Here is a 57,671-nt window from a genome sequence, read left to right as displayed (position 1 = left end):
CTAGGAAGTGCCATCACACCAGATTCAATCTTGGCCAAGCATCCAGCACAGCGCGCACCACGGACCAAGAGTTCAAGCGATAAACCAGTGGCACGATCGTGTTGCACAAAAGCGCGAGGGTCTGCGGCGGCCCCAGAGGTTGGTGGTGGCTCTAACCCAGAGGGACAACCCAAAACGGGTTCTGTGGTGGGGTTTAACGTAGTGATAGCGTTGTCTCCGTTGAGAATTGAGGCGCACCGTCAAGCTGCGCGGATGCCTTAAACTTCCAGCGACCCGGCCGAATTTGATGGATCACAGCGCGATAAATGCCCGGCGCTGTCTCTGTGAAACGCAGAGATTGGTCTTCCTTTTCGTCGGTCGTGCGCCCTATCATCCCCTGAAGACGTGCGCCGCGTAATGGCTGATTGTTGCGGTCTGCCAGGCGCGCCTCTAGCACAGCACCTCCGCCAGTGGGCCGTTCCAATCCCAAGGTCATGGTCCAACCCAGCTCAGCTTGGCGCGCATTTGCCGCCAAAGTCTCATTGAATTTCAAGCCATTGATATAGGCATGATCGGTTTCGCCAGAGAAAGTCTTCAGAGCCAAAACAACGAAAAGACTATTGACCGCCAACATCACACCAAACAGGCCAGCAAACATGGCCAAGACATGCCAACCCGTTAAGCGAAAGGCCTTGGATGGCGCAGCAAGATCAATCATTATCTTCTCTCTCTTCAGATTGGTCCCCACGAATGAAGACAGATTTGGTTTTGGCCAATTCACCATCCTTCAGTGATTGCACTTCAACCATGACCGGCACGGAACGATGCGCAAGCCGTTCGGGGTCTGCCACCACAAACAGGCGGACTTGGGCGACGCGATCAGGTCCCGCGGTCAAGACAATACTATCGTTGACGACTTGCATCTCATTGGCCTGCAACTGCCCGCCTTCCACACCTTTGATGCGGATGCGCACATCCCGACTATGGTCCGCTTTATTCAAGACTTTGACCGTATAGGCATTGCGCACCTGCCCGGTGGAGAGCGGCACAAACAAAGGGGCCCGGTCACGCTGTACATTGACGTCTAATGTCTTGCGCAAGATCAAGCTGCCCAGCATCAGACTACCAATGCCAACAAACAAGCTCGCATAGAATAGAGTGCGCCCGCGAATGAAGCGATAGCCAGACTTTTGACCGGCTTGGCGACGTTCAATGTTTTGAATGGTGTCGTAGGCGATCAGACCTTTTGGCCGATCAATCTTGACCATGATTTCGTCACAAGCATCTATACATAAGGCGCAATTGATGCACTCAATCTGCAGGCCATCGCGAATATCAATGCCGGCTGGGCACGCTGCGACACACTGCCGGCAATCAATACAATCACCGCGGCCTTCCCAGGGGTCATTCTTCTTATGGGGTCCCCGTGGGTCACCGCGATCATAGCGATAGGTCACCGACAGAGCTTCTTGATCCAGCATTGCCGCCTGAATTCGAGGCCACGGACACATATAGGTACAAACCTGCTCGCGCAGAGTTCCGGCGAAAACATAGGTCGTCGCCGTCAAGAGACCAGCAAACACATAGGCCGTCATCGGCGCTTGCAAGGTGAAAAAGCCTGCAAAAAGGGTTGGTGCGTCGTGGAAATAGGCCACAAACCAGCCGCCAGTTGCGAGGGAGATGATCAACCAAACCGCGTGCTTCCCGATCTTGCGCCAAGCTTTATTGAAGTCCCAAGGTTGCTTGTCGAGACGGATACGTTGGTTCCGATCCCCTTCGAACCAATGTTCAACTGCAATAAAAAGGTCAGTCCAAACCGTTTGTGGGCACGCATATCCACACCACACCCGACCAAAGAGGGCCGAAGCGAGAAACAGACCAATCGCCGCTAAAATCAAAAGCCCAGTTACATAATAAAGTTCTTGTGGCCAGATCTCGATGGGCCCTAAGTAAAAGCGGCGCCCTGTAAAGTCGATCAAAAGAAATTGGTCGGGGGCTGACCCTGGCCGGTCCCAACGCAGGAAAGGCACCAGATAGTAGAGGCCCAGTAAGAGGCTAAGGATCAGCCACTTTGTGCGACGCCAAAATCCATGTACCGCCTTGGGGTAAATTTGCTGACGCTTTTCGTAGAGCTCCCGCTGTTGGGCATTGTTCACCGCCACAGCATCCGAGCGGGCTATCCCATGCGCGGCCTCGCCGCTCGCAAAAGCGGCAGGGCCGGGCCGGTCTAGGGTATCCATGACTTTCATGAGACCTCAGGGGTCGCTGGTCGGTTCAAGTGCCGCCACCGAGTGAATGGACGTAAATGGCCAAAGCATCGAGAGTCGCTGGATCAAGCCGTTGCGACATGGTGGGCATCACCCCCCCGCGTCCCAAATTGATCTGGGCGGTGATATCTTGCGCCGACCCGCCATAGAGCCACTCTCTATCGGTCAAATTAGGTGCACCCTGGGTCGGATCTCCTTTGCCCTCAGTTCCGTGGCAAGCCACGCAATTGGCCGCAAACACACTTGCCCCCCGAGCGGCCGCCTTTGCATCGGCTGGTTGGCGTGACAGCGTCAATACATATTGAGTAACATCAGCAATCTGTTGCGGCTCCAACAATTTATCGCGCCCAAACGCTGGCATTTGACTAAAGCGGGTCTCGGGGTGATCGGTGCGAATCCCAGTTTGTAAGGTCGAGCGAATGCCCTGGATCGACCCATCCCACAGCCAAACGTCATCAACGAGACTGGGGAAGCCTTTAGCACCCTGCCCACCTGCGCCATGACAGGTTGAGCAATTTTGGGCAAAAGCAACGCGACCTGATTCCTGCGCAAACTGGAACAGCTCTTTGTTCTTGCTCACCATCTCAATGGGGGTAGCCTGAAGCTGCGCGAACATGGGTGCACGCGAATTGACCAGTTTTGCGACTTCCTGATCCACCTGCTGGCGGTCTGACGAACCCAGCAAGCCCTTTGTATGGCCCGATAGGGTTGGCCAAGCGGGCATTGCCACCCAATAGACCACAGCCCACGCAATACAGGCATAGAAGGTCAACACCCACCAACGTGGCAGCGGATTGTTCAACTCCGTAATGCCATCCCAGGAATGGCCCGTTGTTTCGACACCTGTGATGTCGTCCTTTGGTGTATTATCGGACATGGTCAATATCCTCATTCTCAAGTGGCATACGGGCAGCTCTGTCGAATTTGGCGCGATTGCTTGGCCAAAACACGTACAGGCAGACAGCAGCGAAGATGGCCATGAAGTAAATCATGCCTGATGTTTGGGCGAAGGCGGACAATTGTTCGTAGGACATGGACGCCTCCCTAGCGCAGATTTTCAGCCTTGGTGGGCTCATAGGTTTTAAAGTCGACCATCGTGCCAAGGACTTGGAGATAGGCCACTAAGGCATCCATCTCTGTTACTTTTGATGGATCACCGTCGAAGTCGCGAACCGTGACTTTGCCGCCATAGCGTGCTTGCAAGCCTTCGCTATCGGCATTGGGATCGGCTTGAGCCATAAGGTCGTCTTTCGCATTGTCGATAGCGGCCTGGGTGTAAGGCACACCAACTCGCGTTTGGGCGACAAGATGTTTGTCAACTACATCCTTAATGCCTATCTCTCGGCCTTCGAGGAAAGCATAGGGTGGCATGATGGATTCAGGCACAACCGAGCGAGGGTTGATCAAATGCTGGACGTGCCAAGCATCGGAATACCGCCCGCCGACCCGAGCAAGATCTGGCCCTGTTCGTTTCGAACCCCATTGGAACGGGTGGTCGTACATGCTCTCGGCCGCAAGACTATAGTGACCATAGCGCTCAATCTCGTCTCGCAAAGGACGGATCATCTGACTGTGACACGTGTAACAGCCTTCGCGGATATAGACCCCGCGTCCAGCAAGTTCGAGCGGTGTATAGGGACGGACACCTTGAACTTTTTCAATCGTTTGTTCGATCCGGAACAGCGGGGCGATTTGGACGATTCCACCAATCGAAACCACCAACAAAATCCCAATCAAAAGGATCATGGAGTTGCGTTCGATAATGCCGTGATTTTTGAAAAGCATGATCGTTGCTCCTACTCTGCAGGGACAAGGTTGGGGGTGGTGAAGGACAGCGGCTCTTTTTTGGCCACGGCCCCTTTAATGGTCTGCCACAAGTTATAGGCCATGATGCAGGTACCGATGAGGTAGAGGAGCCCACCAATTGCCCGAACAATATAGGGCAGATGCATGGCTTTAACGGTCTCCACGAAGGAATAGGTCAAGAAGCCAAACTCATTATAAGAGCGCCACATGAGCCCTTGTTGGATCCCCGACACCCACATGGAGGAGATGTAAAATAGGATCCCAATGGTGGAGAGCCAGAAGTGCGTCTCAACCAGTTTCAAGGAATAAAGCCGCTCGCGCTTCCAGAGCCAGGGTGTGAGGGCATAAAGCGCCCCAAACGACACCATGCCGACCCAACCAAGTGCGCCTGAATGCACGTGACCAATAGTCCAGTCGGTGTAATGCGACAGGGAGTTCACAGCCCGAACCGACATGACAGGGCCTTCAAATGTACTCATCCCATAGAAGGCCAGCGAGGCGACGAACATCCGCAACACAGGGTCCGTGCGCAACTTGTCCCAAGCGCCAGACAAAGTCATGAGGCCGTTGATCATGCCACCCCAACTGGGCATCCACAAAATGATCGAGAAGGTCATCCCCAAGGTTTGGGCCCATTGGGGGAGTGCCGTGTAGTGCAAATGGTGAGGGCCAGCCCAGATATAGATGAAGATCAAAGCCCAAAAGTGCACAATCGACAATTGATAGGAGTAAACTGGCCGATTTACTTGTTTTGGAATGAAGTAATACATGATGGCCAGGAAGCCTGCCGTCAGGAAGAAGCCAACAGCATTATGGCCATACCACCATTGAGTCAGAGCATTCTGCACCCCGCCAAACAAGGGGTAAGAAGAGGTAGCAAAAGCTGAGGTTGGCACCGCCAAATTGTTCACCACATGCAGCATGGCGATGGTGACGATAAAGGCTAAGTAAAACCAATTGGCGACATAAATGTGGGGCTCTTTGCGCTTCCACAGCGTGCCAAGGAAGACCAAAAGATACGCCACCCAAACAACCGTTAGCCACAAGTCCACATGCCATGTAGGCTCAGCATATTCCTGGCCCGATGTAACGCCCAACAAATAGCCCGTTGCCGCCAGCACGATGAAAAGCTGATAGCCCCAAAACACGAACCAAGGCAGCATGCCGCCAAACAATCTGGCCCGACATGTGCGTTGAACAACATAGAAGCTTGTCGCCAAAAGCACATTGCCACCAAAAGCGAAGATGACCGCCGATGTGTGCAAAGGCCGCAAACGCCCAAAGTTCAAAAACCCAAAGTCCTTGAAATAGAGCAGCTCTGGGAACGCCAATTGCGAGGCAATCACCACCCCAACCAGCATCCCGACAATTCCCCAAAACGTTGATGCAATCACGCCAAAGCGGACCACCCCGTCACTATAGGTTGCCTGATCGTTTTGCAGTGCTGTAACTTGGGCGGTAAAGACCAAGCCCAACACGGCGAGTATGGCTGCAGCTAGGAAGATCCAGCCATGGACAATCATGCCCAGATCATCGGCATGCGACGTGGCGAAAACCGCCCAAAGCGCAACCAAGAAGGCGACGCCGCACGTAAAGAAAATGTCGAAGCGAGGCATCGCTTTCGATTTGAGTTGAGTTGGTTCCATCGTCAGACAGGCCCCCAGAAGCCAGCACGGTTTATCCGCACTACGGTCACGGATTCGTGATACGCCCTATTTCCACATAAATAAAAGGGTTATTTTGTCGCAGGGTCTGCGCGTCAATTTTGCTGGAATTGGTGCGACTTTTCAGGCATGGTCGCACTCTCACAAACGCGTGAGGAGGCTTTTTATTCCATGCACACGCTTCAAGAAATCAGAGATCTTCCAATAAAAAAGCCCACTCTTTCAATAAGCAATCAGCTCCTCGCTCTGTTGCTTATAGGCGTTGGCAGCCTGTTGATTGGGTTAGGTCCCTATTTATCAGGAACGTCGTACCAGCTTGTCGGTTGGTGTCATCATGGGCAAGGTCTTAGCGCGCAGGGCCTACTCCAAGAGCTCGTTTGGATGGCGCGCCAGCATTGCGCTTATTGTTATCTGGGTGCCGCGATGGTTGGGATTGGCGTGGCAATTGGTCTACAGCGACCCAGTTAGGACGACCATCTTGCTACGTGTCAGATCGGTGTCTTTAGATCGAATCCCGCAGCAGACTCATCACCACTGCCCGCTCTGGATGTGCCCTCTGGAGATAGAATTTCCGCAATGGACTTCATGCCTAGCAGGGATTGGATGAGATCAAGGCCCGCTTCTTCTTGTCTTTGATCGCCTGCCCCATAGAGTTGGGCAAGCATTGTAGGGTTCAGAGCCGCCAAGGATTTCTCGTCGCCATCAGCGACCTGTCCTAACAAACGCATGAAGTCATTTGGCTGACCATTGAAAGACTCATTGTCCATCAGACTTGCCATCAAGCGGCTCGCCATGGCCCGATCAACCGATCCTGCCGCATAGGATTTGGGACCAAACAAATGGGCAGGCTCATCACCCAATTCATGTCGACTAACTGCTGGAACTTGACGATTCGCGGTGGCCCGCAAATTCTCAAGCACTTCTGAAACCGTGCGCTCAGCACCACTGCTTTTGTAAAAGATTGGCCGATTGGCTGCTGCCGCGCTGGGAAATAGGTCGGCGGCACTTGCCCAAGGTCGATCGCGAACGGCATTTACCAATTCAGCCGCGCCCCCAGCGCCGAGAAAATGAGCAGCATAAAGATCACCTGGTTCGGGCTCTTGGCCCGTGCGTGCACGCAAGTAATCAGCATTATCGCCCGCAAACTCAGCAGCCATCAGTGCCGAGATTTTTGGATCATAGCGCAAATCCAAAATTGCGCGTCTCAGACCGGGGTCTGCGACACTGGGTCGTCCATTACTGCCCATTTCGATCATGGCAGCTTCCGCACCCAAACCATGTTTAGCCCCGTGCCGCTTGACCGTTGTAAGCCACGTTGCGTCGAGGAATTGAAACAGGCCCGTAGCACTCGAGGTTTTTGCTTCAGCTTTAGGATTGAGTGAGCTTTCACGCACAGCCGTTGAGAGCAAGAACTGAAAGTCCATACCCGTTGTCCGCGACGCATGAGCAATCGCTTGGCGCACAGGTGAGCCACCAATGGCTTCGGGTGTCACTTGCTTGTCTCCTACAGCCTTTGAGCCGCACTTCGGTCGGCCAGTTCCACAGCGGCAGGATCAGCCAAACATGGTTAAGACTCTCTTAGCATGATTATAAGACACGGAAATCAATAAGATTTTGGTAGACCCAAAACCTTTTCTGCGACGAAGTTTAGAATCATTTCACGCGAAACTGGGGCGATGCGCGCAATCATTGATTCGCGGAACATGCGTTCAACCTGATACTCCTTAGCATAGCCCATGCCACCGTGGGCCAGCACGGCGGCCTCACACGCATGATAACCCGCCTCAGCACCCAGATATTTGGCAGCATTGGCTTCTGCACCGCATTCAAGCCCGACATCAAATAGGGCGGCCGCCTTCATGGCCAAAAGCTCCGCGGCCTCTAGCTCACACCAAGACTTGGCTAGAGGATGGGCAACACCTTGGTTCATACCGATAGGGCGGCCAAACACGACCCGTTCCTTGGCATATTGGGCGGCACGAGCAAGCGCCGCACGCCCTAAGCCAATGGCTTCAACGGCAAACAGCACACGTTCTGGATTGAGACCAGAAAGAATATATTTGAAGCCCTTGCCCTCTTCTCCAATCAGCGCGTCATGGGGAACCTTTAAATCCTCGATAAACAGCATGTTACATTCAACGGCTTTGCGGCCCATTTTGGGGATGGGCTTGGCATCAATCGCAGTGCGGTCGAAATCACAGTAAAACAGGCTGAGGCCATCGGTTGGGCGGGCGGCTTCTTCGCGCGGCGTGGTGCGCGCCAATATCAGGATCTTATCGGCGCGTTGGGCAGACGTCGTCCAAATCTTGCGGCCTGTAATCGTATAGCCTTCATGGGTGCGCACCGCTCGCGTGGTGATGGCGGCGGTCTCGAGGCCCGCATTTGGTTCTGTTACCGCAAAACACATTTTGTGTTCGCCAGTGATCAGTTTTGGCAAATAGGCTTGTTTTTGTGCCTCGGTCCCGAATTTCTCGATCGGCTTTGGGCCAAAAATATTCAGATGGATCGCCGAAGCTCCCGAAAAGCCAGCCCCAGATTGCGCCACCGTCTTCATCACAATGGCGGCCTCGACCAAACCAAGCCCGGCCCCGCCATAGGCTTCCGGGAACGCACACCCTAGCCAGCCACCATCGGCCATATCGGCAACAAAAGGCTCTGGAAACCGGCCCGTTTCATCTGTTTCAGACCAAAATGCATCATCATATTTGGCGCAAATCCGGCCGACGGCTTCTTCAATTGCACGGTGCTCTTCATTCATTTCAAAGCCGCTCATAGTCTTCATCCCCCGTGCATTTGTCCGGACATTTAGGTCGCGCCTTTTAACTGGAAAAGCGCATGGGTGCCAAGAGGCTCGTTAAGTCCTGGTCCAGTGTTCTGCCAGATATAAGCTGGCTGATATAGCTGCCAATAGCGGGGGCCAGCAGCCAGCCATTGCGATAGGTTCCCGTAGCCAGAAAGACGCCCGCTTGGCTGGTGGCACCGACCAGCGGCCGAGAGTCAGGGGTGGCCGGGCGAAGGCCTGCCCAAGCCTCGACAACGGGTGCTCTTGCAACCGAGGGCAACAGCGCTTTGGCTTCTGCCAAGAGAACCAAAATAGGATCGACATCGACTGTGGTGTCTGCCAGTGCCAGCGGGTCCGAGGTTGCCCCGATCACCAAGCTCCCCTGCCGCGAAAGGAAATAGAGACGACCTGCGCGTAGGATGGGGCTTGATAAGTCCGCATGCGCAACACGTAGCATTTGCCCTTTCACCGGGCGGAGTGCGCTCGTGATTGGCACTGAGTCCGCCAAGCGTGCCGCACCAAAGCCGTTTGCCAAAATGATTCGATCAAATTCAAGCTTGGTACCACTGGTCAACTCAACCCAGTTTGGGCCGATTTTTTGCGCTTGGCCTTGGACAAATTCGCCACCGAGAGACTGAAAGAGGGTGGAAAGGCACTTCAAGGCCGCCCGCGGCTCTAGAGCCCGTTCATTCGGTGCCTCGAAGGCGGCCATGGCATTGAGTGCTTTGGGAACGTTTGCGGACCTGACTTCCAGCCCATGGGCTGCCGCGCGGATAGCAAGTTTCTCCAGCGCATGGCATTCACCGTCGCCGCGCGCGAGAAAAAGTGTAGGGCTTTGCAACGCAATATCACCTGCTTTCGCAAGCTCTAGCCAAAGAGCAGCACTTTCCATCGCAAACTGAAGATAGGCATCTGGGCAAGCCGGGTCTGCGGCCATTTCATAAAGTGGGGCCAGCATGCCACCAGAAGCCCAGCCTGCGCCCCTGACGCCTGAATCAAGTATTCTGACCTGAAGCCCATCCTGTAACAGCCGAACGCCTGCACACAGACCGACTGGACCCGCACCTACAATCAGAATCGAAGCTTGAGAGTGCAGGATCATGTGTTCGGCTGTATCATGGGGAAGGCTCAACCCTCAGCCTGAAAAAGGAGCGCCGTTACGGCCGTCCATAACTTGGTGAAGGTATGGACCGAATTCGCATGGTACCGTGAAGTGGAATTGAACCACTGACCTCCAGAGCCACAATCTGGCGCTCTAACCAACTGAGCTACCACGGCACACATGCGAGGGGCCGGGGGATACCGCTTTCGCCCCGCTTCTTCAAGGGGTTTAGTGTTCAAACCAGCGATTTGCCACAGCAGGCTGACCCCGCGTGCTACAAGAGATAGCCCAATGACGTGACCCGGGCGGCCAGTGCCGTGCGGCGCGCCTCTGACAAAGGCCAGTCACCGCGTGGGCCCAAGCGGGTCAAGGCAGGAGAAGCTGACCAATCCTGCCACAGGGCCACTATCAGGCGCGGGTCATAGCCTGCGCGCACAAAAGCCTGCAAGGCAAGCTCATCGCGATCTGAACTCGACCCTTTGTTCTTGCGATTGGCGAGAGCCTGCGAAAACCACGCTCCAACGCGCGCCGGCCCGCCACAGGCTGCAACAAAGCCTGAAGACAACCGCACCAGTCCTGAGTCTGAAACATCGCCCATCATGGCAGGACTCACCACAACCATCACAGACAATTGGCCCACCCCAAGCCCATGGGCGGCAGCGATGGCGCGCAAGCATGATGTCAAACCGCGCGAGGGATTACCGCTCAGGCCAGCTTCGGCACGGCCGTTCCCCAAGGCTGGCGGTGCCCAAAAGCCCAAGCCAGCCAACCCTGCGGCCACCAACAAGACACGACGATCGGGAAGATGCGCACACGCCTCACCGCCCGATGCTTGCCCCATTGTGTTGCCTCACTTGGGCTTGGTTTGGCTGCCCTCGCCTGTTTGGGTCACCGCGCTGCCTTCTGGCACAACTTGGACCCTGATGGTGTTTTGCGGCAAGAGATAGCGCTTGGCAATGGCGTGTAGCTCGTCACGTGTGATTGCCTTGAGGCGGGCTTCCCGACCCGGTTCACGGTCCAAGAAAAACCCGCTTGCCGAACCCGGCAAACGCGGCGTGTCCAAATCCGACAGCACAAACGACCAATAGCTATTATTTTGGCGCGAGCGCTCAATCGACTTCACATCGGGTTCAACCACACGATTGATCTCGTCCTGTGTGACGCCATCACGCACAAGGTCAGCCGCGATCTCATCCATTATGGCTTCTACCTGCTTGACCTGATCTGGGGTCACATTGGCGGAGGCGTAATAGCCGCCCACATTGGCATAGCTCCGCCCGCTCCAGCCACCACTTGGAGAGTAGGATTTGCCCGCCGCCTCGCGCACTTTATCGGTCAAGCGCAATTGGATGATATCCCCCAATATCCTCTTACGCTCAGCCTCAAACGGGTCAACATTGCCCACCCCGGTCCACGTGACATAGACGATCGCCTGTTCCTTGGGGCCTTTATGCGTCAGGACACGTGGAGGCCCCCCTGTTGGCAAGAGGCGAATGGATGCCAATTGGGTGAGATCTAGCGCCAGCCCCTTGCGGGCCGGCAAGGCACCAAAAGTGCGTGAGACAGCGTCCACCACTTGGTCGTAACCAACATCACCAACAACGACGATATGGATTTTGCCCTCAGCGAGCAGCCGCTTGAGCAATTGTTTTCCTTTGGCATCATCGCTCTTCAGGATGCTATCAAGATCGGGTTCGCGATATTCTGGATGGCCTGTCAGGAACAAGGTCGGGAAATAGAAGTTGAAGACGCCATCGGCTGTCTGGTTATAACTGTCCCAGCTCTGCTTTAGTCCATCTCGCCGGACAGCCGCCGCGCGAGGTCCCAAACGGGGTTCCAGCACTTGGCTCAACATAACTTGCATTTGTTCTAAGAAATCAGCGCTGGCGGGGCTTGCGTACATTTCCAGTGTGTCAGGATCAATGCGCACGGAGGCCAGGCTGGTGGTGCGATTGGCAAAGACGCTGATGGTTTGGTCCAGCGTCAGATCGCCAATGCCATCGCCGCTCCAACTGGCCGACGCAAAGCCCGGCCAGTGGGGGTCATCTGGCGGGAAAGCCAAATAGCCCGCGTTCAGGCCAATGCGGATTTGGGCCCGGTCCTTGGTGTAGTCCGTGTGCATGTAAGAGAGCCGCACACCATTGTCGAAGGTCACAATCTTGGCCTTGGGATAGGTCAATTCCTGCACTTTGGCGACTTTGCCGGCAGGGCCTGGATTGAGAGGCTTGAACACCGCTTTCGTAACAGCATCGCGCTCCGGCAATGGGGTAGCCATGGCTTCTTCCCAAGCCTTAAGGACTGCTGCCTCGCCACCTGTCACGGCTTCCTTGGCGATCAAAACGATCTGTGGCTCGCCGCTCTGGGTCCACCATCTGGCAAAAGCTTGACTGACAAGCTCTGGAGTCGCGATCTCAGCAATTTCGTTGAGAAGCGCAAGATTATCGGCCGCACTGGTGGGTACAGTGTCACTACCCAGACTAGCAATCAAAAACGACGACAAAGCTGTTGTGCGCCGGGTGGATACCTCGGTGATCGCGCGCTCCAACATTTGCCTGCCACCGGCAATCTCTTCGGCAATCTCCTCAGCGGTAAATCCTGTCTGCAATGCTTGGCGCACTTCAATGGCGACTGGCTTCAAGGCTTCAGCCCAGCCCTTATCGCGCGGCACCACGTAAAGTGAAACAGTATCGCCGGTTTTGGTCACCTGTTGCAAATAGCCTACGCTGAGCGTCACGGGGTTATCGACCAATTGCAACCGTTGCAGACGACGGGAAAACACGCCCTGTGCAAGACCCTGCAAGCCAGACCATTGCCGTTTTTGCCGAGTATCAAGGTCGCCATAGTCGGTTGGATCGGGTCGCAGACGCGTAATCAAGGCCACATAAGGTTGTTCGGGCTCGACAATGATCTTGGCCCTCATAGGCTCCTTGATCAGGAAACCGTAATCTGGGTCAGTCGGCTTGACAGGGCTCTTGGCCTGCCAGTCTGAAAAAGTTTTGCTGATCAAGGCTTGTGTCGCGGCCACATCCACATCCCCAGTAATCACCAGGACCGCGCGTTCAGGCCGGTACCACGTATCATAAAACTCCCGCAGCTTGGCAGCTGTCGCCCCTTCGACAATCTCACGTACGCCAATCGGTTCACGCATGGTGGCCCGTTCCTTCGGCCCCAAGAATTGGGCGATCTGGCGACTGACGCGTCGACCAGGGCCTTCGCCATCATTCATTTCAGAAATGACGACCCCAATCTCGCGCTTCACCGCATCTTCTTTGAACAAAAGCCGATCTGCGGTTTCGCGAAAAATGCCAAGGGCGGTTTCCAGCCGGCCTTCATCGGCACTGGGGATATCCAGCTTATATTGGGTCTCTGAATAATTCACATGTGCATTGACGTGACTGCCAAAGCTGGCCCCCAGTCGCTCCATGGTTTTGGTCAATTCGCCCTCAGGAATATTGGTCGACCCATTGAAGGCCATATGCTCGATGAAATGGGCAAACCCGCGCTGATCATCGCGTTCGTGCCTCGACCCTGCATCAATACGAAACCGCAAAGAGACTTGTTTCTCAGGCAATTTGTTGGGGCGAATGGCATAGCGCATGCCATTAGGCAAAACGCCAAACGTCGTCCAGGCTTCTGGTTTGAGGTCTGAGCCGTCCCAAGGCCACACGGCATTGGCAGGGGTGGCCGCAATCGGCCGGGTCTGGCTGATGGCTTGCGCTGCTGCCAGTTGGGGCACAACCGGCAAAGCAATCAAAAGCGAACAACAAAAAAACGAAGCGGTGCGCACAATAAAATGTTTAATCATAGCCTGATCCAACCACAGGTTAAACCCTTTGCCAAGGTGGCAAACACGCTAGATGACGTGGATCACAATCTTGTTTACAGTCTTACAAAATCTAGGCTGAAGGGGTCCAAGCGCATGCGCATATCAAGGTATTTCTGGCAGAAAATCAGTTCCTGCGCCTTTGCAGGAAGTATCGCTCTTGCACCCCTTCAAAGTGTCCACGCCCAAACGAGTCCGCAAAATGGCATCGTCCGCCCAGGAGACCGCATTGCCGGGCCAGCTTTTGCCACCCGAAGCCCAACTTATGGTATGAATGGGGCTGCAGCCACGGCCCATCCCATCGCAACCCAAATTGCTATTGATACACTCAAACAAGGTGGTACCGCGGTGGATGCCGCCATCGCGGCTAATGCGGCTTTGGGTCTATTAGAGCCTACAGGAAATGGCATTGGCGGCGACTTGTTTGCCTTAATATGGGACCCCAAGACACAAAAACTCTATGGCATCAATGGTTCTGGTCGGGCGCCAATGGGTATGAGCCTTGCTGACCGCGCTGCCCGCGAAGCCAAGATTAAGACACGTGTGCCAGGCAGCCGTCCATCCTTTGGTAGCCTGACCGTCACCGTACCCGGGGCTGTCGATGCCTGGTTTTCCATGCATAGTCGGTTTGGCAAATTGCCCATGGCCAAGGTTTTGGCACCAACCATTGCCTATGCCGAAGCCGGTACGCCCGTCCCGCCCATCATTGCTCATTATATGGCTAGCAATTTTCGACGGCTCGAAGAACGGGCTAAGGCGGGCGAAGTGGAAGAGTTTGACAATGCACGCAAAACCTATTTCGCCAATGGCGCACACAAGGCGGGTGAAGTCTTCAAAAACCCCGATCTAGCCAAGACCTTGAGCTTAATCGCGCGCGGAGGACGCGACGCCTATTATAAAGGCCCAATCGCCCAAAAAATTGATGCCTATATGCGCCGCATCGGTGGGCCGTTGCGTGCCAGCGACCTTGCCGCCCATCAGAGCGAGTGGGTCGAACCGATATCGGTCAGCTATCGCGGCTATGACGTCTGGCAATTGCCGCCCAATAGTCAGGGCGTCACCACGCTTCAAATGTTAGGCATCCTCAATCAGTTTGATATGGCCGCGGCTGGCTTTGGCACGGCAGAAAGCCTACATTTGCAACTTGAAGCCAAGCGTCTTGCCTTTGAAGATCGCGCCAAATTCTTGGCCGATCCCGCTTCTGCCAAAGTGCCGACCAAAGGGCTGATCGATCCGGCCTATTTGAAAAGTCGTGCCGCACAGATTGATCCTCGTAAAGCCACGGTTGAAGTCAGTGCCGGTGACCCCAGTCAGTTTGAAAAGGGCGATACGACTTTCTTGGTGACTTCAGATTCCAGCGGCATGATGGTCGCGTTGATCCAGTCCAATTACCGCGGCATGGGCTCTGGTTTGGTTGCGGATGGATTGGGTTTCATGTTCCAGAACCGGGGCGAGGCCTTCTCGCTCGATCCAGCTTCGCCCAATGTCTATGCGCCCGGCAAGCGCCCGTTCCACACCATTATTCCGGGCTTTATAACTAAGGATAACCAAGCCTTCATGGCGTTTGGCGTGATGGGCGGGGCGATGCAGCCACAAGGTCAGACCCAGATTGTCGTAAATATGATCGATTATGGCTTGGACACTCAGTCCGCAGGCGACGCGCCTCGTTGGCGACATGAAGGGGGCTGCGAACCTGAAGGCGGCTGTAAGCCCGGGCTTGGTCGTGTCGCTCTTGAGTCTGGCTATCCTGAAGCAACCCGTGCGGGCCTTGTCGAAAAGGGTTGGACGGTCAGTGGTGCAGATGGTGATTTTGGTGGATATCAAGCCATTAAACGCGACCCAAAAACCGGAGCCTATGAGGCGGCGACCGAGAGTCGCAAGGATGGGACTGCTTTGGCCTATTAGGGCAAATTGCAGGATGATCGAAGTCCAAGGGGCAGTCGCTGACTGCCCCTTCTTTGTTTGCCGCCGTTGCGCCAAACATGAACGGAAGTGAAATGGCACCCTCAGAGGTCGTTCAGATGGCCCGATTTAAAGCAGTGTCATCGCCCCAAGCCCTCGGACTTGGAGCTTGCCTCAGGAGACTGAAGATGAAGAAAGCTCTGATACTTGCCCTCGCTGGCCTGACCACGCTGGCTAACGCCCCCACTGCAGAAGCCCAGCGCTTTGACCGCAGCCGCCCCTCCATCACCCTTTATGCTGGAACCGACTTCCGCGGGCAGGCAGTGACCATTACAGGCGATGTGCCCGATTTGCGCCAACTCAATTTCGACGAAGCCGCCGGCAGCCTGATCGCCCGCGGCGACTGGCAAGTCTGCCTTGATCCCGATTATGGAAGCCGCTGCCGCACGTATTGCGACCGCATCCCGAATCTTGAATCGTTCAAAGGGCGCATTTCCTCGGTGCGATACATCGGTCGCGGCGGCTTTGGTAATCCAGGCTTTGGCGGCGGTTTCGGTGGAGGCGGTTTTGGCCCTCCAGGGGGTGGCTACACCAGCCCGCCCCGCTACAATGGGCAAACAACAACAGGCCGCGCGACTGTGTTCTTTCCGGGGACCATCTCACAAGGCCAGTTTGGTGGTCGAGCTGATGCAAACCAATTCTGCCGCGATCAAGGCCTGCGCGACGCGGTTTACTCGGGCCAAGATCGTAATGGCAATCTGGAAGACGTGCTCTGCCGTCGGTAGATTGCTGAAGACCCAATAAGAAAAGGCCGCGGTGTCACCACCGCGGCCTTTCCTTTTGACGGCTAACGGGCCGATTAGAAGTCGAGCGAAACACGACCATATACATAGCGGCCAGAGAAGCCGAATGGCGAATAACGCGAGAAGGCTGTTGCGCCCGAGTTATTAAGGGTCGTGAAGGTCGACGGCGTCAGGACCGTGGTGCCAGGCGTCTTGCGTGGATAGACGTCGGTTGCGTTCTCTACGCCTAAGGTCAGGCTGATCTTATCGGTCAGCTTGTAGCGGCCTTCGATGTCAAACAGCACTTCTGGGGTCAATTTGATATCGCGTGCGGCATCGGTACCTGGCTCGGTCACTTCGCCATAATAAGTGGCTTTGAAGGTGGCACCGAATTTGTCAAGATTCCAATTGGTGTTGAACGAGGCCTTCTGCTTTGGCTGGCCCTCGGTCAGCGTCAGCGTGTTGATCCGGTTGAACAATTGGGTTGGGGTCAAGCCAATTGCGGTCAAGGCCGGAATAACTGGGGTCTTGTCCAACTTGGTTTCATTCACGCTCATGCTACCGGTGAAGTCAAAGCGACCAAAGTCGGTGCGCAGACGATAGCTTGCAACCAAATCCGCACCCTTGGTGGTGCTGTCCACACCGTTCAAGAAGAAGCGAACGGCGTTGATGCCAACGATACCATTCGCAGCCAACAAAGTGCTGACAGCTGGCTGGTTGAGGTTTTCCGACAACACAATCCGGTCGCTCAACTCGATCTGGTATGCATCCAAAGTGACATTGAAATCACCAAAGCGGAATACCCCACCGAGTGAGTAGTTCACCGATTCCTCAGGCTTCAACTCTGTACCGCCCAAAGCGCGACCAATGCGAGAGGTCGATGGCACGGTCAAGATTTCCAGAGGCACACCTGCAACCACATTGGTGGAGGAGGCGGTAAAGAATTGCTGCTGCAAGCTTGGAGCCCGGAAACCGTTAGAAACCGAACCACGCAGGGCAAACATCTCGTTGAAGTCATAGCGACCCGAGATTTTGCCGCTGACATTGTTGCCAAAGTCGGTGTAGTCTTCAACGCGAACTGCGCCCGAAACCAACAAAGCGTCGGTTACATTGACTTCCAAGTCGATATAGCCGCCGATGGCGTCACGCGATACGCCGATTTCGTTGGAGGGCTTGAAGCCACCAAAGCCTTGCGAGCCTGCAACAAACGTACCTTGCTGGAAGTAAGAGCCAGGCTCGCCCGCGAAGATTTCATAATGATCGCGACGGGCCTCTAGACCCACGGCAACGTTCAAGTCCGAAGCCAAGCCAACATTATAGCCCTTCACAGCCGCCAAATTGACGACAGTTTGGGTGTTGTTAAAGCCACCGGCATTAAACGAGGTTGGGCTTGCAACGCCCAAAGAACGGTTCAACGTATCGCGGATCACGAATTCCATTTCGTTGAAGCCGCGGTTCACGCTTAGATCAACATCCCAGCCATTCCACTTGGTTTCCATACCCAAAGCGAAAGAATTGTCGCTGATCAAAGAGTTGATCTTGGGCAAGAAGCCATTTGGATAGATTTCAACCACGTTGCGGCTATCGGCTGGCCAACGGAAGAAGGCTGCCGAAGTAGAGTCGCGACCTTGCGCACTCAGCCAGCCATACAGGCGGGTGGTGTCGGTCAGATCAATGCTCGCATTGGCGAACAACGTGCCTTGGATCAGCTCACCGTCACCATATTGCTGGTTCCAGCGGTTGATGGTGGCTTCGCGCGGGTCTAGAGCGCCGCCAGGCAGCAAATTGTACAGACGGCGGGTGTCATACCCTTGGCGGTTAATGGACTCGCGGTTCTGAATTTCTGCGGCAATGGTCAAAGAACCATTTTCAAACAGAGGCAAACCAACCCACGCATTAACCGTCGTGGTCGCACCATCGTTTGCATCACGTGAGCGGATCGTTTGCCAGCTTGGGTTGGCAATGATGTTCGCGGCGGTAAAGTTCGTGGTGCCGTTTGGCAGAGGTGGCGCAGGATCGGTATTTACTGTGGTCTGGCGTTGGCCATACGAAACCGTCACATTGCCACCCTCGCGGCGCTGCTTCAGGCGCAAGTTGATCACGCCTGCAATCGCATCCGAACCGTATTGTGCCGATGCGCCATCGCGCAGCACTTCGACGGACTCAAGAATGCCAGTCGGGATGGTGTTCAAGTCAACGGAAGATGAACCGCGGCCGATCGAGCCGTTGATGTTCACCAAAGAAGCCGTATGGCGACGCTTGCCATTGACGAGCACCAAAGTTTGGTCTGGGGCCAAGCCGCGCAGGGTAGCTGGACGCACAGAGTCGGTACCATCAACGATGGCTGGACGGGGGAAGTTGAAGCTCGGCAAAGCAGTCGCCAATTGCTGGTTCAACTCGGGCGAGCCTTGCTGGCTCAATTGTGCTGAAGACACAACGTCAACGGGGGCTGCGGTGCTCAGGGCCGAACGTGCAGCAACCCGGGTACCCGTCACAACAACAACTTCGGCTTCCTTGGTCGCAGAGGCTTCCTGCGCAAATACTGGCGTAGCCAAGGCGGCAGCGCCCATCGCGATCATCATCGCGCGAATTGAAATTTCCATGATTTTTCCTCTTGAGCGGGTAAATACCCTCGGGGGGGCATGTGATCCTCGGCACCCCGGGTTTCAAGTCGACCCCTGACACAATCATTCCTTCTACAGGCTAATTCGCCGCCTATGGGGGCTAGCTGTTGCACATTCGTCACAATTTTGGGTTCACAGGTTCCTGACTTGCAACATTGGCTGTGCGATGCCACGACTATGTACGCGCCGAGATCGCAAAGAATCTCGCACGATGGGAGTCGTCCATGCATCCAGTACACCATGCAGCTCAAACGCCAGACAAGATGGCTGTCATTATGGCAGGCTCTGGCCAGTCGTTAAGCTATGCGCAGCTCAACGCGCGATCCAATCAAGTTGCTAATCTCTTGCGCGGCCACGGCCTTAAGGCGGGCGATGCAATTGCGGTCCTTCTCGACAATTGTCCAGAATATTTTGAAATCGCTTGGGGTGCCCAGCGTTCGGGCCTCTACTTCACCTGTCTGTCCACCAAGCTGCAAGTTGATGAAATCGCTTATATTCTGACCGATTCTCATGCGAAGATGCTGTTTGTCGGGGTAAATTTCTTGGCACTGGCAGAAGACGCCATGCGCCATGCTGGAGTTAAAATCCCAGTAGTGGTAATTGGCGGCGCGGCGACGGATCATGCAATCTATGCCGAGGCGCGTGATGGCCAGACCTCTGATCCCATTGCTGACGAAAGCGCTGGGGCTGACATGCTCTACTCATCGGGCACGACAGGCCGGCCCAAAGGCATCAAGATCCCTCTAACTGGTGCCCCAATTGATGCCCCCAATGCCTTGCAAATGATGGCACAGGCCATTTATGGCATCACGGCAGACAGCCAATATCTCTCCCCTGCCCCGCTTTACCATGCTGCGCCGCTGCGCTGGTGTATGTCCGTTCATAAAATTGGCGGGACCGTTGTTGTGATGGAGAAGTTTGAGCCAGAGGCCTATTTGGCAGCAGTAGATCGGCACCGCATCACCGACAGCCAATTGGTGCCCACCATGTTTGTGCGCATGCTGAAACTCGATGAAGCAATCCGCACAGCTTACGACCTCTCTTCCCTCAAAATGGCCGTGCATGCCGCTGCCCCCTGCCCTGTGGCGATCAAGCAGCAAATGATGGATTGGTGGGGCCCGATCATCCATGAGTATTATGCCGGCACTGAGGGCAATGGCTTTTGCACCATTTCGCCCCAGGATTGGTTGCGCAAAAAGGGCAGTGTCGGCAAAGCCCTTTTGGGTGAACTGCGCATTGTTGGCGAGGATGGCGAGGTGGTGCCGACTGGGGAGTCAGGGACTGTTTTCTTCGCCAATGGCCCACAGTTTGAATATCATAATAGCCCGGAAAAAACTGCCGAAAGCCGCCATGCGTTGGGCTGGTCGACCTTGGGTGATGTTGGCTATGTCGATGAGGAAGGTTTCTTATTCCTGACAGACCGCAAGGCTTTCATGATCATTTCTGGCGGGGTAAATATCTATCCGCAAGAAAGCGAAAATGTGTTGGTGACCCACCCCAAAGTCGCCGATGTTGCGGTATTTGGCGTGCCCAACGAAGAATTTGGCGAAGAAGTCAAAGCCGTGGTTCAGCCCATGAATATGGACGACGCTGGCCCCGCCTTAGAGGCTGAGCTTTTGGCTTTCTGCCGCGCCAGCATCAGCCATGTAAAGGCACCACGCTCCATTGACTTTATGGCAGAATTGCCACGTTATCCCACCGGTAAATTGTACAAGCGGCTGCTTCGCGACCGCTATTGGGCCGGTCGGGAGAGCAAGCTTGTCTGAAGGAAAAAACCAAGCGCAGAGAGAACTTTGGAACACATTCGCGGGGGAGCGTTGGACGAGGCGGCAAGTCGATATTGACGCCATGTTGGGTGGCTTTACGCAAGCCCTGATGCGGGCCTCTGGCCTAGAGGGCAGCGCCCCGCAAACCGTCCTCGATGTCGGCTGTGGCTCAGGTGAAACCTCTTTGATGATTGCCGACCTCGGTCACAAAGTGATCGGGGTTGATATCTCAACCTCCTTGCTGGCTTTGGCTCAAAAACGCGCGGGCGACCGTGCGAATATAAGATTTCTGGAGGCCGATGCGTCCGACGCTGTATTTGGCGAAGAATTTGACCTCTTGATCTCGCGCTTTGGGGTTATGTTTTTTGATGATCCCACAGCGGCTTTCGCGCATATGGTTCAGCAGGTGAAGCCCGGAGGTCGGGTGGTGTTCGTTTGTTGGCGTCCGCCGGCAGAGAACGAATGGGTTACCATGCCGATGCAGGTCTTGGTTAGCGTGACAGAACCACCGCCGCCACCGCCCCCCGATGCGCCAAGCCCGTTTGCGTTTGCCAATCCCGAACGAACACGAGCGATTTTGGAAGCAGCCGGTCTGACCGATGTTCAGTTCACTGCGGTTGATGCTTCCATGTCGATGGGCTCTGGCAAGGGTGCGATCAAGGCCGCTGATTTCGTGATGGAAGTTGGCCCCGCAGCCCTACCAATCGCACAATTGCCTCCAGAGACGATTGCGATGGTGCGCGAGAAGATGGAATCGGCGATTCTGCCGCTTCTAAAAGATGGCTACCTCTCTCTGGGCGGGGCAATTTGGGTCGTCGAGGCACGCAAGCCGTAACGGCCGACAATTTAGGGCTTATCGCGATACTTATTGGTGATGGGATAGCGCCGGTCACGGCCAAAATTGCGCGTGCCAATCTTGACCCCGGGAGGCGCTTGGCGGCGCTTATATTCGGCGACATAGAGTAGGTTTTGGATGCGGTGCACGATGGCTGTATCATGGCCACGCGCGATCACATCTTCAATCTCGGCCTCTTCCTCAACAAAGCCATGCAACATGTCATCCAGTGCCGGATAAGGCGGCAGGCTGTCTTGATCGGTTTGATTTTCGCGCAATTCTGCCGAGGGAGCTTTGTCGATAATGCGTTGGGGAATGACCTCGCCAGCCGCACCAAGACCGATATGGCACGTATGCGCATTTCGCCAACGGGAAAGCGCATAAACCTCCATCTTATAAAGGTCTTTCAGCGCATTATAGCCACCACACATGTCGCCATAGAGCGTGGCATAGCCAACTGCCATCTCGCTCTTATTGCCTGTCGTCAACACCATGTGACCAAATTTGTTGGATAAAGCCATCAGAAGCACAGCGCGGCTACGACTTTGGATGTTTTCCTCGGCAATCCCAGTTTGCGTGCCGGCAAATTGGCCGCTTAACATTTGGGCGAATGCTTCGACTGCTGGCTCAATCGAAATCACATCACAAGGAATAGCTAAGCGACGCGCATTGTCTGCAGCATCTTCCAAACTGTCTTGACTGGTATAGCGCGAGGGCATCATCACACAACGCACGCGATCTGGCCCGAGGGCGTCAGCGGCCACTGCCGCACTCAGCCCAGAATCAATCCCACCGGACAGGCCCAAAAGCACGCCTGGAAAGCCATTCTTATTCACATAGTCCCGCAAAGACAGCACCATAGCGGCATAATCTGCGGCCTCACCCTCAACTTGGTCGCGTTGTTCTGCTTGTACGCATACCCAGCGATCAGCTTGTTTCTGCCAGGTTGCTCCCGATACGCTTTCTTCAAAATTGGGCAGCGACTGAACCAACGCCCCGTCCGGCTCCACTGCAAAACTGCCACCGTCAAAGCAAAGTTCATCCTGTCCACCAACTTGATTGACATAAATCAGCGGAAGGCCTGTTTCAGACACCCGCGCCCTTGCGCAGGCTAAACGCTCTTGCTTGACGGGGCGGCGATAAGGCGAGCCATTGGGCACAATTAGAAGCTCTGCCCCTTGCTGTTTAAGACTTTCGGTCACGCGATCAAACCAAATGTCTTCACAAATGGGGATGCCGATTGAGACGCCCGCAAGGGTGACAGGGGCCGGCAAAGGCCCGGCATCGAACACCCGCTTTTCGTCAAAAACCGCATAATTGGGCAATTCATGCTTAAACCGCAGGGCGGCCACACGGCCGTCTTGAAGAATTGCCACAGCATTAAACAGCCCATCTTCGTTGCGCCAAGGCGTTCCGATGATGACGGTCAAAGCCGTTCCCGATGTCAGCCCCGCCAATGCCTCAGTCGCTTCGCGGCAGTCTTTGACCGCCGCGGGCTTCAACACCAAATCTTCGGGCGGATAGCCGATCAAAAATAATTCTGTAAAAACAAGAAGGTCTGCGCCGCGGCTCAAAGCCTCACTCAAACATGCTTTCGCTTTGGCAAGATTGCCCCAAACATCCCCAACAATGGGGTTTAGCTGGGCAGAAAGGATGTGCAACTTAGTTTGGGTCTGGCTCATAGGCCTAAACTAGCCTGATGTGCGACTTGGTTCAAAGGTTTGCGCTGAGAATGGTTTCGATCTGCAGGGCGAGGTCCATCGCCGTAATCGCTTCTTGGTTGGACAATTCCGCATAGGGTGCTGTACATGCCGCTACAAATTGGCCAAGCACTTGGGCGACTGGATCTGAGTCTTGGGCGAGAAATGGCCTCGGATTAGGCCAATTCGCCCCATGGCTAACAACGCCGCGGACAAAATCAACGCTCATTTGCCCCTGCCCTTGGCCGGTATCCAACATCCATTGGGTAGTGCGGACGCTCGCAGTCCGCGTGGCGCGTACACGGGCTTCACCGCCCCCTTTAAAACGCACGCGGGCTTCTGCGGCATCAATGGCGGCCCCTCGACCGCCCAGCTTGGTGGCTCTAACCGACACAGCGCGGGAACCAAACAAAACGGCGGCGACATAAAGATCTTGAATCATCAGATCCAAGATCACCGAAACATCGCTGATATGTTCTCGTGGTGGCGCTTCACGTATGGCTTCAAAGTGACGCAATCCAGACATGGCTGGGACAAGCCCCAAGGCAGCCAAGGTTGGGCCTTCTCTATGCCCAACTTGCAGAATTAAGTGCCGGGCACGGGCCTCGGCGACCATGGCTTGGGCTTCCTCGCGAGAAGTCGCAATCGGGCGCTCTACCAGAACATGGCAACCTTGGGAGAGGGCTTGCAGGCTGATCTGCCCATGGGTTCCGGCCGGGGCAGCAATGATCACGGCATCGGCTCGTGCCAACAGGTCGTCTAGGGCCATAGGCTCGATGCCGAAGCGGGCACACAAGCCCTCAGAACGGCGGGTATCGGGCTCATAAAGACCGATCAGGCTAGCACCGGACGTCACGCGCAGCGCCGCTGCATGGCGCTCCCCCGCCACACCTGCTCCTATGAGTCCCACCTTCAACAAGCTCTTACCGGCCCCTTCACTTAAACGCGGGTCTGCCATCCAAAAAGTCACGGAGGCTTCACGCATCTGTCACAAGCGCGTGGTGCTCAAGCATAAAAGGCGGGCGTCCATCAATCGCGCGCTCAAAAAAACTTCAGCAAACCAGCCATTTCCAGCAAACATTTGCAGCAAGCCACAAATGGCCTCGCCAAGATGACTTGACCCGCTGCCCAAAAGGCCGTCATTCCCACCCCAGAAGCGCTCAGGAGCGCCAGGTTCGCAGGGAGAGATACATGCCAACAGTTACATCGAAAGAAGTTCGCCTGAAGTCGCGTCCAGAAGGCTCGCCAGTGGCTGAAAACTTCGAAATCGCCAGCGTTGAAATCGGGGCACCCGCTGCGGGCTTTGTCCAAGTGAAGAACCATTGGATGAGTGTTGACCCCTATATGCGCGGCCGCATGTATGACCGCCCTAGCTATGTGCCGCCTTTCCAATTGGGCGAAGCGCTACAAGGCCACGCCATTGGTGAAGTCGTTGAAAGCGGCGATCCAGACTTTCAAGTGGGCGACATCGTGACCCACATGTTGGGCTGGCGGGAATATGTGACAGGCCCCAAAGCTCTATTCACCAAGATCGACACCCATGGCATCCCATTGCAGGCCTTTTTGGGGGTGATGGGCATGCCTGGCATGACCGCTTATTGCGGTTTCTTGGAAATCGGTGCGCCAAAGCCGGGGGACACGGTCTTTGTATCAGGCGCTGCGGGTGCAGTTGGTTCGCTTGTTTGCCAGGTCGCGAAGATCAAGGGCTGTAAGGTCGTAGCCTCATGCGGGTCGGACGAAAAGGCAGCATGGCTGAAGTCGGTCGGAGTTGATGAAGTCGTCAATTATAAGAAGGTGCCAGACTTGCTCGCCGCTGTGCGCGCGGCAGCCCCACAAGGCATTGACATTTATTTCGACAATGTGGGTGGCGAACATCTTGAAGTCGCGCTTGAAGTAGCCCGTCCCGGTGCGCGCTTTGCCGAATGCGGCATGATCAGCCAATATAATGCGACAGAGCCAGTCCCCGGCCCCAGAAACCTTGTCTATATCGTTGGCAAAAGCCTAAAGGTACAAGGCTTCATTGTGTCTAACTATGCCAGCATGCAAGGCCAATTCCTCGCGGAAATGGGCGGTTGGATCAAGGACGGCAAGATTAAGTGGGAAGAGACTGTGATGAACGGGATTGATCAGGCGCCCGCTGCCTTTATGGGTCTGTTCAGCGGAGCCAACGCCGGTAAAATGCTGGTCAAACTGGTCTAAACCCAGCCAGCTGTTCCTCTCTTGCAAGGCCAGTCTTGCAACAACTTCTGGACTGGCCTTGCGCATTGCATTTCGAGGGTGACGAACGCTTTCTTGCCCTGTAGAAGCCGCGCTTCAATTTTCGACCCTGAATAGGAAACTACCCATGAGCCGCCTTTTCGACAATTATGTTATGGTTGACTGGTCGGCCGCGGCGAAGCCTGCCACGGGTGCCGATTCAATTTGGATCGGTATCTTGCGTCGTGACGTGCGCCTCCAATTGCGGTTTGAGGCGCAAAATCCATCCACGCGCAAAGCCGCGTTTGAGGCGATTACCGCGCTATTGGGGGAATTTGACAAGCGCGGCGACCGCACGCTGATCGGTTTTGACTTCCCCTTCGGATATCCAACAGGAACAGCCGCTGCTTTGAAGTTTGATGGTGCCCCTTGGGCGGCTATGCAGGCATTTCTGTCCAAGGAAATTAAAGACAAGCCGGATAATGCCAATAATCGCTTCCAAGTAGCAGCGATGATGAACCGACTGATCTCGGGTGGGCCTTTCCCTTTCTGGGGCTGTCCACCGCGCGACGTATTGACGACGCTACAATCTAAAAAAACGCGCCCACATGGTGCAGGTGACCTGCCAGAGCACCGCTTAGCCGAACTTGCGGCCACAGGGGCAAGCCCCATCTGGAAACTCTATACGGCGGGATCCGTCGGATCGCAGGCTTTAACGGGTATCCCCGTCGTAAAAAAGCTACGCGACACCCGCGCCGACGCGCGCATTTGGCCTTTTGAAACCGGCTATAAGGCTCTCTCGCGTGAGGACCTCGATGGGGTCAAAATCGTCATGGCCGAGATTTATCCCTCACTGGTCAAAGCAGTTCCGGCGGCAGGTGAGGTAAAGGACCTGGCGCAAGTACGCGCGATTGCAGAGCACTTTGCAGCTTTAGATGAGGCAGGAAAACTTGCTTCGGCGTTTGGACCGGCCAAGGGCCTTACAGAGGCTCAAATTGAGACGATTGCCCAAGAAGAAGGCTGGATTTTGGGCGTTTAAGGCGCCTGTCCAGCTTTAGCGGCGCAGGACCCAGCCAATCACCGCACCGCCAACGATGGACGCCCCTGCATAAAGGGTCCAGTGAGCAGGCTCACCCTGACTGAAAACGGCGAAGATCGCGATTGGCAATAGCGCAGCCGACGTGCCGAGCAGCCCTAAGAAGACGGTTGCTCCTGCCGTACGTAATTGCCGCTTGCCGAAAGTGCGCACGATGCTCTCCCATCCTGTGCCGAAAGAGTACAGGTAGATGAAAGACCGCAAGATTGAGACCAACGCAAATGCCTAGAGCCTGATTTATGGGGATAAAGGCTTATCAGCTTGGGGATCGACTGCTTTTGCAGCCTCTGTCGACGCGATCGGGCCTAAGACAAACAAACGAAGCACCAAAATGCCTGCCGAAACGATGCTGGCCAGTGCCACAGCCTCAACAAGGCCGCGTGCGCCGCGTTCGAAATGGATACAAAATAGCCACCCCAAGGGCGACATAACCAGCACATATGAGACAAAGTGACTCATTGTGGGAAACCATGGCTTGCCTAAAGCGCGCAACGCTTGAGCGGCAACAACTTGCAAAAAGTCAGGGACCGCCATCAGCCAAACAAGACCGACCAAAACGGCCCCATAGGTCATTAAGCTGGGGTCTGTCGTGAAGGCGCTGGCAATCGGCTTGGCTGCAACCCAAGTTACAAGTGAAAAAAGTGCCGCGTAAACGCCCGATAGACCTAGGCCAAGCCAAGCAACCTTGCGGGCACCAGCAAGGTCACCCGCGCCGCGTGCGTTTGAGGCTATAACGGCCGTTGCCGAAGCAATGCCCATCGCGGGCATGAAGCCAATCGACATGATATTCATCACGATGTTGAAGGCACCAACTTGAACAACCCCTGCCAAGCCAGCAATAATGGTGAGAATATTGAAGGATCCCGCTTCCAAAACGCCACTGCCGGCAGCCGAGAGGCCGATAGAAACTTGTTCTTTTGCTTCCCCGGGGGCTGCGCGGGTTGAAAAGTCCAAGAAGCCGAATTGCTGAGAATCCGGCATATTCAGCAACCAAGTTAGAGCCCCAATCGCCAAGAAGAGACGCGCGCCTAACGTACTCCACGCGGCCCCATCCGCGCCCTGAAGCGGCACAAGATAGGTTGCCAATGCGAGGTTGACCACATTAGCTCCCGCCATCAAGGCAAGCGCAACACGGGGCCGCGATAAGGCCTCCAACGTCTTGGCACAGGTCAGATAGACAGCATTGGGGAGCAGGCTGAGGCCCAAGATCGCCGCACAAGATGCCGCCCCTTTAGCCAAATCGGGTTGTTGGCCCAAATGCTCGAGCGCCCAAAGTGCGCCAAAGTGCAGGACCAAAGCGAGGCTAAAGCCCATGATGATCGATGTTACGATACCGCGTCGCCAGATCAGGCCAATCGAGCGTGGGTTATTCTCTCCAAAGCGACGGGCAGCCAACACTTGTACGCCCACCAACAGCCCGATGGTTGCAACCAATGCCGTGCCATTCAGGCTCCAGGCCAAGGCAAGTTCTGCAAGCTCCGTGGCAGAATGACGCCCCACCAAAATGGAATCGACCAAGCCCATCAACATGACGAGCACGTTCGATCCCGCAACCGGACCGGCTAAAAAAAGGAGCTTTTTCAGCAGCCCACCTTGCGGCACAGCTGCCGCATCGGGGGCAGAAGTCATGGTTTACCGGCGTCCTGACACCATTTTCGAGCGCGCCCACTGGCGGCACTCATCGGCAACTTCAAACGCAGAGCGAATCTGCGCTTCGCCTGGCATTTGCGGATCAATATGGGTTGCAGCATCAACAGCTTGCTTAAACGCAATCTCTGCCGCGCCAATCTGGCCCGAGCGCAAATAGGCCCAAGCCTCAACCAAGGATGGCGCAATGGGATCACGGGCCAAAAGCGTGAAAAACGGTTCGTCGGTTTCGGCCTTGGAATAGGCGTCAAACTGGCTTGGCTCGATCTTGCTGCTCATGGGTGCTTCCTATCTGATCAGCCGACCATAGCAATCCGCCCGAGATAAGAAAGGGGGCCAATGTGGGAGAGATGCGAATTCCTGAGCGAATCCGCCATAGTGTTGCAGCGATGCCCGATCTGACCCTTGAAACAGACTATGCCAGACAGCTGCGTGTGCCGCTTGAGACTGTATGTGGCATTGACGAGGCCGGACGCGGCCCATGGGCCGGGCCGGTGGCTGCGGCTGCCGTGATCTTGAACCCCCGAAATCTACCCACAGGCATCGATGATTCTAAGCGCCTGACCCATGCCCAACGCGATACGCTTTTTGAGGCGATCCAAGAGCAGGCTTTGGCGAGCTCGATTGTGATGGTAACGGCACAAGAAATTGATTCCACAAATATTCTGAAAGCCACTTTGAAGGCGATGGCACTGGCGGTTGAAAATCTTTCGTCCCAACCCAGCCTCGCACTCGTGGATGGCAATCGCCCACCAAAGCTTGGCTGTCCCGCCTTCTGCGTGATTGGCGGCGATCATCTCTCGCTGTCGATTGCAGCCGCTTCCATTCTAGCCAAAGTCGCACGCGACCGCGTGATGGCCGAAGCTGACCACCTCTATCCTGGTTATGGGTTTGCCCAGCACAAGGGCTATGGCACCAAGGCCCACCAAGAAGCCCTCATAGGCTTAGGTCCCTGCCCAATCCACCGGCTGAGCTATAAGCCAGTCGCCAAGGTGCTCGCGGCGCTACAAAATTAAACTTCTGCAATGTTGCGACAGTTTCAGACGGAATAACCGTCCCCACTGCGTTTGTCTCGATGACGGGACCCAACCTATGGAGAAGAAACATGAAACCGATTCCAAGTTTGTTTGCCGCCACGGCCGCTCTTGTTCTTGTGGCAAGTGCCAGTGCCCCTGCTTATGCCAAAGACCGTGATAACAATCCCCCAGGTCGAGCTGGTGGTCACGGTACCAATTGGGAAAATCCACCCGGCCCACGCGGTGGCCCTGGCACCTCACCCGACCGCATTTATCACCACAAGGGCACGCGCTACGTCTTTGTGCCTTCCTATCATGGCTATTATTACAACGCCCGCATTGGCTATTGGCACCCAAGCTTTGGATTCTGGAACCAAAAGGCCAAATGCTGGTTCGATCATGACAACAATCCCCCCGGCCCAATCGGCGGCCGCGGCACAAATTGGGAAAACCCACCGGGTACTCGCGGTGGTCCCGGTGCTTCACCAGACCGCTTTGGCAAATGCCGCTAGTTTAGGATGGAGCCAAGTGTTTGGCCCGTCTTGAAGGGTCGCCCATGCCCTGAGGCGATCCCCCAGCGCCGCACTCTGACATCCCCCATCAGAGGGCGGCCAGTTTGGGAAAAAACTTTTACTGCAGTATTGCACAAAAAAAGAATCACTGACTCCGTTTGTGAATCCTTTTTTAACCCTAATAGATTCAATTGGGCCCGCACATACAAGGGGCACAACATGTCAGCAGATTACGAAAACCGCATTTTGATTGGCGATTGCATTGAGCTCATGAACAGCCTGCCTGAAGGCTCAGTTGATATGATTTTTGCCGACCCGCCCTATAATCTGCAATTAGGTGGCGACCTTACCCGTCCTGACAATTCCAAAGTGGCTGGAGTCGATGACGAGTGGGATAAATTCGCAGACTTTGCCGCTTATGACGCCTTCACCAAGGCTTGGCTGGCCGCCGCACGGCGCTGCCTTTCCGACACCGGCACAATTTGGGTGATTGGCTCCTATCACAATATTTTCCGCGTTGGTGCCACCTTGCAAGATCAGGGCTTCTGGATCTTGAACGACGTCATCTGGCGCAAGACGAACCCAATGCCAAACTTCAAAGGCACACGCTTTCAAAACGCCCATGAGACCATGATTTGGGCAACCAAATCGGCCAATCAAAAGCGCTACACTTTTAACTACGACGCGTTGAAAGTCCTCAATGATGACGTGCAAATGCGCTCAGACTGGTCCATCCCCATTTGTTCAGGCCATGAGCGCTTGAAGGATATGTCTGGTAAAAAAGTTCATCCAACCCAAAAGCCAGAGGCCCTGCTCCATCGCATCATGATGGCCGCAAGTAAGCCAGGCGATTTGATCTTGGATCCCTTTTTCGGGTCGGGCACAACCGGCGCCGTAGCCAAAGCACTGGGTCGCCGCTGGATCGGCTTAGAGCGGGATGCTGGCTATGCCTTGGCTGCAGAGCAACGTATTTCTCGCGTCGAACCAGGACAGCTTGATGACCTCGCAGTCATGAAGTCCAAGAAAGACGAAGTGCGCGTACCCTTTGGCACGATTGTTGAGCAGGGTCTATTGCGTGCGGGTGACGCCATCTACTCGCCACGTGGAGATGTGGCGGCGCGCGTGCGTGCTGACGGGTCAATCATGGCTGGTGAAATGGTTGGCTCCATCCACCGGGTTGGTGCCCAAGTTCAGCATGCCCCTGCCTGCAACGGCTGGACCTATTGGCACTTGCGTACTGATTCAGGCTTAGTCCCTATCGACACTTTGCGCCGCGAAGTTCGCGCACGCATGGCAGCCTAATCGCGAATACCCTCTCAAAAGCCCCAAAAATCGGCACGGGCGGCCCCAAAGCCGCCCGCATGCATGCAATTGACATGTCCAATTTAGCGCAATGATAACCTAAGGGTTTTATACGATACGCAATGAACCTGCGTACCGTAACCCCTCGAGCTCTAAAGCTGACGGCCAGCCTGACGGTGGCGGTGGCAGCCTTTTTGGCGCCAATCGCGCTGCTGCTTGTCCTGTTTTTGCAAGAACAGCAAAAGGCGATTGATTTCGCACAGAGAGAACTTCGCGGCGTTGAAATGGCCAAAGCCATCAATGAGGCTGGCATCAGCCTGAGCCAAGCGATGTTTCAGTCAGAAACCAGCGGCGCACTCACCTCGCAGCTCTTTACTTCCGTGTCAGACCTAAAGCGGGCACAAGCACGTTATGGCAATGCGTTCTCGACGGAGGCAACCGTTGAGCAAGTATCTGAGGATTTGCTTGAAATTGCAGCCAGCGGGCGTGCCGAAATTGGTCCTGTAAACGCCATCCGCTCCAAGCTACGAACCCTCACTGGACAAGTCGGCGATGCGTCTAACCTAATCCTCGATCCAGAGCTGGATTCCTATTATTTGATGGACCTTTTGATCGTCCGCTTCCCAGCAACACAGTCAATCCTAGACGCCAAAGCTGTTGCAATGGGCTATTTCAGTAGCGAGAATAAATCCAATGTCGCAACTGACGGCAATGAATTGCTGCGCGTGAGCGGCGGCTATCGCGTGGCAATCAGTCAGCTTGAAGATTCTGCAGCATCAGCGTTGCGTCATTCTCGAACCGCAGAACGACTGGGGATTTTCCAGAGCGAATTTGCCGAAGGTATTCGGGCCCTTGACCGGCTGGACACCTATACGCGCCGTCTCTCGGGTGGCAGCGACACTTTCGAACCGAAGGTGGCCGCTGCCCTTGAATGGCAAGCCCGCAAGCAGTTTCACGATGTTAGCCTCATCGTCGCAACCGAATTGTCGCGACTTTTGGAAGAGCGGATTGTTCGACTTGAAACCGCTCGCAACCAATCCTTATTGGCAACCTCGATTCTGTTTACAGTCGCGCTGATCTTTGTGTTCGCCTTTTTGCGCTTCCGAGTCACAAAGCCGCTGAAGCTTTTGACCCAAGTTGCAGAGCGCTTTGTATCGGGCGACCTCAGCGAAGAAACCCCTCTGCAAGAGCGCGGCGATGAGGTAGGTGCCCTCGCCCGCGCCTTTGAGCGCTTGCGGATCGATGCTGCAGGGCGCCTTGAGGCAGAAGCCGAGCGGGCCAGCGCGGTGGCTGCCAACAAGGCAAAATCGTCTTTCTTGGCCATCATGAGTCATGAGTTACGCACACCTCTGAACGCTGTGATTGGCTATGCTGAGATTCTTGAAGACGACCTTCAAGGTGCAAACCTGGCGCAAAGCCGTGAGGATGCAGCCCGTATCAAGGGGGCAGGTAAGCATTTGTTGGGCCTCATCAACCAAATCTTGGATTTATCCAAAATTGAAGCTGGCTCTATGGAGACAGAGGCGATCGCCTATTCTCCCGCCGCGATTCTGCAGGAAGTGGCCGACATTATTCGGCCCATTCTTGAGACCAATGGCAATGTGTTGGCGCTGCAGGCGGCACCAATCCATCATGCCTTCGGCGATCCGACGCGTTTACGCCAATGCTTGTATAATCTGGCTTCCAATGCCGCGAAATTCACCAATCAGGGCGTGGTAAGTTTGGAATTGAAACAAAGCGGCGATTACCTGCTGTTTCAAGTCAAGGATACCGGGATTTGTCTTACGCCCGAACAAGTGGGGCGCATCTTTGATCCTTTTGTCCAAGCCGACGATTCAACCACGCGGAAATTTGGCGGCACAGGCCTTGGGCTTGCCATCACGCGCAAACTTGCCCGTCTTATGGGTGGGGATGTGACGGTCACCAGTGAGAGTGGAGTCGGTTCCATTTTTGAGTTGACCATCCTGCAGTATGACGAGGCCCATCGGGCAAATAGCCTCAACGTGGACCATGAGCCAAAAGCCAAAGACCCTGCGATCGCGGCTTAGGCACTCACTTCGTCCTTAGGCCTGCTTGACCCGATGCAATGATTTTGCGCATCAAGCTAGGTAGGGCAGCCTGCGCTAAGGCTTGGGGCGCGACATGATGATAGAGGTCTGGCGTCACAACCTCGTCCAGCCGAACGGAAAACACCTGCATGCGAAGCTCAAAATGCGTGAAGACATGACGCACTGGTTCACAAGCAACCCAATCGGCGTTTTGAACCACGCCCTCACGCATGCATTCTGAAGGCGCGTAGGGCACCTCTTGCCAGGCCAGATTTGGCACTTCCAGCATCCCACCCAAAAGGCCTTCATGTGGCCGACGACGCACCCAAACGCCTTCAGGGTCCAACACAACAAAAGCGACCCCGTAGCGCACCGGCTTGGCCTTTTTTGCCTGCTTCTTTGGATAGTCACTCGCACACCCCTTAGCCAAGGCTGCGCAGCTTTTGGACCACGGACACACAGAGCAAGCAGGGTTACGCGGGGTGCAAATTGTGGCCCCAAGGTCCATCATGGCTTGCGCAAAATCGCCGGGCCTATGGGAATGTTCAAACCGGGATGCGGCCTCGCGAAAAACAGGCTTGGCCACAGGCAAAGCGGCCTCGATTAGCCACAGCCGCGACAAGACGCGTTCAATATTGCCGTCAACGGGGACGTGCGGCTGGTCAAAAGCAATGGCGGCAATCGCAGCAGCTGTATAGGGGCCGATACCCTTAATCGAGAGGAGGCCTGTCTGCGTCGTTGGAAACCCACCCAAAGCGGCTATGGCCTTAGCCCCTTCATGCAGATTGCGCGCACGCGCATAATAACCAAGACCGGCCCACAGGCCCAAAACCTCGTCTAAGTGGGCTTCGGCCAAGTCCTGAATGGTCGGGAAGCGCGCTAAAAACGCGGCAAAATAGGGCTTTACCGTCACAACGCCAGTTTGCTGCAACATGATTTCCGACAGCCAAATATGATAGGGATCTGGACGTCGCCCGGCGCGTCCCTCCAATGGCGGTATCCGCCAAGGCAAAGGCCGGGCATGGACATCATACCAAGCCAACAAGTGGTCTCTGAGGTCGGAAAGCAAAGCGGGCGTCGTTGCGGGCATACCCCGTCCCTACCCGTTTTGTCCGCCAATTACATCAAGGCCTCGCAGATCGGCACTGAATAGGTTAAGCAGGCGGGATGGCGGAAATTCCTTCATCTGACAGCGAACAAAATGGCTTTGACGCACAGTTGGAAGTCGCAGCGACGGCTTGGCTATCCCAGCGTCGCGGCAAACCTGTTTGGGCAGGTCCCCCCCCTGTTGCGCGCCTGATTGCGAATTTGGTTCCACCCGATCAGCGCAAGGCTGGCATGACCGTCCGTGAGCTACAAGGGCGGTGGGCCGAAATTGTGGGCGACAAGATTGCGACCATTTGCCAACCCGATCAGATCAAAGGTGAAACCCTCGTCCTAAAAGTCGTTGCCGCGGCAGCCCCCCTCCTCTCCATGCGGTCAACAGAAATTGTCGGCCTCGTCCGCTTGGCAGGGGCCGGCAAAATCAAGAAACTCTCCCTGGTTCGCGCGCCTCTGAAACAAGCAACTAAAGCCCCTGCCAAAACCACAAACCGAAAATTGAACGCCAGTGAGCAGCGAAAACTGGATGAACAGCTTGAACAGGTGACGCAACCAAGCTTGAAAGCAGCCTTGACACGGTTGGCCGAAGCCACCGCATCTATCGACTAACTGATGATTTTGCCGGATAGAGGCAACCAAGATGACAAACCGGCCTCGACTCCCTAGGAAGCAGGCACAAGAGGAGTGACCAGATGTCCTTTCAATTCCCCAGCATTGGATTTGTTGCCAAAACGGCCGTCATCGCAACGGCTTTAGTTTTGAGCGCCTGTAGCCCAGGTGGCGGTGGCGCATCGGGCGGGGCACCGGGTAGTGCCCTTGAAAATGCCACCGATTTTCCGGTCGGCTCAAAAGATGCGAAAGTGGTGATGATTGAATATGCATCCGTCACCTGCCCCCATTGTGCAAACTTCCACACCCAAGTTCTGCCAACCATCAAGGAAAAATACATCAGCACCGGTAAAGTGCGTTATGTTTTCCGCGAGTTTCCGACCGAGCCAGTGCAACTTGCCACCGCAGGTCATTTGCTAGCGCGCTGTGCCGGTGGGGAAAAGCGCGATCAAATCATTGACGCATTGATGCGTGGCCAGCGCGAAATTTTTGCCCAAGCCCAAGGACCGACCGGGGCGGAGCAAGCGCTGTTGAATATCGCCGTGTCTGCTGGGATGGATAAGGCCAAATATGATGCATGCATGGCCAATCAGGACATCCTGAAAGATCTGGTCGATATTCGCGAAGGCGGCGTCAAAGCCGGCGTGCAGGGCACGCCAACCATCTTTATCAATGGTGAAAAATTCGAAGGTCCCGCCACACGTGAAATGACAGTTGATGATGTTACCAAGGCCCTCGACGCGGCTTTGGCCAAGGCAAAATAAGGTCGCATAGCCTTGCGTCATCGCCGCCCGTTGCTGAAGAGTGATCGCGCCACATACTGGCCGGCACGGGCGGCTGCTTGCTGGATTGCCGCCATAATTGGGCTGACGTTTGGCAATGGGTTTGCCTTTGCGACCGAAAAACCAAAGGCTGCACCCATACAAGCCAACACGCAATCTGCGCCGACCCCAGTTCCCGATTGGCCATTGGGGTCAGAGCGCGCCAGAGTGACTTTGATTGAATATGGCAGCCTAACCTGCTCTCATTGTGCGGATTTCAACAACAATGTTTTGCCAAGCCTGAAAGCCAGCCATATCACGCCCGGACGGGTGCGCTATGTTTTTCGCGCTTTTCCAACCCCGCCCATGGGCCTCGCCTATCCCATGCATAGTCTGGCGCGCTGCGCCGGACCCCAAGCCTATCACAAGGTCCTAGACGCATTCTTTCAACAACAAAGCGTAATCTTCGAAGCGGCCCAACAAGGAAAGGGTGCAAAGGACGCAGTCTATCGGATTTTTACCCAGTCTAGTGGGATGAGCACCGCCCAGGCTGATGTGTGCTTACGCACCCAATCCCACGCCGAAGCGGTCAACCAGCAATCTGTCACAGGTGAAGATTTGGGCGTCACAGGGACGCCCACTTTCTTCATCCAAACCGCCCGGGGAACCACCCTGCTTCCACCCCCCTATGATGCTCAAAGCATCGCTCGGGCATTAGATGCCGCGCTAGCAGCCTTGCCACCGGCCCCACGTGCCACCCCCACCAAGACCAAGGCCAAACCAAAGCCTAAGGCTAAAAAACCATGAGGGTGACAGACCTGCGTGTGGTCGGGTTCAAATCCTTTGTCGACCCGGTCCATCTTAAGATTGAGCCTGGCCTTACCGGTATTGTGGGACCAAATGGCTGCGGCAAATCCAATATCCTCGAATCCCTGCGCTGGGTCATGGGGGCAACGTCTGCGCGGGCGTTGCGCGGTGGGGAAATGGATGATGTCATTTTCGCGGGCACGGATAAGCGCCCCGCGCGAGACATCGCCGAAGTGGTCATCAGCTTGGATAATCGTGAGGGCCGCGCGCCCGCCCCGTTTGACCAAGACCCCGTTCTCGAAGTGTCACGCAAAATCCGCCGCGCTGCCGGGTCAAGCTTCAAGATTAATGGCAAAGAAGTCCGCGCCCGAGATGTCCAACTTTTGTTTGCGGACGCGTCGACTGGGGCAAATTCACCGGCTTTGGTGCGGCAAAATCAAGTCAGTGAATTGATTAATGCCAAGCCGGAAAACCGTCGTCGGATTTTGGAAGAGGCTGCCGGTATTTCTGGTCTTTACACGCGGCGTCATGAAGCTGAACTCAAGCTGCGAGGTGCGCAAACCAATCTCGAGCGGTTGGACGATGTGATCCAAGCCATGCAGGATCAATTGAATGGTCTGCGACGGCAGGCCCGTCAAGCAACCAAATATCGCGCCGTGGCCGAGGAAATCCGCACGCTGGAAACATTCCTATTCGCGCAGCGTTACACAGAGGCCCAATCTGTTCTGGCCCAAGCCCAGGAAAATCAGCGTAAAGCCGAGCAAGAGTTGGCCGATGCCACCTTGGCCGCGAATAAGGCGGCTGCGGCAGCCGAAAATTCCGACGAAAGTTTAGGTGGGCTACGCGAAGAACAAGCCGTTGCTGAAGCCATTTTGCGGCGATTGGAAGGTCAACGCATTGCCTGTGAACGCGATCTTCAAAGCGCTCGTGAGGCCCAACAATCGGCCGAAGCCGATCTGGTGCGGATCCGCAATGACAAAGCGCGCGAGCAAACCCTGTTTGAAGATGCGACGCAAAATCTGCGACAAACCACAGAGGCTTTAGCTAATCTGCCCGATCGCAGCGCCCTTGATGGCGAAATCGAAGAAGCCAGAGCAATCACCACGCGCGAAAACGAGCGACGCGAAGCAGCCGAAGCGGCCTTGACGGCGGCAATTTCAGAACGTGCAGCCGCCGTTGCCGAGCGCAATGCCCAGATGCGGGCTTATGAAGATGCAAAGGCGCAATTACGGCGTCGGGAAGAAGCTGTCGCGCGCATCCAAGCCGAGGTGGCTCGCCTCAAGCAGGCCTTGCCGAATGACGATGTGCTGCAAATTGCTCGGAAAGAAGCTGAGGCAATAACCGATGCAGCAACCGCGGCCGCCGAGCGTGCCGATCAGAGTGAAAAGGAAGCCGAAGAGGCCGCCGCTCAAGAAAGCGAAGCCCGCGAAGCAGCCCGCCAAGCCCAAAATCAGCTCGACCGCCTGAATTCCGAGCTAAAGGCACTCGAAGCCATGACGAAAAAGCCGGCCACTGGCTCTTGGGCTAAGGTGCTAGATAGCATACGTCCGCAAGCGGGGTACGAACGAGCTGTTGCGGCAGCCTTTGGCGATGAATTGCAAGCAGCGCTCGATGCTAAAGCCCCGGCCGCTTGGACTGGGCAAGAGGCGCGCGCATTTGAATGGCCAGAGGGTGTAAGCCCGCTAATAGCGTTTGTCACACATTTCCCGGCGCAATTAGAGGCGCGTCTATTGGGGATCGGCTTGGTTGACAGCACTTTGTTTGATCACTGCACCGATTTACCTACAGGTGCTCGCCTTGTCACCCGCGAGGGGGACATGCGACGTTGGGATGGGTTTGTGCGCCGCAAGGATGCCGTGTCGTCGACGGCGGCTGAACTGGAACAAAGAACCCGCCTTGAGGCTTTGCAGGCACAAGTGCCAGCCGCGCAAGAAACCGCCCAAACGCTGGCCAAAACCGCAGCCGAATCCCGTGCGAAAGCCGATCAGAAGCGGGCCCAGGCCCGCCATGCACGCGCTGAGGCCCCACGCGCCTTTGCGGCAGTGGCCGGTGCGCGAGACCGAATTGCGCGTCTCGAAGCCGATTTTGCCCGTGCGCGCGCCAGCTGTGAGCAAGCCGAGGTCAGCGCCGCTGCAGCCGCGGAGGAACAAAACCAAGCCCGACTGCTGGTTGATGTTGCTGCCGAGCTTTTGGCCGCTCTGCCGCCGGAAGAGGACACAAGCCAGCTTACCCGCGTACAACAACAGGCCCAACTGGCGCGCGCGGCGGCCAATCAAGCCCAAGCGAGCTTGAACCAAATCCTATCGCGCGCTGGGGCCCGCGATAGCCAAGAAACCAGTCTGAAACGGGATTTGGCATCGTGGCAGACCCGCCTCAAGGCGGCTGAAAGCCGCTTGACGGAATTAGACCAAGAGAACGCCAAAGCGATGGCGCGCAAGCAAGCAGCCAGTGATGCCCCACGTGAGATCGAAAAGCGCCAGCGCGAACTGTTAAGCCAGGTCCCCGCCGCCCAAGCCCGGAAAGCCAAGGCTGATGATGCGCTCAGCCAAACCGAAGTCAATATACGTAGCCTGCGCGAGCAAGACCGCTTGGCGAGCCAAGCCTTGTCTGCAGCGCGCGAAGCGCGCGCGGCTGCTGCCATCCGCACCGAAGCCGCTAGCGAGCGCCTCCAAGAATTGAGCGATGAGATCCGCCGCGCTTTACAACTCGATCCAGCCGATTGTGAGCGTCGAGCGCGCGCTGCCATGGGGGAAGTCTTTGACCAAACCACAATTCAAGCAACCGAGCAAAGACTTGCGAAACTACTTTATGACCGCGAGGCCATAGGCGGGGTCAATTTGCGTGCCGATGAAGAAGTGGCCGAACAGGAAGCTCGCCTTGCCGCTCTGGTCGCCGATAAGGATGACCTGACCTCAGCCATTGCCAAGCTTCGTGGAGGCGTTGATCAAATCAATGAGGAAGGCAAAGAGCGTCTCCTTGCAGCCTTTGACACAGTGCATGGTCATTTCCGTGTTTTGTTTGAAGCCTTGTTCGACGGTGGCACAGCTGAACTGCGCCTTACCGAGAGTGATGACCCCTTAGGCGGCGGACTTGAAGTCTATGCCTGCCCGCCCGGAAAAAAGCTCCAAAGCCTGACCTTGATGAGTGGTGGCGAACAAGCGCTGACCGCTTCAGCCTTGATTTTTGCGGTGTTCCTATCCAATCCCGCGCCCATTTGTGTGCTCGACGAAGTTGATGCGCCATTGGATGACTCAAACGTCGATCGCTACTGCCGTTTGCTGAATGAAATGCGCCAGCGCACCGAGACCCGCTTCATCGTTATCACCCACCACCCCATCACCATGGCCCGCATGGACCGGCTATTTGGTGTGACCATGGCGGAGCGCGGTGTCTCTCAATTGGTGAGTGTTGATTTGAGTCGCGCCGAGGCCCTCATTTCGGCGGAATAAACTATGGTAGGCCGAGCCCTCCCCAATCGATTGCACAACCATGCGGCATAGACCTCACGAATTTGTGACTGTTCTGCAACAAGTTGGACTCAATGTCGCGCCTAACGCGTATCTCGTGCGAATTTTCGGGAATTTGGATGGCGCGCGACTTGTCATAACAAATTTGTGAGCTAACCACGAAATGTCAGATTGTTTACAAAACTGACTTCGAGCAGTCACAATTAAGGATAAATCATCCATGAAGAAAACGACGAAATTGAGCGGCGCAAGCATGTTGGCCCTATCGGTTGCCTCTGCTCTGATCGTAGCGGCTCCCCAATTCGCTCTGGCCCAAGCTGCACCGGCAGCAGCCGATGCGCCAGCGGAAGAAGTGATCATTGTGACTGGCAGTCGTCGCGCCGTCCGATCAACCGCAGACACACCAGCACCTGTCGATATTATTAGCGGCGCTGAAATTGCAGCCCAAGGTGATACCGACGTCGCCAACATGATCCGCAATGTTGTGCCCTCGTTCAATGTGAACACCCAATCGATCAGCGACGCCGCTTCAATCGTGCGTCCAGCCAACCTGCGCGGTTTGGCACCAGATCACACTCTGGTCTTGATCAATGGCAAGCGCCGTCATCGCTCGGCAGTCGTAGCCTTCCTCGGCGGCGGTATTTCAGACGGTGCCCAGGGGCCGGACATCTCAATCTTCCCGTCAATCGGCTTGAAGCAAGTCCAAGTCCTGCGCGATGGCGCAGCCGCTCAATATGGTTCCGATGCCATTGCTGGCGTCATGAATTTCCGCCTGCGCGACGACACAGATTCCTTTGAAGTAGAAGCCAAATATGGCCAATTCTATGAGGGCGACGGCACAACCTATCAAATCGCCGGCAATTTCGGCGTGCCGCTGACCGATGCTGGCTTTGCAAACCTGACGCTGGAGTATCGGGAGGCCGGTGAAACCAGCCGCTCGGTCCAACGCGGTGATGCTGCGGCACTGCGCGCTGCTGGCAACACAAATGTTTCTGCTTCTCCCGTGCAAACTTGGGGTTCACCTGAAATCAAGAGCGAATTTAAAGCATTCTTGAACGCAGGCATCGAAGCCAGTGAAACCCAATCCTTCTATGCTTTCGGCAATTACGGCAAAAAAGAAACCGAAGGCGGTTTCTATTATCGTAACCCGAACACCCGTGGTGGTGTCTATTCCAACGATGGCGGGACGACTTGGCTGGTCGGTGACCTTACACCGGGGACAACCCCATGTGCGGCTGTCGCACCGGGGACGGCAGGACTTGCCGCCCTGAAAGCCGATCCAAACTGCTTTGCCTTTGTTGAATTGCTACCCGGTGGCTTTACCCCGCGCTTCGGCGGTGAGTTGACCGACCTTGCCGGCTACCTTGGCACAAAGGGCAAGTTCAAGGGCATTGATTATGACATCAGCTTCGGTGTTGGCATGAGCGATATTGACTTCAATATTCGCAACACGATCAACCCGTCCTTGGGTCCCAATACGCCAACCAGTTTCCGACCAGGGGGGCAGACCCAGTTGGAAAAAACCTTCAATATTGACTTGGCTTACGCCATGCCAGTGGCATCTTTCGCATCGCCCTTGAACATTGCGGGTGGTTTTGAATGGCGCAATGAATCCTTCGAGTTGAAGGCAGGCGATCAAGCCTCATGGGAACGCGGGCCTTTAGCCAGCCAAGGCTTTGGTCTGGGCTCCAACGGCTTCCAAGGCTTCAACCCTTCCACGGCAGGCCGGTGGAATCGCTCCAATGTTGCGGTCTATGTCGACCTTGAAGCCGATGTAACTGAAAAGGTGACTTTGGGTGCAGCCGTGCGCAGCGAAGACTTTGAAGACTTCGGTACCACGACCAATTACAAATTGTCGGGTCTGATGCGGGCCACAGACGCCTTGACACTTCGGTCAACCTATTCGACCGGTTTCCGTGCGCCAACCCCGGGTCAAGCTAACATCATCAACACCACCACGTCGCTGGTTAGCTCGGGGGGCGTTCAAAGCCTGCAGAATACCGGCACAATCCCACCAACTTCGGTTCTGGGAAAATTGCTCGGTGGTCAGCCCTTGAAGCCAGAAACTTCCAAGAACTTCTCGATTGGGGCTGGTCTTGAAATTGGCAAGCTCAAAGCCACCCTCGACTTCTTCAACATCGAGATGGAGGATCGTATCCGCTTGAGCGCGCCAACTAAGTCTTTGACCCAAGCGCAGTTCAACGCTTTGACCGCTTCAGAGCAAGCTGCAATCCGGGCTCTGGGCGGCGATACCCCCGATTTCACAGCCTTCAAATTCTTCGTCAATGGCGTGGATACGACCACCCAAGGCGTCGACTTTGTGGCATCTTATCCCTTGGATCTGTTTGGCGGCAAAACCAATTTGTCGTTTGCAGCCAACTGGACAGAGACCGACGTCACGCGCGGTGAAAAACTGGTTGGTCTGGAATCAGACGGCAATGCCGGCTTGCGCCAAATGGAAGAAGGCTTGCCGAAATTCCGGGGTAATATTGGCCTCAGCCACTCCATTGGTAAGTGGAACTTCAATGGTCGCCTAAACTACTTCGGCGAGTTCTATGAAGCCCACGCGGATGCGTTTGATTTGCCGATCGACGGCGACGCACAAGTGACCTTTGATGCGGAAGTCACCTATTCCTTGACCGATGCGATCTCGCTTACTGTGGGCGCTGAAAATCTGACCGACAGCTACCCAACCAAAAATCCCTATGCCACCATCCTCGGGGCCGAATATGCAACGACCGCGCCTGCTGGCTTCAACGGCGGCTTCTATTATCTGAAGCTGAGCTACAAGCGCTAGACGCAGGCTTTAGAGCGATCCTATGGGGCTCGGCAGGTTTCTGCCGGGCCCTTTTTATTGCCTAGTGGAACAAAACCGGGCCTAGGGCCCTCCGCGAATTTGCGACCCAAGATGCCCGATTGGGTGACGCCCTGGAAGATGACAGCCTTGTGATCCTTTTCCATCCTGAAAGCTTAGACGCCGCGACCGCTCTTGGATCCTTTACCTATGCAGCTAACCGGCCCCAAAACCCAGTCCAGAATCCTGATTTTCACGTCCGAAACGGCTCGAAAAATGCCGCACTGCACCATCTTACTGTAAAAATCCCGAAAAAGTGATCAAAAACAGAATAGTAGAACCACATCTGTTCGGGTTGACTTGGCTAAAGGGCGCCTCTAGTTTCCGCCCGCGTCGACAAGGGGGCAAGTCCGCACTTTTGTTGTTCGCACGGCTGGTTCATGGCTGATCCTAGACACCCACATGGCTCTGATGCCCTTGATGAGTTGGCCAAACGTGTGGCTACGCTTCATCAAGAGCGAGAGAATGCCGGGCCAAGGGTTGGTACGGATCGGTCGGGTATGTCCTTAGGGCTGCGTCTGGCTTCAGAATTCGCCTCGGCAATTCTGGTCGGCGGCCTATTGGGATATGGTGTTGATGTTGTTCTGACGACGCAGCCATGGGGCCTTTTGGTCGGTCTGGCGCTCGGCTTTGTGACCGGCACGGTGAATTTAATTCGGGCCTCCCGTCAGATGACAGAGGCCAATCCCGTTGATCCCCAAGCATCCGGCTTGAAGGACAACTTAGACGAAGAAGCGTGAAGCAGGAGACAAGCGGCGTGGCCAGCGATCCGATGCACCAGTTCCATATCGCCCCCATGGTCCCCATGGAGTTGGCGGGCTATGATGTGTCGTTCACGAACGCGAGCCTGTTCCTTGTTCTCGGGGCGGCCCTGCCTGCGGCCTTCATGTTGGCAAGCTCTGCTAAAGCGGCATTGGTACCTGGCCGTATGCAAACCTTGGGCGAAACCGCCTATGGCTTTGTCTATAACATGCTCTATAGCTCGGCTGGTTCGGAAGGCGTCAAGAAGTTCTTCCCGCTGGTTTTGAGCTTGTTCTTATTCATCTTTACGGTGAATATGGTTGGTTTGTTTGCCTATAATTTCACGCCAACCAGCCAGATTATCGTGACCGCCATGATGGCACTTCTGGTGTTCTTCACCGTGATCATCGTCGGCTTTGCTAAAAATGGCTTAGGTTTCCTCAAGCTGTTCGTGCCATCGGGCATCCCTTGGCCGCTTTATATCATTGTGACACCGATCGAGATTATTTCCTTTTTCTCGCGTCCTCTGTCACATGCCGTCCGTCTCTGGGCAAACATTCTCGCTGGCCACATTCTGGTGAAAGTGTTTGCTGGTTTCGTGCCGATGATGGCCGAGACCGGAGCCGTGGGTGCTGTCGGGGCGATCTTGCCTTTCGTCATGACGGTGGCCCTCTATGCACTGGAAACCCTCGTTGCATTCCTGCAGGCCTATGTGTTCACCATGTTGACCTGTATCTACCTCAATGACGCGCTGCACGCAGCCGATCACTAAGTCACCTCTTTCTAATCGTCCCTTATCCCTCAGGAGAATTCATCATGGACGCAGAAGCCGCAAAGTACATTGGTGCAGGCCTTGCTTGCTTGGGCATGTTGGGCGCCGCCATCGGCGTGGGCAACATTTTCGGCAGCTTCTTGGAAGGCGCCATGCGCAATCCTTCGGCAGCACAAGGCCAGTTTGGTAACTTGATCTTCGGGTTCGCCGTGACCGAAGCGCTCGGCATCTTCTCGCTGCTGATCGCAATCTTGTTGTTGTTCGTGGTCTGATCCAGATTTCTAATCTGGTCTTTCATCAAAGACCCGGAGTGGTTTGAATATGGCTGGCGAATCTCACGCAGTCGAAGCTGCGGGTAAGGCAGGCGAACACGCAGGCGGTGGCTTCCCACCGTTTGACGCAAGCCTGTTTTCTTCGCAGATCTTTTGGTTCTGGCTTGCCTTTGGCGCGCTCTACATTGTGTTGGCATCGGTGGTTATCCCCCGTATTGCGAAGACTTTGGCCGATCGCAAAAACGCCATTGAAGGTGATCTGAAAGCGGCCGCAGAGCAAACTGCAGCTGCCCAAGCTGCGCGCCTTGAAGCAGAAAAGGCTCAAGCCGAAGCCCGGGCGCAAGCCCGCAAGACGGTGGAAGCCGCCCGCCATGCCCATGAAGCAGCCGCAGCGAAAGCTGAGGCTGCTGCCACGAAAAAAGCCAATACCAAAATTGCCAAAGCTGAAGAGAAAATCTCGGCTTCGCGCGACGCGGCTTTGGCCAGCGTGAATGAAACCGTCGGCGAATTGGCCGTGGCGATTGTGGAACGCGTTTCCGGGATCAAGCCAACAGCTAAAGCGCTCGACACAGCGGTTAAATCCGTCACAGGGGCAGCATAATGGCACTTGGATTTGACGCGACCCTCGTCGCCGCCCTTGGCTTTTCTACCTTCATTGGTGGGATGATTTATCTGAAGGTCCCTGGCATGTTGACCAAGGCTCTGGATGACCAGTCAGCCAAGATTTCAAAGGAATTGGAAGAAGCTAAGCGCTTGCGTCAAGAGGCGGAAGCTCTCTGGGCTTCTTATCAAGCCCAGCATGCGAAAGCCGTTGAGGATGCTGCCGCCATCATCGCCAAAGCTGAAGAAGATGCGGTTCGCGTTAAGGCAGAAGCTGAAGCCCAGCTCGAGCGCTCGATTGCAACCCGCAGCAAGCAGGCTGAAGAGCGTATTCGTCGCGCCGAAGAGGCCGCTATTTCTGAGGTTCGCGCGGCGGCTTCTAATGCCGCGATGTCTGTGGCGGAACGTGTTTTGGTTGCCAGTGTGAAGGGCAAGGCTGGCGAAAAGCTGGTTGCCAATGGCATTGCCGCGCTGGAAAGCAAGTTCGGCTGAACCAGCTGAAGGGGCGGACTTGGTGACAGCTAAACCGCCCTTAATCGCTTCCCTCTCAACCATTCAAACCTTGCGTGGACTCGCGGCCCTCATGGTCGCGATTGCGCATTTACACGCAGTGGAAAACCGCTTTGGTGGCACACCTTTGCTGGGTGAATGGGCCCTTGCGGGCTTTGGTGGCGTTGATCTTTTCTTTGTAATCTCGGGCTTTGTTATGGTTTGGGTCACCCGGGCTCACCAAGGCAAGCCTGCCGCCCTGCCCGGCTTTTGGTTTGCTCGCCTTGCCCGCATTTATCCGCTCTGGTGGCTGGTTCTTTCAGCTTTGGTGGCGGTCTGGATGGTGAAGCCCGATTGGGTTTATGCGAGCCATGAATCGAGCCCTGAGATCTGGAAGTCCTATCTTTTAATACCAGACAAAGAATTGCCGCTGCATGCGGTTGGCTGGACCTTGATCCATGAGCTTTGGTTCTACCTCGCCTTTGGCCTGATGCTGCTTTTGCCGGCGCGCTGGTTTCCCGCAGCGCTGGCGATATGGGCGATTGCGACGGCAGCAACAGCCTATGTTTGGCCAAAGCCTGAGAACCCCTTTGTGGCGTTGATCCGCCATCCACTGACATTAGAGTTTATTCTGGGGGCGGCAGTTGGCCTTCTGGCACAAAGGCGGATTTTCCCAGCCCCGCGCGTGATGGCACAATTTGGCGGTTTTTGGATGGTGTTGAGTGCCTTAGCTCTGCGCGAGAATGCGCCAGCCATGTTTGGCGAAGAATGGCCGCGGCTTTTCTATTTTGGCATCCCTGCCGCTCTTCTGGTGTGGGGCTGTGTTGGGCTGGAACATTCAGGCCTTAAAGGCCCCACATGGACGGTTTCCTTGGGCGACTGGTCATACGCGCTTTACCTGATCCATGTGCCCGTCTTTGCCGCTCTAGGCCGCCTTGGGGCGCCATTGTCCCAGCCTGGGCCTTTAGACAATCTGATCTTATTGGTGGTGGCGCTGGCCAGTGCCCTTGTTGCCGCTTGGATACTGCATGTGGGCTTTGATCGGCCTGTGCAAAAACTGGCAGCCCACGTGCGCGGCACGCGCACCATAAAGGGCTGACGGCCCCTTTCCCAAGAAGCCGCCAGCAGCGTGAGATCGGATTATTCCGCGGCGATTTTGCTGGCTTCCACCGGGGGAGCCCATTTCAAGACAGGCTTGCGGGCCGCACGTGTCTCGTCCAAGCGCTTCACAGGGGCATGATAGGGCGCACCGGTAAAGCGGGTGGTATCGCCTGCCTTGGCAGCCTTTGCGAGGCCCGTCATGGAAGCGATAAAGGCATCCAAGCTTGCCTTGCTCTCGCTTTCGGTTGGCTCAATCAGCATAGCTCCATGGACAACCAATGGGAAATACATGGTCATGGGGTGATAGCCCTCGTCAATCATGGCTTTGGCAAAATCAAGCGTGGTAACGCCTGTGCCTTCGAGCCAAGAATCGTCAAACAAGGCTTCGTGCATGCACACGCCGTCGAACGCCGGACTCATATGTTCCTTCAAACAAGCCTGAACATAATTGGCGTTGAGTACCGCATCTTCGGAAGCCTGCTTGATGCCATCGGCACCATGGCTCAACATATAGGTCAAAGCCCGTGTATACATGCCCATCTGACCATGGAAGGCGACCATGCGGCCAAATGGCTCGCCATCGCTATCGGCCTCATGCTCAACCAAATCCAAGCTGCCATCGGCACGCGTGACGACATAGGGCACCGGCGCGAAGGGGGCCAAAGCATCGGACAGAACAGTGGGGCCAGAACCCGGCCCACCCCCGCCATGCGGCGTTGAAAAAGTCTTGTGCAGATTGATATGCATGGCATCCACGCCCAAGTCGCCCGGACGAACCCGGCCTGCAATGGCGTTAAAGTTAGCGCCGTCGCAATAGAAATAGCCACCTGCCGCATGGATTAAATCTGCGATCTCGCGAATGTCGCGTTCAAACAGGCCGCAGGTGTTTGGATTGGTCAGCATGATGCCAGCCACATCCTCGCCCAGCTTGGTTTTAAGGTCGCTAAGGTCAACGCGGCCATCGGGGGCTGCTTTGATTTCATCGACGATAAAGCCGCATTGAACAGCCGTTGCCGGATTGGTGCCATGGGCGCTCTCGGGCACCAGCACACGGCGGCGATGGGTTTGGCCTTGGGCGTCCAACGCGGCCCGGATGGCCAACATGCCGCACAACTCGCCATGTGCGCCTGCCTTAGGCGACAAGGCAACCGCCTTCATGCCCGTCAAGGTGATCAGCCAATGTGACAATTGATCCATCACGCCCAAAGCGCCTTGAACTGTCGAGACAGGCTGTAAAGGATGCACATCGGCAAAGCCTGGGAGACGGGCCATTTTCTCGTTCAGGCGCGCATTATGCTTCATGGTGCAAGAGCCTAGCGGGAACATGCCCAAATCAATTGCATAATTGCGTTGGCTCAAGCGCACATAGTGGCGCACGGCCTCTGGCTCTGACAGGCCGGGATTACCAGTTGAGCTCTTGCGGGCAAGACCGCCTAGACGGGTTTTCACGCCTTTGACTGGCGGCAAATCCACCCCAGTGCGATCAATAGAGCCCGTCTCAAAAATCAAAGAGGTGGGCTGTAGAAGGCCCCGGGCACCTGAAAACGTGGTTGGGGCTGCGCCATTATTGGCAATCGCAGCGGTGGGACGGCCAACATTATTCATAGCCATGACTAAATCACCTTCTTCAGCGTGTCGGCGAGACATGCGATGTCCTCAGCCGTGGTGGTTTCTGTTGCTGCAATCAACAGCACATTTTCAAAGCCTGCTTCTTGGCGCAGACGAGAATAAGGCACGCCCCCCAGCACATTCTGGGCGGCCATGGCCTCTACCGCTTTGGCGGCATTAACAGGCAGGCGCACGGCAAACTCGTTGAAGAAGCTATCGCTCAACAGCTCAACCCCTTCGATCGAGGAGACAGCATCGGCCGTCTCGCACGCCGCCTCATGGTTGAGTTGGGCCAGATGCTTTAAGCCCTTATCGCCCAGCAGGGTCATGTGGATTGTGAACGCCAAAGCGCAAAGCCCTGAATTGGTGCAGATATTGCTGGTCGCCTTGTCGCGACGAATGTGCTGCTCGCGCGTGGACAGCGTCAGTACAAAGCCGCGCGTACCATCGGCATCAACGGTTTCACCAGCCAAACGGCCGGGCATTTGGCGAACATATTTGTCCTTGGTGGCAAACAGGCCGACATAGGGCCCACCGAAATTAAGCGCGTTGCCGATCGACTGGCCTTCACCGGCAACAATATCAGCGCCCATCTCGCCTGGTGGGGTAATGAGACCAAAGGCAACGGCTTCAGTAAAGACCGCGATCAACAAGGCCCCCTTGGCTTGCACGGCTTTGGCAAGCTCGGTGAAGTCAGTCAGCGTGCCAAACACATTCGGGCATTGGACCACGACACAGGCGGTGTTTTGATCGACAGCGGCAAGGACGGCTGCTTCATCCTGAATCGCAATGGGAAGGCCTGCAATCTCCAGACCTGAGTGCTTGGCCAAGGTGCGCGCAGCCCGGCGGTAATGGGGATGCAAGCCACCTGAGAACACCACCTTGGTGCGCTTGGTCACTCGTGCGGCCATCACAACGGCTTCGGCGCACGCAGTCGAGCCATCATACATGGAAGCATTGGCCACATCGCACGCCAAAAGACCTGCCACTTGGCTTTGGAATTCAAACAGAGTCTGCACGGTGCCTTGCGCCATTTCTGGCTGATAGGGCGTATAGGTTGTCAAAAATTCGGAGCGTTGGATCAAATGATCGACGCTGGCAGGCACGGCATGGCGGTAAGCCCCTGCGCCACAGAAAAACGGCACACTACCGGCGGCGACGCTGGCATTGGACAAGCGCTGCATATGGCGCTCTACTGCCAATTCACCTTGGGCGAATGGCAAATCATGGATCGGACCGTCGAGACGGGCGATTTCAGGAACATCGAGGAACAAATCTTCGATCGAAGCAACGCCAACTTTAGCCAGCATTTGTTCGCGGTCAGATGGGGTAAGGGGCAAATATCGCATCAGGTTTTCTGACTTTCTTTTTGCATTTCAAGGGAAAGAAGCTGGTGGGAGGTATGGGCAGAAGCGGCAAAGGCTTCCTGCACAGAATGATAATCGGCCTCAGGCTTGCCTTGACTGATTTTGCGCTTAGCCGTCAGTGTGGCGACCACCAAACGTATACCAACAATGCCGCGCTCCATGCTGGCAACAAAGTCCGGAGGGGCATCATCAACCCGCCATGGCCGATCTCGACTGGCCTCCATATGGTCCGTCCCCAATTCAATAAAGGGACGCATCAGGGCCGGATCGCGCACAATTGACACATGGCCACGGGCTTCTGCAGCAAGATAAGACCATGTCGGTACAACTTTGCCATGGGCCTGCTTTGACGGATAAAGCGACGGGCTGACATAGGCGTCTGGCCCCCGGAAGATGGCCACGCAGGCACAGCCCTCTTCGGCAATCGTCGTATGGAAGGGATTGGCGCGGGCCACATGGCCAATCAGCTCAACCGGTTGGTTCGGACCGCTAACATGCACCACAAGCGGCGCATAGGCCAAAACGGGCCCATCCTGGCCATTAATGGCCAGTGTGGCAAACGGATGGGCGCGGACAAAATCCCACGCCTCTGCGTCATCCTCGACCCGATAGGCTGGCGGCACATACATAAAGATCAGAGCCCGGCGAGATAGGAATCATAGGCTGCCCGATCCATCAAGGCATCCAATTCTGCTGGATCGGTTAGCTTCAGCTTGGTGAACCAGCCCGTGGATTCAGCGGCCTCATTCACGCCTTCGGGGGCCTCGGCCAAAGCTTCATTGACGTCGACCACTTCACCCGAGACCGGTGCATAGACGTCTGAGGCGGCCTTTACGCTTTCCACAACCGCCACTTCATCGCCCTGCGAGACGATGCGACCGATATTTGGCAGTTCGACAAAGACAACATCGCCCAATTGGTCGGCCGCATAGGCCGTGATGCCACAGGTGGCGATATCGCCTGCAACTGAAACCCATTCATGGTCTTTCGTATATTTGGTGGTCATGTTTCAGCCTTTCCGGTGATAGTTGTGTGGAACAAAGGGAAGCGAGGCGACAACCCAGCGACGCGGTTGATCGCGGACAATCAAGTCCAATTCTGTGCCGACTGCGGCAAAAGCTGCGTCGACATAGCCCATTGCGATCGGTCCGCCGATAGTTGGGCCATAGCCGCCAGAGGTGACCATGCCGACCTTCTCGCCAGCCAGATTGCGGATTTCAGCGCCTTCGCGCGCAGGAGCCTTATCCTTGGGTAAGAGACCGACGCGCTTACGACTGGGCTTTTCGGCCAGCTCTTTCAAAATGCGTGCGGCACCTGGAAAATCACCCCGCTCGCGCCGCACCTTTTGGATGGTCCAAGCCAGACCTGCCTCAATCGGGCTCGTGGTCTCGTCCAGATCATGGCCATAGAGGCAAAGACCCGCTTCCAGCCGCAGACTATCGCGTGCGCCAAGGCCAATGGCCTTTACATGGGCGGTGGCGAGCAAAGTGCGCACGAAAGCCTCAGCCTTGTCAGCGGCAATCAGCACTTCAAAGCCATCTTCACCCGTATAGCCCGAGCGAGACACCACCACTTCGCCATAGGGGCCTTTCACGGTGGCAAATTCCATAAAGCTGAGGCGCTTTGGCCCATCGCCCACATTGCCAATAGCCTCAACCGCCTTGGGTCCTTGCACCGCGATCAAGGCGCGATCATCGGCCCTTGTCAGCGTGGCTTTACCGGCGCAAGCTTGCGCAATGAGGGCAAAGTCCTGTTCTTTGCAGCCGGCATTGACGACGAAATAAAGCGTCCCTTGATCGGCGTCTGCTTTTGGACGGCCCACAAACAAATCATCCAGAACGCCGCCTGTGGCATTCGGCAAAGTCGTATAGCGCAATTGCCCCGGGGCAAGGCCCGCAACATCACAGGGCAAAATCGTCTCAACCAAGGCAGCAATCGCGGCATGGGCCGCATCGCCTGTCAGACTTAGGTCATCCAGCTTCAGAAAGGCAGGGCCCATGTGCGAGACGTCAAACAGACCGCAACTCTCGCGCGTCCACACATGTTCTTTCATCACCCCTTCGGCAAATTGCACGGGCATCAAATAGCCCGCAAAGGGCACCATGCGACCACCCATGCTTTGCCATAGCCCCGTGAGAGGTGTGGTCTTCAAGGAAGTGTCTTCAGACATCTCAAGGCTCCGACAGGTACGCGACACGCCTCAGGGTCCCCCCGTGTTGGCGCGCGCCCCAGCTGTCTAAAACCTGAGAGTTTTCGCAGATGACCTTGAGACTTCAAGGGCCCGCTTGCTCCTTCGGCGGTTGGACGATTTGCCCAACACTCTCCAGCGTATTGACGTGGCTGCGGTCCTTTTGCCTGAGAGTTTCCGGGGCGGTTGCTCCTTCGGCGCGGTCCTCGGGGGATCGTCTCTCCCGCAGTCACACATGAGCTTGGGCCGGTTTCATCCGAGAGCGGCACAAGAAATGTCCTCCTGCCCGTGCACGCGCGACACGTCAACAGGTTTGACGTCGACACCCTCATTCATCGACAGGCTTTTGCAGCAGATGCAAACAGATGTGGCGGCCCCGCTATCACGATTGTCTATCCAACAAGCCCGGCCACGCTTTCACCTGCGACAGCATGTGGCTTGATGCGGCAATGAGGCCAGGTAATAAGAAACAACGGCAAGCTTGCTGCAACTTGGACGGTCAGCTCAAATCAAGTATTCGATAGCTTTAGAAACACAAAGGCCGCACCAGTTCCCCGGTGCGGCCTGCTCTCAACAAGTTGAGTGCGACGGACCCAATCGCTAGGTATAGCTTTCGCTTCGCCTTTAGAAGTATTCGTTAGAATTAGACTATGTTGACCCCACCTTTGAAAAGGCGTTTTCTTCTTTTGTCGCCTTGCTAACTTTCCACTCCCGCGCTTGCTTCCGTAAAAAAGAGGTTACGCCTGATTTTTATTTTGACAAGCAGTTTTTTGTGAGTCGTGATTCCAATAATTTCTTTGAAAAACAGATGCTTGTGCTTTATCCCCACAATTATCCACTATTTTATCCACAGGAAAACGGGCAGCCTCTTTCATTCTGGTTGCCCCATGCACATATCGTGGCGGGGCAATGATTTAGGGTAGGCTTGGTACGCCTGTGTGTACCGCAACGAGGCCTGCCCCATTGACCGTGATTTGGGAGGTTTATTCGTGGAATTCTTTTTGTTTTCTGCCGCTTTAGTTGTGATGGCGGTTATCTTTGTCACCACTTTTGTCAAAATCGTTCCACAAGGCCGGCAATATACGCTGGAGCGCTTTGGTCGCTATTTGCGGACCCTGCATCCGGGTATTCACTTTATCACGCCGATTATGGACCAAATCGGCCGCAAGATCTCGATGATGGAAAGCGTTTTGGACGTTCCTCGCCAAGAGGTGATTACCCGCGACAACGTGATGGTGCGGTGCGATGCGGTGGTCTTTACCCAAGTCTTTGACGCGGCCAAAGCTGCCTATGAGGTGGAGGACTTGCGTCTGGCCATCACCAATCTGTCCTTGACCAATTTGCGCACCGTGATCGGCTCGATGGAATTGGATGAAGTGCTATCCCAGCGCGACACCATCAATGCCAAGTTGCTGCAGACGATTGATGCCGCCACCAACCCCTGGGGTGTTAAAGTCGTGCGTATTGAAATCAAGGATTTGTCGCCACCCTCTGATCTCAATGAAGCCATGGCCAAGCAAATGAAGGCAGAGCGTGAGCGTCGGGCTGAAATCACCCAAGCTGAAGGCGAAAAGGCGGCTGCCATTTTGCGCGCGGAAGGACAGAAGCAAGCCATTATTCTCGAAGCCGAAGGCCGCCGGGAATCGGCATTCCGCGACGCTGAAGGCCGCGAACGCGCCGCAGAAGCAGAAGCCAATGCGACACGCATGGTGTCTGAAGCCATCTCGGCCGGAGACGTCAATGCGCTGAATTACTTCTTGGGCCAGTCCTATGTGGAGGCCTTTGGCAAATTGGCTTCCTCGCCACAACAGCGCACCGTGATTGTACCGACTGAATTGAGTGCCATTGCCTCGGCCATTGAAGGGGTGCGGCAATTGACGCTGTCGGGCACCGCCACGCAAAGCCAAAGCCAAGGTCAGGCCAAAGCCCCTGCCCGCACCGCTGTTCCCACCACAAAGGACTAAGTTGATGGATGCTCTCTCCAGTAATTGGGCAGGTCTGGGCGCTTTGATCTGGTTGGGTCTTGGTGCGGTTTTGATGGCGGCAGAATTGCTGACTGGCACCGCCTATCTCTTGTGGATCGCCACTGCTGCGGCTTTGACTGCCGCACTGGCCTTCTTGTTTCCAGGTGCAAGCCTGCCCGTACAGCTTGTCGCTTTCGCCCTGTTTGCCTTGGCAACTACGGTCCTCGGACGGCGCTTTTTCAAGCCCGACACGGCACCTTCAGAGGACCCTACGCTAAATTCACCCTTGCAGCGCCATATTGGCCAAAAGGCGATAGCCGTTGATGGTTTTGTTAGCGGGACGGGTCGGGTGCGGCTGGGCGATACAGAATGGGCCGCTAAAACCCTTGATGATGCCGATCCAGCCAGTGGGAGCGTTCTGGTGGTTACCGGCGTTGAAGGTGCGGTCCTGCATGTGACGCGCGCCAATTAAGCCTTCCCTTGTGCGGAGGGGTGCGGCTATAGACTTCTGATGGATCGATTATTGGAAGGCTATAGCCGTTTTCGCCGCGATGCTTGGCCGCACCAACGCGAACTTTATGAGCAATTGGCCGATGGCCAGACCCCGCGCCTCTTGGTGATCGCTTGTTCTGACTCACGCGCGGATCCAGGTCAGATATTTGATGTATCACCCGGTGAGCTGTTTGTGGTGCGCAATGTGGCGGCCCTGGTCCCGCCGTTTGAGCAAGGCGAAGGCCTGCATGGCACCTCGGCGGCTATTGAGTTCGCCGTCCAAGCCCTCGGCGTAAAAACCATCCTTGTGATGGGCCATGCCCGCTGTGGCGGGGTTAAGGCGGCGATTGATCGTGGGCGTTGGGGCACCAAGGCCGGGCAAGAAGGCCAAAGCCTGCGCTTCGTCAACCAATGGATTGACGTGCTCGTACCTGTCGTTGTCGCGCTGAATACCGACGAGATTGAACCTTGCGAACGGGCAAGCGTTGAACTCTCTATGTCCAATTTGTTGAGCTTCCCCTTCGTAGCCGAAAAGGTTGCCGCCGGCACCCTCACTCTCGAAGGGGCCCGCTTTGATATTGCGACCGGCGGGCTAGACCTCTTCAACCATGAACGGGGTTGGGTGCGGGCGGATCCGCGGGCAGCCGATTAGCCGGCCGCGAGGCTTGCCATGGTTGGCCAGCCGCTAATCATTTCAGAGACGGCAAAATAAGCTGGGATGCCGATGATGATGTTGAATGGCAACGTGATACTGATCGACGTCGTCAGATAGAGCCCTTCATTCGCCTCTGGCATTGCCATGCGCACGGCGGCCGGGGCCGCAATATAAGAAGCACTCGCTGCCATCGTGGCAAAGACCGCGGTGCCACCAACCGAAAAGCCTGCAAAATGGCCAACCACAAGGGCGATCGCGCCAAACAGAATGGGCATGGTCACGCCAAACGCCAACATGAAGGGCAAGGGGGCCTTCGATTCTCGCAGTCGCTTCAAGGCGACGACGCCCAATTCCAACAAGAAGAAAGCAAGCACGCCTTGGAAGGGCGTGATAAAGACGGTTGAAACGGCTTCAATGCCTTTGGGATCGGTCAACAAGCCAACCAGAAGCCCGCCACCCATCAGCATCACGCTTTTGCTCGTAATGGCTTCGCGCAGCACATGATTGACGCTGATGGTGCGATTTTCCGACATGAGGCGCGCCAGCACAATGCCAATAATGATCCCTGGCACTTCCAACACAATCAGAAGCGCGGTCAGATAGCCTTCAATCTTAAAGCCACTCAAAGCACCAAAATTTAGGGCTGCCATGAAGGTCACCGCACTGACTGAGCCAAAGTGGGCAGCCATGGCCCCAGAATCAACAATGCTCTGCTTGCCAATCTGTCGGGCGACATAGAAGGCGACAATAGGTGTCAGCACGCCCATGAAGATGGTGGCCAGAAACGGCAGCAACATTGAGGTGCCTGCCGAATTGTCCAGCGCAATTCCGCCCTTCAAGCCGATCGAGAACAAAAGATACATGGAGATCGTCTCATGTACCTGTTGGGGAACGCGCAGATCACTCTTCACATAGGCAGCAAACGCCCCGAGCGCGAAACAGATAACAGCGGGCGAAAGAAGGTTAGCAGCAACAAGGTCAAAGTTAAGCATGGCGGGGGCGCTAACGCGAAACCCCAGAGTTTGCAAGCTTTGACCCAAGGCTGAGACCACAAAAACGATGCTGGCCCCAGCTTGGATCAAAACTTGTCGGCTTAGACTTATTTCTCGAGCTCTACTTGAAGTGAGATTTGGATCGAATAACTGACTTCACCAGCTGCCACCGGCGTTGGTGCGGCCGCATCGGCCATCACAGCGCGGGCCACCATCATCGGCATGGGTTGGGGCGGGGTATAGCCGCCACTCTCACTGATCGACACGATGCGCTTAACCCGCATGCCAGCGGCCTTGGCATAGAGGTCGGCGCGGCGCAGGGCCGTCGCCATCGCTTCGCTGCGGGCCAGATCCAGCATGGCGTCAGGGTTTTCAATTCCGAAATTCGGCCCATCCATCTCATTAATGCCTTGGGCGAGCAAGGCATCCATCACGGCACCAATTTGGTCAATCTTACGCAGCTTCAAGGTTAGGCGATTGGCGGCTTGATAGCCCACGATGCGCGGGCGGGTGCCATTGATATAGTCATATTGCGGGCTTAGCTGCACACCAGAGGTTTGCATGTCCTTGTCGGCAATGCCTGCGGCTTTCAGCGCCACAAAGGCCGCTGACATTTTGCGCGCATTATCTTCCATCGCGGCTTTGGCGGTTTTGGCAGTGGTCACAACCCCTGCCCCCATGGTCGCCATGTCTGGAGCCTTTTTCTGATCAGCGCTGACTGTGAAGTTCAAGGTGGTGGGCGTAACCGGGGTAGGTGCCGCACAGCAGGGTGCACCCATCGCAGGCCCAGCCTGCGCAAAAGCTGAGACGGGCACAAACCCCACCGCGCCGAGGGCGAGGGCCGATAAGAGGGTGTGACGGTTAAAGTGACGCATAATTTTTCCCTTCCCAGATTGGTCTTTTGGTTTCTACCTAAACCAACATGAACAGAGTCTGCACTGCATTGGGCAAAAAAGAGACCGATCTGCGTTCAAATGAGGACAAGGCTTTTGCGACGCATCAAAAACCGCTATCTCCCCGCCTCCCACACGTGGTTCGCCATGGCACGGGTCGTTAGCTCAATGGTTAGAGCCGGCCGCTCATAACGGTCTGGTTGTAGGTTCGAGTCCTACACGACCCACCAGCCTTGATTTAAGGGGTGTGTTTGGAAATTTGCCTTTATCCGTGAGGTCGAAGGCAATTGAGACGCGGTTTGCTGCCTCAAGGCCAGATTTCCGTTGGAAATCTGCCGAACCGGTGCCGCGAAGCTGGGGATTTGACCCGTCCAAATCGCCCTCAAACCATCATCACAGGCCTGCGGTGTTTCAGAGCCCATATCAAGGGCAATTCCAAAAGAACGGCATCCTAACGCTGTCATCCCGGATGGCGTCAGCCGATCTTGGACCTTGTGCCGCATATGCGCGAAGGGGTCCCCACTCTCCGCTATCGCTTCGGCGGGGATGACGCCCCATTGTCCTCCCCCGTTTACGGGGGAGGTGGCAGCGAAGCTGACGGAAGGGGCGTCAGCGTGGCTGACCTTCCACAACACCCCCTTCACCCTGCTGCGCAGGGTCCCCCTCCCCCGCACGCGGGGGAGGAGAGCAACCCACCCACATCACGCTGTCATCCCGGACGGCGAAGCCGATCCGGGACCTTGTGGCGCACATGCGCGATGAGGTCCCCGCTCTGCGCTGACGCTCCGGCGGGGATGACGTCGTTTAGAATAGGTATTTTGTCTGGAAGCGCTTTGGTGCCCAATCTGGTCAACCAAACCGCACCCTCAATTGTTATGGCGACAGCTGGGTGGTCAAGTGCGCAGCTTTGCTGCGTCGCGGTGCGATCGGTTTTCAAAGAAAACCGACACTTGACGACCCAGATGTCGCGCTCAAACTCGATGGACCGTTTTGGTGAAACGGAAGTTGCACCAAAGCGGTTCCAAGTAGAAAAGCCAACCCCACCACAGTGTCATCAAGTCAGTTGTGGAATTGAGATTTGTATTGGTT

General features: G+C 55.7%; 51 protein-coding genes, 2 tRNA genes and 1 riboswitch (1 of these 54 running past the window's edge). Of the genes, 25 read left to right on the top strand and 28 right to left on the bottom strand.

The window, feature by feature from the left end:
• The 13 genes from B7364_RS13180 to B7364_RS13115 all read right to left on the bottom strand — a co-directional run.
• Positions 1 to 107 carry the start of a heavy metal translocating P-type ATPase gene (locus B7364_RS13180; RefSeq protein ID WP_269798782.1) on the bottom strand. The gene continues 2,041 nt to the left of window position 1, outside the view, so only the first 107 of its 2,148 coding nucleotides appear in the window; its start codon is at positions 105 to 107; its stop codon lies off the left edge, out of view.
• A gap of 86 nt (positions 108 to 193) precedes the next feature.
• A complete protein-coding gene (locus B7364_RS13175) occupies positions 194 to 697 on the bottom strand; it encodes a FixH family protein (protein WP_157893699.1) in 504 nt (167 codons plus the stop codon).
• Positions 690 to 2,228 (bottom strand): cytochrome c oxidase accessory protein CcoG, encoded by a 1,539-nt coding sequence (ccoG, locus tag B7364_RS13170; RefSeq protein ID WP_198534246.1) that lies wholly within the window; start codon positions 2,226 to 2,228, stop codon positions 690 to 692. Before ccoG ends, B7364_RS13175 begins: the two co-directional genes overlap by 8 nt.
• A gap of 25 nt (positions 2,229 to 2,253) precedes the next feature.
• Positions 2,254 to 3,123 carry a cytochrome-c oxidase, cbb3-type subunit III gene (ccoP, locus tag B7364_RS13165; protein WP_085340499.1) on the bottom strand — a complete coding sequence of 290 codons (870 nt, stop codon included), beginning with the start codon at positions 3,121 to 3,123 and terminating at the stop codon, positions 2,254 to 2,256.
• Positions 3,113 to 3,280, bottom strand: a complete 168-nt coding sequence (locus tag B7364_RS13160; RefSeq protein ID WP_085340498.1) for a cbb3-type cytochrome c oxidase subunit 3 — start codon at positions 3,278 to 3,280, stop codon at positions 3,113 to 3,115. The genes ccoP and B7364_RS13160 overlap by 11 nt, the downstream gene beginning before the upstream one ends.
• A gap of 10 nt (positions 3,281 to 3,290) precedes the next feature.
• Positions 3,291 to 4,034, bottom strand: a complete 744-nt coding sequence (gene ccoO, locus B7364_RS13155) for a cytochrome-c oxidase, cbb3-type subunit II (protein WP_085340497.1) — start codon at positions 4,032 to 4,034, stop codon at positions 3,291 to 3,293.
• Between the two features lie 8 nt (positions 4,035 to 4,042).
• Positions 4,043 to 5,698: a cytochrome-c oxidase, cbb3-type subunit I gene (gene ccoN / locus B7364_RS13150; RefSeq protein WP_198534245.1), complete on the bottom strand. Its 1,656-nt coding sequence runs from the start codon at positions 5,696 to 5,698 to the stop codon at positions 4,043 to 4,045.
• 506 nt (positions 5,699 to 6,204) lie between these two features.
• Positions 6,205 to 7,209, bottom strand: a complete 1,005-nt coding sequence (locus B7364_RS13140) for a hypothetical protein (protein ID WP_085340495.1) — start codon at positions 7,207 to 7,209, stop codon at positions 6,205 to 6,207.
• A 110-nt stretch (positions 7,210 to 7,319) separates the two neighbouring features.
• The gene (locus B7364_RS13135; RefSeq protein ID WP_085340494.1) at positions 7,320 to 8,489 is read right to left on the bottom strand and encodes an acyl-CoA dehydrogenase family protein; all 1,170 of its coding nucleotides are present in this window, start codon (positions 8,487 to 8,489) and stop codon (positions 7,320 to 7,322) included.
• 46 nt (positions 8,490 to 8,535) lie between these two features.
• Positions 8,536 to 9,630, bottom strand: a complete 1,095-nt coding sequence (locus tag B7364_RS13130) for an NAD(P)/FAD-dependent oxidoreductase (RefSeq protein WP_232780908.1) — start codon at positions 9,628 to 9,630, stop codon at positions 8,536 to 8,538.
• A gap of 69 nt (positions 9,631 to 9,699) precedes the next feature.
• A tRNA-His gene (locus B7364_RS13125) sits at positions 9,700 to 9,776 on the bottom strand.
• 98 nt (positions 9,777 to 9,874) lie between these two features.
• Complete coding sequence (locus B7364_RS13120) at positions 9,875 to 10,441, bottom strand: hypothetical protein (protein ID WP_085340492.1); 567 nt, start codon at positions 10,439 to 10,441, stop codon at positions 9,875 to 9,877.
• Between the two features lie 9 nt (positions 10,442 to 10,450).
• A complete protein-coding gene (locus tag B7364_RS13115; protein ID WP_085340491.1) occupies positions 10,451 to 13,405 on the bottom strand; it encodes a M16 family metallopeptidase in 2,955 nt (984 codons plus the stop codon).
• 114 nt (positions 13,406 to 13,519) lie between these two features.
• On the opposite strand from B7364_RS13115, the gene ggt reads away from it, so the two are divergent.
• Positions 13,520 to 15,328: a gamma-glutamyltransferase gene (gene ggt, locus B7364_RS13110; protein ID WP_085340490.1), complete on the top strand. Its 1,809-nt coding sequence runs from the start codon at positions 13,520 to 13,522 to the stop codon at positions 15,326 to 15,328.
• A 185-nt stretch (positions 15,329 to 15,513) separates the two neighbouring features.
• Positions 15,514 to 16,110, top strand: a complete 597-nt coding sequence (locus tag B7364_RS13105; protein WP_198534244.1) for a beta/gamma crystallin-related protein — start codon at positions 15,514 to 15,516, stop codon at positions 16,108 to 16,110.
• Positions 16,111 to 16,184: 74 nt separating this feature from the next.
• Here B7364_RS13105 and B7364_RS13100 read toward each other — a convergent pair whose 3' ends face one another.
• A complete protein-coding gene (locus tag B7364_RS13100; RefSeq protein WP_085340488.1) occupies positions 16,185 to 18,710 on the bottom strand; it encodes a TonB-dependent receptor plug domain-containing protein in 2,526 nt (841 codons plus the stop codon).
• 245 nt (positions 18,711 to 18,955) lie between these two features.
• Between B7364_RS13100 and B7364_RS13095 the strand changes: the two genes are divergently transcribed.
• Positions 18,956 to 20,497 carry an acyl-CoA synthetase gene (locus B7364_RS13095; protein WP_085340487.1) on the top strand — a complete coding sequence of 514 codons (1,542 nt, stop codon included), beginning with the start codon at positions 18,956 to 18,958 and terminating at the stop codon, positions 20,495 to 20,497.
• Entirely contained in the window at positions 20,490 to 21,332 is an 843-nt protein-coding gene (locus tag B7364_RS13090; RefSeq protein WP_157893698.1) for a class I SAM-dependent methyltransferase, read from the top strand. The genes B7364_RS13095 and B7364_RS13090 overlap by 8 nt, the downstream gene beginning before the upstream one ends.
• 11 nt (positions 21,333 to 21,343) lie before the next feature.
• Here B7364_RS13090 and B7364_RS13085 read toward each other — a convergent pair whose 3' ends face one another.
• The gene (locus B7364_RS13085) at positions 21,344 to 23,014 is read right to left on the bottom strand and encodes an NAD+ synthase (protein WP_085340485.1); all 1,671 of its coding nucleotides are present in this window, start codon (positions 23,012 to 23,014) and stop codon (positions 21,344 to 21,346) included.
• A gap of 31 nt (positions 23,015 to 23,045) precedes the next feature.
• Positions 23,046 to 24,017, bottom strand: coding sequence for a Gfo/Idh/MocA family protein (locus tag B7364_RS13080; protein WP_085340484.1), 972 nt, complete (start codon positions 24,015 to 24,017; stop codon positions 23,046 to 23,048).
• Positions 24,018 to 24,223: 206 nt separating this feature from the next.
• Here B7364_RS13080 and B7364_RS13070 point away from each other — a divergent pair, with 206 nt between their 5' ends.
• Positions 24,224 to 25,231, top strand: coding sequence for an NADP-dependent oxidoreductase (locus tag B7364_RS13070; protein WP_085340482.1), 1,008 nt, complete (start codon positions 24,224 to 24,226; stop codon positions 25,229 to 25,231).
• Between the two features lie 145 nt (positions 25,232 to 25,376).
• Entirely contained in the window at positions 25,377 to 26,267 is an 891-nt protein-coding gene (locus B7364_RS13065) for a cobalamin biosynthesis protein CbiG (protein ID WP_085340481.1), read from the top strand.
• A 15-nt stretch (positions 26,268 to 26,282) separates the two neighbouring features.
• Here the strand turns inward: B7364_RS13065 and B7364_RS13060 are convergent, their stop codons facing one another.
• The 3 genes from B7364_RS13060 to B7364_RS13050 form a co-directional block, all read right to left on the bottom strand.
• Positions 26,283 to 26,477, bottom strand: a complete 195-nt coding sequence (locus B7364_RS13060; protein ID WP_085340480.1) for a hypothetical protein — start codon at positions 26,475 to 26,477, stop codon at positions 26,283 to 26,285.
• A gap of 84 nt (positions 26,478 to 26,561) precedes the next feature.
• A complete protein-coding gene (locus tag B7364_RS13055; RefSeq protein WP_085340479.1) occupies positions 26,562 to 27,953 on the bottom strand; it encodes an MATE family efflux transporter in 1,392 nt (463 codons plus the stop codon).
• Positions 27,954 to 27,956: 3 nt separating this feature from the next.
• Entirely contained in the window at positions 27,957 to 28,250 is a 294-nt protein-coding gene (locus B7364_RS13050; RefSeq protein ID WP_085340478.1) for a PIN domain-containing protein, read from the bottom strand.
• Between the two features lie 71 nt (positions 28,251 to 28,321).
• Between B7364_RS13050 and B7364_RS13045 the strand changes: the two genes are divergently transcribed.
• From B7364_RS13045 to B7364_RS13025, 4 genes are all read left to right on the top strand, one after another.
• Positions 28,322 to 28,987: a ribonuclease HII gene (locus B7364_RS13045; protein ID WP_085340477.1), complete on the top strand. Its 666-nt coding sequence runs from the start codon at positions 28,322 to 28,324 to the stop codon at positions 28,985 to 28,987.
• Between the two features lie 89 nt (positions 28,988 to 29,076).
• Positions 29,077 to 29,499, top strand: a complete 423-nt coding sequence (locus B7364_RS13040) for a hypothetical protein (protein WP_085340476.1) — start codon at positions 29,077 to 29,079, stop codon at positions 29,497 to 29,499.
• 219 nt (positions 29,500 to 29,718) lie between these two features.
• Positions 29,719 to 30,801: a site-specific DNA-methyltransferase gene (locus B7364_RS13030; RefSeq protein ID WP_085340474.1), complete on the top strand. Its 1,083-nt coding sequence runs from the start codon at positions 29,719 to 29,721 to the stop codon at positions 30,799 to 30,801.
• Positions 30,802 to 30,923: 122 nt separating this feature from the next.
• Complete coding sequence (locus tag B7364_RS13025; RefSeq protein WP_085340473.1) at positions 30,924 to 32,849, top strand: sensor histidine kinase; 1,926 nt, start codon at positions 30,924 to 30,926, stop codon at positions 32,847 to 32,849.
• A 4-nt stretch (positions 32,850 to 32,853) separates the two neighbouring features.
• On the opposite strand, the gene B7364_RS13020 is transcribed toward B7364_RS13025, so the two are convergent.
• On the bottom strand, positions 32,854 to 33,939 hold the full coding sequence (locus B7364_RS13020) for an A/G-specific adenine glycosylase (RefSeq protein ID WP_085340472.1): 1,086 nt from the start codon (positions 33,937 to 33,939) through the stop codon (positions 32,854 to 32,856).
• 77 nt (positions 33,940 to 34,016) lie between these two features.
• On the opposite strand from B7364_RS13020, the gene B7364_RS13015 reads away from it, so the two are divergent.
• The 11 genes from B7364_RS13015 (at position 34,017) to B7364_RS12965 (ending at position 46,421) form a co-directional block, all read left to right on the top strand.
• The gene (locus tag B7364_RS13015) at positions 34,017 to 34,559 is read left to right on the top strand and encodes a DciA family protein (RefSeq protein ID WP_085340471.1); all 543 of its coding nucleotides are present in this window, start codon (positions 34,017 to 34,019) and stop codon (positions 34,557 to 34,559) included.
• Between the two features lie 83 nt (positions 34,560 to 34,642).
• Positions 34,643 to 35,323, top strand: a complete 681-nt coding sequence (locus tag B7364_RS13010; RefSeq protein WP_085340470.1) for a DsbA family protein — start codon at positions 34,643 to 34,645, stop codon at positions 35,321 to 35,323.
• A gap of 12 nt (positions 35,324 to 35,335) precedes the next feature.
• A complete protein-coding gene (locus B7364_RS13005) occupies positions 35,336 to 36,127 on the top strand; it encodes a DsbA family protein (RefSeq protein ID WP_157893697.1) in 792 nt (263 codons plus the stop codon).
• Complete coding sequence (smc, locus tag B7364_RS13000; protein WP_085340468.1) at positions 36,124 to 39,576, top strand: chromosome segregation protein SMC; 3,453 nt, start codon at positions 36,124 to 36,126, stop codon at positions 39,574 to 39,576. Before B7364_RS13005 ends, smc begins: the two co-directional genes overlap by 4 nt.
• Before the next feature lie 238 nt (positions 39,577 to 39,814).
• Positions 39,815 to 42,391, top strand: a complete 2,577-nt coding sequence (locus B7364_RS12995) for a TonB-dependent receptor plug domain-containing protein (RefSeq protein ID WP_085340467.1) — start codon at positions 39,815 to 39,817, stop codon at positions 42,389 to 42,391.
• A gap of 437 nt (positions 42,392 to 42,828) precedes the next feature.
• Positions 42,829 to 43,188: an AtpZ/AtpI family protein gene (locus tag B7364_RS12990; protein ID WP_085340466.1), complete on the top strand. Its 360-nt coding sequence runs from the start codon at positions 42,829 to 42,831 to the stop codon at positions 43,186 to 43,188.
• 17 nt (positions 43,189 to 43,205) lie between these two features.
• Complete coding sequence (locus B7364_RS12985) at positions 43,206 to 43,961, top strand: F0F1 ATP synthase subunit A (RefSeq protein WP_085340555.1); 756 nt, start codon at positions 43,206 to 43,208, stop codon at positions 43,959 to 43,961.
• A gap of 44 nt (positions 43,962 to 44,005) precedes the next feature.
• Positions 44,006 to 44,233: a F0F1 ATP synthase subunit C gene (locus B7364_RS12980; RefSeq protein ID WP_085340465.1), complete on the top strand. Its 228-nt coding sequence runs from the start codon at positions 44,006 to 44,008 to the stop codon at positions 44,231 to 44,233.
• A 49-nt stretch (positions 44,234 to 44,282) separates the two neighbouring features.
• Positions 44,283 to 44,834, top strand: a complete 552-nt coding sequence (locus B7364_RS12975) for a F0F1 ATP synthase subunit B family protein (protein ID WP_085340464.1) — start codon at positions 44,283 to 44,285, stop codon at positions 44,832 to 44,834.
• On the top strand, positions 44,834 to 45,325 hold the full coding sequence (locus B7364_RS12970) for a F0F1 ATP synthase subunit B family protein (RefSeq protein ID WP_085340463.1): 492 nt from the start codon (positions 44,834 to 44,836) through the stop codon (positions 45,323 to 45,325). The genes B7364_RS12975 and B7364_RS12970 overlap by 1 nt, the downstream gene beginning before the upstream one ends.
• On the top strand, positions 45,291 to 46,421 hold the full coding sequence (locus tag B7364_RS12965) for an acyltransferase family protein (RefSeq protein WP_085340462.1): 1,131 nt from the start codon (positions 45,291 to 45,293) through the stop codon (positions 46,419 to 46,421). The genes B7364_RS12970 and B7364_RS12965 overlap by 35 nt, the downstream gene beginning before the upstream one ends.
• A 41-nt stretch (positions 46,422 to 46,462) precedes the next feature.
• Here the strand turns inward: B7364_RS12965 and gcvPB are convergent, their stop codons facing one another.
• The 6 genes from gcvPB to B7364_RS17935 all read right to left on the bottom strand — a co-directional run bounded on the left by gcvPB (position 46,463) and on the right by B7364_RS17935 (position 52,461).
• Positions 46,463 to 48,034, bottom strand: coding sequence for an aminomethyl-transferring glycine dehydrogenase subunit GcvPB (gene gcvPB, locus B7364_RS12960; RefSeq protein WP_085340461.1), 1,572 nt, complete (start codon positions 48,032 to 48,034; stop codon positions 46,463 to 46,465).
• A 2-nt stretch (positions 48,035 to 48,036) separates the two neighbouring features.
• A complete protein-coding gene (gene gcvPA, locus B7364_RS12955; RefSeq protein WP_085340460.1) occupies positions 48,037 to 49,380 on the bottom strand; it encodes an aminomethyl-transferring glycine dehydrogenase subunit GcvPA in 1,344 nt (447 codons plus the stop codon).
• The gene (locus B7364_RS12950) at positions 49,380 to 50,027 is read right to left on the bottom strand and encodes an FMN-binding negative transcriptional regulator (protein ID WP_085340459.1); all 648 of its coding nucleotides are present in this window, start codon (positions 50,025 to 50,027) and stop codon (positions 49,380 to 49,382) included. Before B7364_RS12950 ends, gcvPA begins: the two co-directional genes overlap by 1 nt.
• A 5-nt stretch (positions 50,028 to 50,032) precedes the next feature.
• On the bottom strand, positions 50,033 to 50,404 hold the full coding sequence (gcvH, locus tag B7364_RS12945; RefSeq protein ID WP_085340458.1) for a glycine cleavage system protein GcvH: 372 nt from the start codon (positions 50,402 to 50,404) through the stop codon (positions 50,033 to 50,035).
• A gap of 3 nt (positions 50,405 to 50,407) precedes the next feature.
• Positions 50,408 to 51,568 (bottom strand): glycine cleavage system aminomethyltransferase GcvT, encoded by a 1,161-nt coding sequence (gene gcvT, locus B7364_RS12940; protein ID WP_085340457.1) that lies wholly within the window; start codon positions 51,566 to 51,568, stop codon positions 50,408 to 50,410.
• Between the two features lie 163 nt (positions 51,569 to 51,731).
• Positions 51,732 to 51,822, bottom strand: a riboswitch (glycine riboswitch).
• 501 nt (positions 51,823 to 52,323) lie between these two features.
• Positions 52,324 to 52,461 carry a hypothetical protein gene (locus B7364_RS17935; protein ID WP_157893696.1) on the bottom strand — a complete coding sequence of 46 codons (138 nt, stop codon included), beginning with the start codon at positions 52,459 to 52,461 and terminating at the stop codon, positions 52,324 to 52,326.
• 150 nt (positions 52,462 to 52,611) lie between these two features.
• On the opposite strand from B7364_RS17935, the gene B7364_RS12930 reads away from it, so the two are divergent.
• Genes B7364_RS12930 through B7364_RS12920 form a run of 3 tightly spaced genes read left to right on the top strand, consistent with a single transcriptional unit; the run spans position 52,612 to position 54,694 of the window.
• Positions 52,612 to 53,550 carry an SPFH domain-containing protein gene (locus tag B7364_RS12930; protein ID WP_085340554.1) on the top strand — a complete coding sequence of 313 codons (939 nt, stop codon included), beginning with the start codon at positions 52,612 to 52,614 and terminating at the stop codon, positions 53,548 to 53,550.
• Positions 53,551 to 53,554: 4 nt separating this feature from the next.
• Positions 53,555 to 54,022: an NfeD family protein gene (locus B7364_RS12925; protein ID WP_085340455.1), complete on the top strand. Its 468-nt coding sequence runs from the start codon at positions 53,555 to 53,557 to the stop codon at positions 54,020 to 54,022.
• Between the two features lie 39 nt (positions 54,023 to 54,061).
• Complete coding sequence (locus B7364_RS12920) at positions 54,062 to 54,694, top strand: carbonic anhydrase (protein ID WP_085340454.1); 633 nt, start codon at positions 54,062 to 54,064, stop codon at positions 54,692 to 54,694.
• Here B7364_RS12920 and B7364_RS12915 read toward each other — a convergent pair.
• Both B7364_RS12915 and B7364_RS12910 read right to left on the bottom strand, forming a co-directional pair.
• Positions 54,691 to 55,689, bottom strand: coding sequence for a sodium-dependent bicarbonate transport family permease (locus tag B7364_RS12915; RefSeq protein ID WP_157893695.1), 999 nt, complete (start codon positions 55,687 to 55,689; stop codon positions 54,691 to 54,693). The genes B7364_RS12920 and B7364_RS12915 overlap by 4 nt on opposite strands.
• 107 nt (positions 55,690 to 55,796) lie before the next feature.
• A complete protein-coding gene (locus B7364_RS12910; RefSeq protein WP_085340452.1) occupies positions 55,797 to 56,564 on the bottom strand; it encodes an SIMPL domain-containing protein in 768 nt (255 codons plus the stop codon).
• 172 nt (positions 56,565 to 56,736) lie between these two features.
• Between B7364_RS12910 and B7364_RS12905 the strand changes: the two genes are divergently transcribed.
• Positions 56,737 to 56,812, top strand: a tRNA-Ile gene (locus B7364_RS12905).
• Positions 56,813 to 57,671 lie beyond the last annotated feature (859 nt).

This window comes from Aquidulcibacter paucihalophilus, from assembly GCF_002105465.1.
Lineage (GTDB): Bacteria > Pseudomonadota > Alphaproteobacteria > Caulobacterales > Aquidulcibacteraceae > Aquidulcibacter > Aquidulcibacter paucihalophilus.
This window is presented reverse-complemented; position numbering and strand designations above follow the sequence as displayed.

Coding starts and splice junctions, on each gene's coding strand:
- B7364_RS13175 (WP_157893699.1), bottom strand. CDS start 697: ATGATTGATCTTGCTGCGCCATCCAAGGCCTTTCGCTTAACGGGTTGG.
- ccoG (WP_198534246.1), bottom strand. CDS start 2,228: ATGAAAGTCATGGATACCCTAGACCGGCCCGGCCCTGCCGCTTTTGCG.
- ccoP (WP_085340499.1), bottom strand. CDS start 3,123: ATGTCCGATAATACACCAAAGGACGACATCACAGGTGTCGAAACAACG.
- B7364_RS13160 (WP_085340498.1), bottom strand. CDS start 3,280: ATGTCCTACGAACAATTGTCCGCCTTCGCCCAAACATCAGGCATGATT.
- ccoN (WP_198534245.1), bottom strand. CDS start 5,698: ATGGAACCAACTCAACTCAAATCGAAAGCGATGCCTCGCTTCGACATT.
- B7364_RS13135 (WP_085340494.1), bottom strand. CDS start 8,489: ATGAGCGGCTTTGAAATGAATGAAGAGCACCGTGCAATTGAAGAAGCC.
- B7364_RS13120 (WP_085340492.1), bottom strand. CDS start 10,441: ATGGGGCAAGCATCGGGCGGTGAGGCGTGTGCGCATCTTCCCGATCGT.
- B7364_RS13115 (WP_085340491.1), bottom strand. CDS start 13,405: ATGATTAAACATTTTATTGTGCGCACCGCTTCGTTTTTTTGTTGTTCG.
- ggt (WP_085340490.1), top strand. CDS start 13,520: ATGCGCATATCAAGGTATTTCTGGCAGAAAATCAGTTCCTGCGCCTTT.
- B7364_RS13105 (WP_198534244.1), top strand. CDS start 15,514: ATGAAGAAAGCTCTGATACTTGCCCTCGCTGGCCTGACCACGCTGGCT.
- B7364_RS13100 (WP_085340488.1), bottom strand. CDS start 18,710: ATGGAAATTTCAATTCGCGCGATGATGATCGCGATGGGCGCTGCCGCC.
- B7364_RS13095 (WP_085340487.1), top strand. CDS start 18,956: ATGCATCCAGTACACCATGCAGCTCAAACGCCAGACAAGATGGCTGTC.
- B7364_RS13085 (WP_085340485.1), bottom strand. CDS start 23,014: ATGAGCCAGACCCAAACTAAGTTGCACATCCTTTCTGCCCAGCTAAAC.
- B7364_RS13080 (WP_085340484.1), bottom strand. CDS start 24,017: ATGCGTGAAGCCTCCGTGACTTTTTGGATGGCAGACCCGCGTTTAAGT.
- B7364_RS13070 (WP_085340482.1), top strand. CDS start 24,224: ATGCCAACAGTTACATCGAAAGAAGTTCGCCTGAAGTCGCGTCCAGAA.
- B7364_RS13065 (WP_085340481.1), top strand. CDS start 25,377: ATGAGCCGCCTTTTCGACAATTATGTTATGGTTGACTGGTCGGCCGCG.
- B7364_RS13055 (WP_085340479.1), bottom strand. CDS start 27,953: ATGACTTCTGCCCCCGATGCGGCAGCTGTGCCGCAAGGTGGGCTGCTG.
- B7364_RS13050 (WP_085340478.1), bottom strand. CDS start 28,250: ATGAGCAGCAAGATCGAGCCAAGCCAGTTTGACGCCTATTCCAAGGCC.
- B7364_RS13045 (WP_085340477.1), top strand. CDS start 28,322: ATGCGAATTCCTGAGCGAATCCGCCATAGTGTTGCAGCGATGCCCGAT.
- B7364_RS13040 (WP_085340476.1), top strand. CDS start 29,077: ATGAAACCGATTCCAAGTTTGTTTGCCGCCACGGCCGCTCTTGTTCTT.
- B7364_RS13030 (WP_085340474.1), top strand. CDS start 29,719: ATGTCAGCAGATTACGAAAACCGCATTTTGATTGGCGATTGCATTGAG.
- B7364_RS13025 (WP_085340473.1), top strand. CDS start 30,924: ATGAACCTGCGTACCGTAACCCCTCGAGCTCTAAAGCTGACGGCCAGC.
- B7364_RS13020 (WP_085340472.1), bottom strand. CDS start 33,939: ATGCCCGCAACGACGCCCGCTTTGCTTTCCGACCTCAGAGACCACTTG.
- B7364_RS13015 (WP_085340471.1), top strand. CDS start 34,017: ATGGCGGAAATTCCTTCATCTGACAGCGAACAAAATGGCTTTGACGCA.
- B7364_RS13010 (WP_085340470.1), top strand. CDS start 34,643: ATGTCCTTTCAATTCCCCAGCATTGGATTTGTTGCCAAAACGGCCGTC.
- smc (WP_085340468.1), top strand. CDS start 36,124: ATGAGGGTGACAGACCTGCGTGTGGTCGGGTTCAAATCCTTTGTCGAC.
- B7364_RS12995 (WP_085340467.1), top strand. CDS start 39,815: ATGAAGAAAACGACGAAATTGAGCGGCGCAAGCATGTTGGCCCTATCG.
- B7364_RS12990 (WP_085340466.1), top strand. CDS start 42,829: ATGGCTGATCCTAGACACCCACATGGCTCTGATGCCCTTGATGAGTTG.
- B7364_RS12980 (WP_085340465.1), top strand. CDS start 44,006: ATGGACGCAGAAGCCGCAAAGTACATTGGTGCAGGCCTTGCTTGCTTG.
- B7364_RS12975 (WP_085340464.1), top strand. CDS start 44,283: ATGGCTGGCGAATCTCACGCAGTCGAAGCTGCGGGTAAGGCAGGCGAA.
- B7364_RS12970 (WP_085340463.1), top strand. CDS start 44,834: ATGGCACTTGGATTTGACGCGACCCTCGTCGCCGCCCTTGGCTTTTCT.
- B7364_RS12965 (WP_085340462.1), top strand. CDS start 45,291: ATGGCATTGCCGCGCTGGAAAGCAAGTTCGGCTGAACCAGCTGAAGGG.
- gcvPB (WP_085340461.1), bottom strand. CDS start 48,034: ATGGCTATGAATAATGTTGGCCGTCCCACCGCTGCGATTGCCAATAAT.
- gcvPA (WP_085340460.1), bottom strand. CDS start 49,380: ATGCGATATTTGCCCCTTACCCCATCTGACCGCGAACAAATGCTGGCT.
- B7364_RS12950 (WP_085340459.1), bottom strand. CDS start 50,027: ATGTATGTGCCGCCAGCCTATCGGGTCGAGGATGACGCAGAGGCGTGG.
- gcvH (WP_085340458.1), bottom strand. CDS start 50,404: ATGACCACCAAATATACGAAAGACCATGAATGGGTTTCAGTTGCAGGC.
- gcvT (WP_085340457.1), bottom strand. CDS start 51,568: ATGTCTGAAGACACTTCCTTGAAGACCACACCTCTCACGGGGCTATGG.
- B7364_RS17935 (WP_157893696.1), bottom strand. CDS start 52,461: ATGAAAGAGGCTGCCCGTTTTCCTGTGGATAAAATAGTGGATAATTGT.
- B7364_RS12930 (WP_085340554.1), top strand. CDS start 52,612: ATGGCGGTTATCTTTGTCACCACTTTTGTCAAAATCGTTCCACAAGGC.
- B7364_RS12925 (WP_085340455.1), top strand. CDS start 53,555: ATGGATGCTCTCTCCAGTAATTGGGCAGGTCTGGGCGCTTTGATCTGG.
- B7364_RS12920 (WP_085340454.1), top strand. CDS start 54,062: ATGGATCGATTATTGGAAGGCTATAGCCGTTTTCGCCGCGATGCTTGG.
- B7364_RS12915 (WP_157893695.1), bottom strand. CDS start 55,689: ATGCTTAACTTTGACCTTGTTGCTGCTAACCTTCTTTCGCCCGCTGTT.
- B7364_RS12910 (WP_085340452.1), bottom strand. CDS start 56,564: ATGCGTCACTTTAACCGTCACACCCTCTTATCGGCCCTCGCCCTCGGC.